Origin of the sequence: Mitsuaria chitosanitabida ATCC BAA-476 = NBRC 102408 (assembly GCF_001598255.1) — a bacterium.
GTDB classification, from domain to species: domain Bacteria; phylum Pseudomonadota; class Gammaproteobacteria; order Burkholderiales; family Burkholderiaceae_C; genus Roseateles; species Roseateles chitosanitabidus.
Genome location: NZ_BCYP01000037.1, coordinates 1 through 48,706, shown reverse-complemented (window position 1 = coordinate 48,706; position 48,706 = coordinate 1). Strand labels below are relative to the sequence as shown.

Genomic DNA, 48,706 nt, shown 5'->3' with positions numbered 1-48,706 from the left:
GCAGAAGTGAGATTATGAACGATTTCTTTTGAATTCGTCAAGCAGTCAGAGAAATTATTTTCATCGTCGACTGCGAGAATCTCGCCGCCAAGCAGACACAGAACCTGGTTCGCGTCGCCTGACTTCTCTCCGGCAGTTCCTCCGGGGAGCCGCTGCAAAACTGTTGTCTGTGCAGCGAAGACCGCGACTATAGCACCGGCTTTCAATTCGCCGCAAGCTGTTCGAGGGAAAGTTTTCAGGACGTTGCCGCGAATCGCACAGGAGGCCGGCAAGCCCTTGATTCATATGAGAAGGCTCTTCGCATTCCTGTTGGCCCTCCCCTGTCACCGCCATGAAAAAGGCCCGCCGAAGCGGGGCTGAAGGGCGGAACGAGCATTCCTGCGCCGATCAGTCGGCGTCCTGGAATGCCTCCTCGCGCTTGTTCTTGATGGACGGCAGCGTGACGATCACAACCAGCAGCGCCGCCGCGACCAGCAGTCCCGCCGACAGCGGCCGGCTCACGAAGGTGGCCCAGTCGCCGCGCGACAGCAGCAGCGCCCGGCGCAGGTACTCCTCCATCATCGGCCCCAGGATGAAGCCCAGCAGCAGCGGCGCGGGTTCGCAGCTCAGCTTGTAGAAGACGTAGCCCACCACCGCGAACGCCGCCGTCATGAAGACGTCGAAGTTGTTGTTGTTCAGCGTGTAGGTGCCGATGCAGCAGAACACCGCGATCGCCGGGAACAGGAAGCGGTAAGGCACCGTCAGCAGCTTGATCCAGATGCCGATCAGCGGCAGGTTCAGGATCACCAGCATCAGGTTCCCGATCCACATCGACGCGATCAGGCCCCAGAACAGCTGCGGGTTGCTGGTCATGACCTGCGGGCCGGGCTGGATGCCCTTGATGGTCATCGCGCCCACCATCAGCGCCATCACGGCGTTCGGCGGGATGCCCAGCGTCAGCATCGGGATGAAGGAGGTCTGCGCGCCGGCGTTGTTGGCCGATTCCGGGCCCGCCACGCCCTGGATCGCGCCCTTGCCGAAGCGTTCCGGCGTCTTGGACACCTTCTTCTCCAGCGTGTAGGCCGCGAACGAGGCCAGCAGCGCGCCGCCACCTGGCAGCACACCCAGGACGGAACCCAGCGTCGTGCCGCGGATCACCGCCGGCCAGGCGTCATGGAAGTCCTGCTTGGTGGGCCACAGGCCCTTCACGTCGCGGGTGAAGACCTCGCGGTGCTCCGCGGGCTGGCCCAGGTTGGCGATGATCTCGCCGAAACCGAAGATGCCCATCGCGATGACAACGAAGTTGATGCCGTCGGTCAGCTCCGGGATGTCGAACGAGAAACGCGGCGTGCCCGAGATCACGTCCGTGTTGATCTGGCCGAGCAGCAGACCCAGCACGATCATCGCGATCGCCTTGAGCAGCGAACCCGAGGCCAGCACCACGGCGCCGATCAGGCCCAGCACCATCAGCGAGAAGTACTCGGCGGGGCCGAACTGGAAGGCCAGCTCCGTCAGCGGCGGAGCGAAGGCGGCGATGATGACCGTGCCCACGCATCCCGCGAAGAACGAGCCCAGGCCGGCGGCGGCCAGCGCCGGTCCGGCGCGGCCCTTGCGGGCCATCTGGTAGCCGTCGATCGCGGTCACGACCGAGGAGGACTCGCCCGGCACGTTGATCAGGATGGCCGTCGTCGACCCGCCGTACTGCGCGCCGTAATAAATACCGGCCAGCATGATCAGCGCCGGCGTCGCGTCCAGCGCGTAGATCGAAGGCAGCAGCATCGCGATGGTCGCGACCGGGCCCAGGCCCGGCAGCACGCCGATCAGGGTGCCCAGGAAGCAGCCCAGCAGGGCGTAACCCAGGTTGTTGAGGGTCATCGCCGTGGCGAAGCCCATCATCAGGTTGTCAATGAGTTCCATGTGTGTCTCCTCACCCGCCCAGGAAGGTGGGCCAGACGGGGATGACCAGGTTCAGACCCCAGATGAACACGGCCCAACTGCCCACGGTCAGGATCACGCAGCTCAGGAGGACGTCGCGCCAGCGGACCTTGTCGCCGGCCAGCGAGGTGATGGTGATCAGCAGCGGCAGCGTCACGGCCATGCCCAGACGGGGCAACGCGAAGCCGAACACCACGATCGCGCCGACCACGATGGCCAGCGGTCGCCAGGCGACGTCGCCGATGGGTTGCCCGTCGTCGGACTCGATGGTGAGCGCCTTGAACGCCACCACCGCGCCCAGCAGCGCCAGCAGCGTGCCGAGCCCGAACGGGAAATAACCAGGCCCGGGACGGGCGGACGTGCCAAAGCTGTAGTTGCTGATCGAAGCCCACGCGAACGCGACGCCAACGACCAAGAACATCAGCCCTGACCAGAAGTCGCGTTGACTCTTGATCTTCATCGAGGGAACCCCTAGCGGCTTGAATGGCGGCGATTCTAGGAATGGGGTTCCCGTCAGGCGCTGTGGGTATCACGTAATGACGTTCACCACCATTCGCACATCGCATGCCGATGTCTTGACGCGTCTCGGCGCACCGAGGCCATCCGGAGCCAGGGGCCGTGGGTCGAAGGGAAGGCTCGCGCCGCGCGCCCGGGCGGGGGGCGGACGGCGCGGATGGCGGATGGGCCGACAGCCGTCCCGGCGTCGGCCCTGGGGATCAGGTTTCCCAGGTCGGCGTGCTGCGCAGCACCTCTTCCATGGTGGTGAGCCCTTCGGCGACCTTCATCGCGCCGGCCAGGCGCAGCGGCCGCAGGCCTTCCTGGACGGCCTGGCGGCGCAGCGCCGTCATGTCGGTCACCGGGTGCAGGTGCTTGCGCACGGTGTCGCTCATGAGCAGCAGTTCATACAGCCCCGCCCGGCCGCGGTAGCCGGTGTTGCGGCAGTCCAGGCAGCCCACCGGCTTGTAGGGCTTGACGCCCCCGTTCAGCCGCCAGGGCTTAAGCGTCTCGTTGAGCGTGTCCCGCGTGACGTCCGGATCCGGCTGCTTGCAGGTCGGGCACAGCGTCCGGACCAGGCGCTGGGCCAGCACGCCGATCACGGTCGCGTCGATCAGATAGTTGGGCACACCCAGGTCCACCATCCGCGTGATGGCCGAGGCCGAGTCGTTGGTGTGCAGGGTCGAGAACACCAGGTGGCCGGTGAGCGAAGCCTGGATCGCCATCTCGGCGGTCTCCAGGTCTCGGATCTCGCCGACCATGATGATGTCCGGGTCCTGCCGCATCAGCGCGCGCAGCCCCTCGGCGAAATTGAAGTCGAGTGCCGACTGCACCTGCGTCTGGTTGAAAGCCGGCTCGATCATCTCGATCGGGTCCTCGACGGTGCAGACGTTGACCTCCTCGGTCGCCAGGCGCTTGAGCGTGGAGTACAGCGTGGAGGTCTTGCCGCTGCCGGTCGGTCCGGTGACCAGAATGATCCCGTGCGGCCGCGACGTGAGTCGATTCCAGCGCTCGGCGTCATGACCGGAAAAGCCCAGCTGCGCCAGATCCTTGACGGCCGTGTCCGGGTCGAAGATCCGCATCACCATCTTCTCGCCGAAGGCGGTGGGCAGCGTCGACAGACGCATTTCCACTTCCTCGCCGGCGGGGTTGCGCGTCTTGATCCGGCCGTCGAGCGGGCGGCGCTTCTCGACCACGTCCATCCGGCCCAGCAGCTTGATCCGCGAGGTCATCGCGCCCATCACCGACGGGGGCAGCTGGTAGACCGTGTGCAGCACGCCATCGATGCGGAAGCGGATGACGCCCATCTCGCGCCGCGGCTCGAGGTGGATGTCGCTGGCGCGCTGGTCGAAGGCGTACTGCCAGAGCCAGTCCACCACCTGGACGATGCCCTGGTCGTTGGCGTCGAGCTGGCGATTGCTGCGCCCCAGTTCGACCAGTTGCTCGAAGCTGGCCTGCTGGCTGACCTCGCCGCTCTTGGTCGCGGCCTTCACCGAGCGCGCGAGCGTGAAGAACTCGGTCGTGAAGCGCGCGATCTCCTGCGGATTCGCCAGGACCAGCTTGACCCGCTTGCGGGTGTGGGACTCGATCTGCGGGACCCAACCAGTGTCGTTCGGCTCGGCGGTCGCGATGGTCACGTCGGTCAGGCCGACCTGGATGGGCAGGCAGCGGCGCGCCTCGGCGTAGTTGGCCGACATCACGTCGGCGATGCGGCCGACGTCGACCTTCAGCGGGTCGATGCGGACATAGGGCAGCTTGAGCCGCCCCGCGAGCCATTCGGTGAGCCCCTCGATGTCCAGCGGCTTGCCGGTGGCGGTGCGCACCAGTCCGGCATTGCCCAGCCGCACCAGCGGATGCAGCGCGCTCTTGGCCGCGGCGAAGCGGCCCTCGGTGCGCTGGACCTGCTCGGCGTCGATCACGCCGTCCTCGGCCAGCCAGCGCAGCATGCGGTGCCAGTCGAGCTTGGCGTCCGCGGCGGCGCCTGATCCCGTGCCCGATCCAGCGCCTGGACTCGAGCCCGGCGGCGGTGCGGTGGCCGGTGCTGAGGATCCGGCCGCGGTCGGCGCCACGGGCTTGGACGGCGCGGTTCCGGCGTCGGCCTTGGTCGAGGAGCTCTTCATGGTCACTCGCGGATCTGGTTGATGATGTTCATCGGCAGCGGCCGGACCAGCTTGAGCCACTTGCGCGCCGGCAAGTCATGGCGCTGCTCGATGTTAGCGGCGCGCTGCTCCAGCACCTCGCGCGACGGGACCTCGACGCCCCGCCCCGCCACCACGACGGTGTTGCCCTCGCGGGTCGGCGTCAGGTGCCAGACCTGGTCCGACCCGAACACCTTGGCGATCCGCGCCGCGCTGCGCGCAAAGCTGGCGCTGCGGCCGAAGAGGTTCACCGTCATGAGTCCCCCGTCGGCCAGCACATGGCGGCAGTCGGCGTAGAAGGCCTCGTCGTCCAGCACCGGCGCGGCGGCCTCGTGGTCGTACAGGTCGACGTTGAGCACCTGCGCCGTCCCCCAATTCGCCGCGTCCGCGACCCACTGCCCGGCATCCTCGTTGACCACGCGGAAGCGCTCGTCATCCTCGGGTAGGTGGAACCAGTGCCGGCAGGCGGAGATGACGGTCGGATTGATCTCGACCGCGGTGGTCTTCATCTTCAGCTGCTTGCGGCAGAAGCGCGACAACGCGCCCGCGCCCAGCCCGAGCTGCACCGCCATGCCCTGGTTGAGCTCGCGCGCATCGCGCCACAACATCCAGGCCATCATGCGCTGCACGTACTCGAGCTCGAGCTTCTCCGGCTTCTTGACCCGCATGGCGCCCTGCACCCAGATCGAGTCCAGGTGCAGGAAGCGCACGCCGTCGAATTCGCTCAGCGTGGCCTCGACCCAATCGATCGCCTTGCTCTTCTTCTTGTCCCGTTTGTCGCTCACGTGTCGTTCCCGCGCGGATCCGTGTCGCGATCGACATCGATCGGCGCGGTCCGGCTCATGATGGCCTCACGACCCGGCGAGCTGCCGCCAGGCCTCCAGCTTGGCATCGTAGGGCATCGTGTAGGCGGGACTGGAGCTGGGCAGGCTCAGCACGCGGTAACGGGCTGCAAGCGGCCCCAGCTGGCGCAGGCCGAAACGGGCCGCGGTGCCGCCGTTGAAGCCGATGGTGCGCAGCGCGGGCAGCCGCTCGATCAGCCCCGCCAGGTCGCTGGCGAAGGGATTGCGGATGGCGCTGTCCAGGCTGCCCTCGCGCTCGGTCTCGGTGATGACGTCCCACACGGCGATGCGGTGCAGGCGCAAGGCGGCCAGGCGCTCCGGGTAGCTCATCGCGACGAGGTCCACATCGAAGACCGCGCCGACCAGGCGCCAGAACTGGTTGCGCGGATGGCCGTAGTACTGCGCGGCCTTGAGCGAGGCCACGCCCGGGAAGCTGCCCAGCAGCAGCCATTGCGCGTCCGGCGCGTGGACCGGGGCCAGGCCTTGCCAGCGCTCGCCCTCGGCCGGGTCGCCGGCGCGCGCATCCGGCGGCACGCCCCCCTTGTCGGCCGTCGTCATCGCCCGGTCAGCCCTCGAGCGCCGCCAGCTTCGGCAGCGCCGCGATCGCGTTGCGCCGCGTGACGGCCGCGGCCTGCTCGGGCGACCAGCCGCGCAACTCGCCCAGCACCGCGCCGATGCGTGCGAGCTCGCCCGGCTCGTTGCGCGCGGTCGCGCCCGCGGCGCGCTCCTCGGCGGTGCGGTAGAGCCAGTGCGGCGGGATGTCGGGCGCATCGGTCTCGACGACCAGCACCTCCTCCGGCAGTTCCCGCGCCAGCCGCCGGATCTGCAGCGAACGGTCGAAGGTCACCGTGCCGCCGAAGCCGAGCCGGAATCCGAGCTCGAGGAAGGCCTCGGCCTGCTGACGGCTCCCGTTGAAGGCGTGGCCGATGCCGCCCGTCGTCAGGCCGACGCGGCGCAGCCCGGCGAGCAGTTGATCCGCGCTGCGCCGCACATGCAGGATGACCGGCAGGCCATGACGCCTGGCGAGCTTGAGCTGCTCGACATAGAAGTGCTGCTGGATCGCCGGATCCAGGCCCTTCACGAAGAAGTCCAGGCCGATCTCGCCGATGCCCACCAGCCGCGGGTCATCGCGGTGCTCGGTCAGCAGGCGGTCCAGCCGCGCGAGGTCCTCCTCGCGCGCCTGCATCACGTACAGCGGATGGATGCCCAGCGCGTACGCGAAGCCGTGCTCGTGCGCGAGCGCCCTCACCCGTTCGAAGTTCCCGGCGACGACGGCCGGGATCACGATCTGCGTCACCCCGGCCGCGCGCGCGCGCGCCACGACCGCGTCGCGATCGGCATCGAACTCCGCCGCGTCGAGGTGGCAGTGGGTATCGGTCCACATGGGGCTTGGCGGCGGGGTCCGGTCGGCAGACGCCGCGTCGCGCGACGCGCTCAGCGGAAGACCACCGTGCGGTGGCCGTTGAGCAGCACCCGATGTTCCGAGTGCCACTGGATCGCGCGCGCCAGCGTGATGCACTCGGTGTCGCGGCCGATGGCCACGAGCTGGTCGGGTGTCATGCTGTGGTCGATGCGGGCCACGTCCTGCTCGATGATCGGGCCCTCGTCCAGGTCCGAGGTCACGTAGTGCGCGGTCGCGCCGATCAGCTTGACGCCGCGCTCATGCGCCTGGTGATAGGGGCGCGCGCCCTTGAAGCTGGGCAGGAAGCTGTGATGGATGTTGATCGCGCGCCCTTCGAGGAACTGGCACATCTCCGGCGACAGGATCTGCATGTAGCGCGCCAGCACGACCAGGTCGATGCGCTGCTCCTCGATCAGCTCGCGGATCTTGCGTTCCTGCGCCTGCTTCTGCTCGTCGGTGGACTGCAGCAGCGGGAAGTGGTGGAACGGGATGTCGTGCGAGGCGGCCAGCTGATAGAAGTCGCGATGGTTCGAGACGATGGCCGGGATCTCGATGGCCAGGTGTCCGGTCTGCACGCGGAACAGCAGGTCGTTCAGGCAGTGGCCCAGCTTGGACACCAGCAGCAGCACGCGGGTCTTGCGGCCGGCGTCCACCAGTTCCCAATCCATCTGCATGCGCTGCGCCAGCGGCGCGAAGGCCTCGCGCAGCGAACCCGCGGTGCGCGGCTGGGCGCATTCGAACTCGATGCGCATGAAGAAGCGGTGATGGTCCGCGTCGCCATGCTGCGCCGAGGTCAGGATGTTGCCGCCCTGCTCCAGCAGCACGCCGGTCACGGCATGCACGATGCCGGCCTGGTCCGGGCAGCTGAGCTTCAGGATGAAGCGGGTCGACGGGGTGTCCGGGGTACTGATGGGGGCGATCATGGTGGCACGCATCGTAAACGAGCGGCCATCGGCGACCGGACCGGCGGCCCGGAAGGCCCCTCGCGATCGGGCAACCCAGCCTCGAACGCGACGTCGGCGCGGTCGCCGAGGGCGGCGAGCGACGAGGGGCCGGGCCCTCGCGCCCGCCGGGTGTCAGTCCAGCGCCCGCAGCGCGCCGCCGACCAGGCGGCGCTGCTGCTCGCAGCGGCGCGCCAGGTCCTGGTCGTGGGTGACCATGACGAAGGCGGTGCCGTACTCGCGCGCCATCTCCAGCATGAGGTCGAAGACGGTGGCGGCGGTGGTCCGGTCCAGGTTCCCCGTCGGCTCGTCGGCCAGCACGCAGGCCGGCCGGGTGACCAGCGCGCGGGCGATGGCCACGCGCTGACGCTCGCCGCCGGAGAGCTCGCCCGGCCGGTGGTCGACGCGCGCGGCGAGGCCGACGCGGGCCAGCACCTCGGCGGCACGGGCGCGGGCCTGCTCCTGAGGGACACGGCGGATGCGCAGCGGCATGGCGACGTTGTCGACCGCGCTGAATTCCGGCAGCAGGTGGTGGAACTGGTAGATAAAGCCCAGGTGCTGGTTGCGCCAGTCGCCGCGGGCCGTCTCGCCGAGGGCGCCCAGGTCGCGGCCCATCAGCTCGACGCGGCCGGCGCTGGGCTTGTCCAGCCCGCCCAGCAGATGCAGCAGCGTGCTCTTGCCCGAGCCCGACGCCCCCAGGATGGCCAAGGTCTCCCCGGCCTTCACGGTCACGTCCAGGCCGTTGAAGACCTGCACGTCCAGCGGTCCCTCGACGAAGCGCTTGCCCAGGCCCAGGCCCTGGAGCACCACCTGGCCGGCCTGCGCGGCCGGCGCGGATTGCTTGACCTCATTCATAGCGCAGCGCCTCCGCGGGTTGGACGCGGCTGGCGCGCCAGCTCGGATACAGCGTGGCCACGAAGGCCAGGATCAGCGAGGTCACGGTGATCGGGATGATGTCGGCCCATTGCGGATCGCTGGGCATGTGGCTGATGACGTAGATGCTGGCGGGCAGGAAGGTGGTGTGCAGCAGCCGCTCGATGAAGGGGACGATCACATCGAGGTTGTGCGCGACCAGCAGGCCCAGCCCCAGGCCGCCGAAGGTGCCCATCACGCCGGACAGCGCGCCCTGGATCATGAACACGCCCATGATCGAGCGCGGGCTCGCGCCCAGGGTGCGCAGGATGGCGATGTCGGCCTGCTTGTCGGTGACGGTCATCACCAGCGTCGAGACCAGGTTGAACGCGGCGACCGCGACGATCAGCGTCAGGATGATGCCCATCATCCGCTTCTCGACCTGGACGGCGTCGTACCAGTTGGCGTTGGTGCGGGTCCAGTCGCGGACGTAGATGCTGGGGCCCAGCGACTGCTGCAGCTGCGCGGCGACCTCGCGGGCCTGCTGCACGTCGTGCAGCCGCAGCTGGACGCCGGTCGGCGTGCCGGTGCGGAACAGCCGTGCGGCGTCGCCGACGTGGATGAGCGCCAGACCGCTGTCGTACTCGTAATGACCCGCCTGGAACACGCCGACCAGCGTGAACTGGCGCAGCGTCGGCAGCACGCCCAGCGGCGTGACCTGCCCCGCCGGCACGGCCAGGGTGATCTTGTCGCCCTTCTGCACGCCCAGCTGGCGCGCCAGCTCGACGCCCAGGATCATGTTCCATTCACCCGGCTTGAGCAGGTCCAGCAGACCTTCCTTGCCCAGTTGCGCCGCGATCGGGGTGACCGCCGGCTCGAGCGCCGGATCGATGCCCCGCACGATCGCGCCGCGCATGTCCTCGCCCCGCGCGATCAGCGCCTGCGAGGAGATGAAGGGCGCGGCGCCCGCGACCTGCGGGTTCTGCTTCGCCTTCGCGGCCACCGCCTGCCAGTCCGGCAGGCCCTCGCCGCTGTAGTTCAGCAGCTCCACGTGCGCGATGACGGACAGCATCCGCTCGCGGACCTCCTTCTGGAAGCCGTTCATCACCGACAAGACGATGATCAGCGCCGCGACGCCCAGCGCGATGCCGAACATCGACACGCCGGAAATGAAGGAGATGAAGCGGTTGCGGCGCCCCCCACGCCCGGCTCGCGTGTAGCGCCAGCCGATCTGCAACTCATAGGGCCAATTCATAGGGGGTGGATGCTAACCGCTCGCCTTGCGGGCTCGGCTTAGGTCGGACTGATGGACCGAGCGGCAGCCATCCGGGGCGGGGGCCCCGGCGGCCGGCGGAGGCCGAGCCCCAGAGCGCCAACTCACTCCGCTCGCCTTCGGCTCGCTGCGTTCAGACAGACGGCGCTCAGTCAGATGACAAGGGCTCAGCCTCCGCCGGCCGCCGGGGCCCCCGCCCCTTCTGGCTACGCGTCACCGAGCTTGTCCCAGGGGACGTCAGTGCGCCTCGTCCCAGTTGGCGCCGACTCCGACTTCGGCCAGCAACGGCACCTTCAGCGCGGCGACGCCCGCCATCAAGGTCGGGATCTCGGACTTGACCCAGTCCAGTTCGGCGTCAGGAACCTCGAAGACCAATTCGTCATGCACCTGCATCACGATGCGCGTCCGCTTGCCCTGCTCGTCCAGCGCCTGCTGCACCGCGATCATCGCCAGCTTGATCAGGTCGGCCGCCGTGCCCTGCATCGGCGCGTTGATGGCCTGACGCTCCGCGCCGCTGCGGCGCGGACCGTTGCCCGAGTTGATCTCCGGCAGCCACAGGCGGCGCCCGAACACGGTCTCGACGTAGCCCTTCTCCTTGGCGAATTGCTTGGTGTCGTCCATGTACTGGCGCACGCCGGCGAATCGGGTGAAGTAGCGGTCGATGTAATCCTTCGCCGCCTTGTTCTCGATGCCCAGCGATTGCGCCAGGCCGAACGCCCCCATGCCGTAGATCAACCCGAAGTTGATGGTCTTGGCGTAGCGGCGCTGCTCGGGCGTCACGCCGTCCAGCGCGGCGCCGAACACCTCGGCCGCCGTGGCGCGGTGCACGTCCTGGCCTTCCTGGAAGGCCTTGAGCAGGCCCGGGTCCTCGCTCATGTGCGCCATGATGCGCAGCTCGATCTGCGAATAGTCGGCCGACACGATGTGGTGCCCCGGCGGCGCGATGAAGGCCTCCCGCACCTTGCGGCCGTCGGCCGTGCGGATGGGGATGTTCTGCAGGTTGGGCTCGTTGCTGGACAGGCGCCCCGTCACCGCCACGGCCTGCGAGTAGGTCGTGTGCACGCGGCCGGTGCTCACGTTGACCATCAGCGGCAGCTTGTCGGTGTAGGTGCTCTTGAGCTTGGACAGGGCCCGGTACTCCAGGATCTTGGCCGGCAGCGGGAAGTCCGCCGACAGCTTCTCCAGCACCTCCTCGTCCGTGGACGGCGCGCCGGTCGCGGTGCGCTTGACCACGGGCAGGCCCAGGCGGTTGAACAGGATCTCGCCGATCTGCTTGGGCGAGCCGATGTTGAAGGGCTGTCCCGCGATCTCGTAGGCGGCCTGCTCGGCGGCGACCATGCGCTGCGCCAGCTCGGCGCTCTGCGCCTGCAGCTTGGACGCGTCGATCAGCACGCCGGTGCGCTCGATGCGCGCCAGCAGCGCCGACACCGGCATCTCCACCTGCTCGTAGATGAACTTCAGGCCCGCATCGGCCTCCAGGCGCGGCATCAGGGTCTGGTGCACATGCAGGCACATCTCGGAATCCTCGCAGGAGTACTCCGACGCCTTGGCCACCTCGACCTGCGCGAACGGGATCTGGTGCGCGCCCTTGCCGCACAGGTCCTCGTAGCTCAGCCCCTTGCGGCCCAGCACGCGATCGGCCAGTGCTTCGAGGCCGTGGCCGCGATGCGCCTCCAGCACATAGCTCTCGAGCATGGTGTCGTAGGCCGTGCCCTGCACCGCGATGCCATGGTTGGCCAGCACATGGGTGTCGTACTTGACGTTCTGCGCGACCTTCTTCTTCAGCGGATCCTCGAACCAGGCCTTGAGCCGGGCCAGCACCTCGTCCATCGGCAGCTGCTCGGGCGCGTCGGGGCCCTCGTGGCGCAGCGGGATGTAGGCGGCCTCGCCCGGCTTGACGCTGAAGCTGATGCCGACGATGCGCGCCTTCATCGGATCGAGCGAATCGGTCTCGGTGTCGAAGGCGGCCAGCTCGGCGGCGTCGAGCTTCTCGATCCAGGCGTCCAGACGCGCGAAGTCGAGGAGGGTCTCGTACTGCTTGTCGACGGGGAGGGCCGGCGGCTCGTGCTCGGCGAAGGCGTCGACCTGACGCGCGCCGCCCAGGTCGGCCTCGGCCGCCGCGTGCTTGGGCTTGGCGCCGCCGAGCTTGCTCTCCAGGTCCTTCTTCCAGGTCTTGAAGCCGTTGCGCGCGAAGAAGTCCAGCAAGCCGGCCTCGTCGACCGGATTGAAGGCCAGCGACTCCAGCGCGGGCCAGCCCGCCACGTGCAGGCACAGGTCGCAGTCCAGCTTGACCGTGACCAGCTTGCGCCCCATCGGCAGCCAGTCCAGCGCCTTGCGCAGGTTCTCGCCGGCGACGCCCTTGATCTTGTCCGCGTTGGCGATCACGCCGTCCAGCGAGCCGTGCTCGCCGATCCACTTGGCCGCGGTCTTGGGACCGACCTTCTCGACGCCCGGCACGTTGTCGACCGTGTCGCCCATCAGGGTCAGGTAATCGATGATGCGGTCCGGCGGGACGCCGAACTTGGCCAGCACGCCCGCCTCGTCCAGCTTCTCGTTGCTCATGGTGTTGATCAGCGAGACATCGGGGGTGACCAGCTGCGCCAGGTCCTTGTCGCCGGTCGAGATCACCACCTGGTGGCCGGCCTGGGCCGCCACGCGCGACAGCGTGCCGATGCAGTCGTCCGCCTCGATGCCCGGCACCGTCAGCACCGGCCAGCCCAGCAGCTTCACCACTTCATGGATGGGGCCGATCTGCGCGCGCAGATCGTCGGGCATGGGGGCGCGCTGGGCCTTGTACTCGGGGTACCACTCGTCGCGGAAGGTCGGGCCCGAGGCGTCGAACACGCAGGCGGCGTGCTCCGCGCCGTAGTCGTCGCGCAGCTTCCTCAACATCGCCACCATGCCGTGGATGGCGCCGGTCGGCTGCCCGTCGGGTCCGCGCAGATCGGGCATCGCGTGGTACGCGCGGTAGAGGTAGCTGGAACCGTCGACCAGCAGCATCAGGGGTTTGCTCATCCGCGCATTGTCGCAAGGCCGAGGGGCGCCGCCTGTCAGCAGAAGTCGCCTCCGCGCCCGCGCCTCGCCCCGGCCGTCGCCGCTCGCGTCCTCCGTCGCGGGGCACCCGCCGGACCCAGGCCCCGCCTCCAGGGGGAGACGCCGTGACCGACGGGGGATTTCCCGGACGCGGGCATAGAATCGCCCCCACCATGAAAGCCACCCGCCTCGCCCCCCTGTCGAGCTTCATCGGCCTGGCCGCCGTCGCCCTGATCGCCCTGCCGGGCCAGGCGCGCGCCGCCGACGCGCCGCAAGCCCAGGCCGCCGCGTCGGCGCCGGCACCGGCCTCCACCGGTCCCGGCACCTTCCGCGACGTGCCCGAGGTGAAGGTCGAACAGCTCGTCAATGAAGACGACAAGGTTCGCATCGAGGAGACCCGGGTGCGTGGCCTGACCCAAAAGGTCGTGGTCAAGAACAAGGACAGCAAGGCGCCCGAGTACGAGATCCTGCTCGGCGACACCGGCCGCGACATCCCCACCCGTCAGGGCGCCGACCGCGGCAACGCGGGCTCGCGCGTCTGGCGCATCTTCAATTTCTGACCGTCGCGGCCCGACCCGCGCGGGTCGGCCCCGGTCCCGTTCTTTTTCCGCTTCATGGCCGTTTTCACCGACGTCTCGACCGGGCAGGCGCAAGCCCTGCTCGACACGCTGGACCTGGGCGAGCTGCAATCGCTCCGGGGCATTCCCGCCGGCATCGAGAACACCAACTACTTCGTCACCACCGCCCGCGGCGGCCAGACGCACGACTACGTCCTGACCGTCTTCGAGCGCCTGAGCTTCGAGCAGCTCCCGTTCTATCTGGAGCTGATGCGCCACCTGGCGCGCAAGGGCGTGCCCGTGCCCGCGCCGCAGCCCGACGCGCACGATCGCATCCTGCACCGCATCGGCGACAAGCCGGCCGCGGTGGTCGACAAGCTGCGCGGCGGCCATCAGCTGGCGCCCGACCAGTTCCACTGCGAGCAGGTCGGCGCGGGCCTGGCCCGCATGCACCTGGCCGGCCAGGACTTCCCGCTGCACCAGGACAACCTGCGCGGCCTGGCCTGGTGGCGCGAGACCGTCCCCGTCGTGCTGCCCTACCTCGCGCCCGCGCAGGCCGAGCTGCTGAGCGCCGAGCTCGCCTTCCAGGAGCATCTGGCTCCCGGCGCCGCCGCCCTGCCGCGCGGCCCGGTGCACGCCGACCTGTTCCGCGACAACGTGATGTTCGAGGGCCTGCCCGGCCGGGAGATGCTCAGCGGCTTCTTCGACTTCTACTTCGCCGGCGTGGACAGCTTCCTGTTCGACCTGTGCGTCTGTCTGAACGACTGGTGCATCGACCTGGACAGCGGCCGCCTGGACGAGCAGCGCGCCGCCGCCTTCGTCCGGGCCTATGAATCGGTGCGACCGCTCAGCGGCGCCGAGCATCGCCTGATGCCCGGCCTGCTGCGCGCCGCCGCGCTGCGCTTCTGGATCTCGCGTCTGTGGGACTTCCACCTGCCGCGCGAGGCCAGCCTCCTCAAACCCCACGATCCCACCCATTTCGAGCGCGTCCTGCGCGAGCGCATCGCCAAGCCCTGGCATGCGCTGGAGTCCTTGCCATGATCCTGCACCTCCAATCGGTCCCGCCGCGCAACGGCCTGCTCTGGGTGCGCCACGGGCTGAAGGTGCTGCAACGCAAGCCGATCGCGCTGATCGGCCTGTTCGCGATGTTCCTGCTGGTGTCCTCGCTGCTCCAGCTGATCCCGCTGCTGGGCCAGTTGGTGGTGCTGTGCGCGCTGCCGATGGTGTCGCTGGCCTTCATGCTGGCGTCGCACCAGGTGCTGCAGTCCCACACGCCCACCGCCGCCGTGTTCGCGCAGCCGCTGCAGCTCACGCGCGAGCGCCGCGTCGCGCAACTGCAGCTGGGCGCGCTCTACGCGGTGTCGACCATCGCGGTGATCTTCCTGGCCCACTGGCTCGATGGAGGCGCGCTGACGCGCGTCGTCGAGCAGGTGGCCACCGCCGGCGAGAAGAGCGATCCCAAGGCCATCGAGGCCGCGATGACCGATCCCTCGCTGACCAGCGGCATCGCGCTGCGGCTGCTGTTCACCGGACTGATCTCCATCCCCTTCTGGCATGCGCCGGCGCTGATCCACTGGGGCGGCCAGGGCGTGCTGCAGGCGCTGTTCTCCAGCACGCTGGGCGTGTGGCGCAACAAGGGCGCCTTCGCCCTGTCGGGCCTGGCCTGGGTGGGCCTGACCTTCGGCACGACCCTGGTGCTGACCATCGTCGGCCTGCTCGTGGGGCTGGGCAATCTGCTGCCCTACCTGCTGGTGCCGCTGGGCATGGCGCTGACGACGGCGTTCTACTGCTCGCTGTACTTCACCTTCATCGACTGCTTCATGTTCGGTGCCCCGCGTGACCTGCCCCTGGACACGCCCGCGGCCGCCCCGCCGCCGCAGGATCCGCCCGCCCCCACCGACCCCGTCTGAGCGCGTTGGAACGTAGTTCGCACGGATCATCGACTTCCGCATTTCCTGACGATTTTTTAACGCCACCGTCACGCCTGCTTTCCAGAATCCGCCCGCACTTTCGTTAGCGGAGCCTTCACGCATGAGCAAGCAGCACGACATCGTGGCCAGCCAGGTCAACGAGTACGACGAGGACGTCGTCGTCAATCCCTCCAGCAACCCGCACTTCGACGACATCCTGGCCGCGCGCCTGTCGCGTCGCGTCGCCCTCAAGGGCGGCATCAGCACCACGGCGGCGGCCCTGCTGGGCGGCTCGATCCTGAGCGCCTGCGGCGGCAGCGACGACCCGGCGCCCACCCCGGCCCCGGCGCCGCCCCCCGCGCCGGCCGCGCTGAAGATCGGCTTCAACGCCGTCGCCAAGAACAAGAACGACCTGGTCACCGTGCCGGACGGCTACAACGTGTCCATCCTGCACGCGGTCGGCGACCCGATGCACTTCGGTGACCTGTCCTGGCAGGACGACGGCTCCGAGAGCGCCGACTCCTACAACCGCCGCATCGGCGACGGCCATGACGGCATGTACTGGTTCGGCCTGTCCGACGCCGGCGCCTACCAGGCCGACCGCTCCGACCGCGGCCTGCTGGCGGTGAACCACGAGTACGTGGTCGCCCCCTACGTGCTGCACCCGGCCGGCCGCGCCGCCGGCGCCACCCGCAACGCCACCGAGGTCGAGAAGGAGATCTACGCCCACGGCGTCTCCATCGTCGAGGTCAAGCGCGACGGCGGCAACACGACGATGGTGCGCGGCTCGCGCTACAACCGCCGCGTGACCTCGGCCACGACCATGGACTTCACCGGCCCGGCCCGCGGCAACGCGCAGCTGGCCACGCTGTTCAGCACCGGCGCCACGCAGACCCGCGGCACCAACAACAACTGCGCCAACGGCTACACCCCCTGGGGCACCTACCTGACCTGCGAGGAGAACTACCTCAACGTGATCAGCCGCGCCGCCGGCGATGACGCCCAGCGCAGCGCCAAGGAGATCGCCAGCCTGAACCGCTACGGCCTGCCGCAGAACCGCAAGAGCCCCTACCTGTGGGAGACCGCCGGCAGCACCGACCTGTACGCGCGCTGGAACTCCTCGGTGACGGGCGCGGCCGCCACGGCCGACTACCGCAACACCATCAACACCTTCGGCTGGGTGGTGGAGATCGACCCGTTCGCGCCGGACTCGACCCCGGCCAAGCGCACCGCGCTGGGCCGCTTCAACCATGAGGGCGCGTGGCCCGCTCCCGCCGTGGCCGGCAAGCCCATCGTGATCTACATGGGCGACGACTCGCGCAACGAGTACATCTACAAGTTCGTGTCCAAGGCCAACTGGGACGCGGCCGACGTGGGCAAGGGCATGGCCGCCGGCGCCAAGTACCTGGACGAAGGCACCCTGTACGTCGCGCGCTTCAACGCCGACGGCTCGGGCGACTGGCTGGAGCTGAGCTACGGCAAGAACGGCCTGGACGCGACCAACGCGGCCTACGCCTTCGCCGACCAGGGCGACGTGCTGATCAACGCCCGCCTGGCCGCCGACAAGCTGGGCGCGACCAAGATGGACCGCCCGGAATGGGGCGCGGTGCACCCGACCAACGCCGAGGTCTACATGACCTTGACCAACAACAGCAACCGCGTGGCCAACACCGCGACGCCCACCGGCAGCCAGCTCAAGCCGGACGCCGCCAACCCGCGCTACTACGAGGACATCAAGGGCGGCACGACCTCGCAGAAGGGCAACCCGAACGGCCACATCATCCGCTGGCGCGAGAGCGCGACGGACGTGACCAAGCTGAACTGGGACATCTACCTGTTCGGCGCGGAATCGACCGCGGCGGCCGACGTGAACCTGTCCTCGCTGACGGACGTGAACGACTTCTCCAGCCCGGACGGCCTGTTCTTCGACAAGCGCGGCATGCTGTGGATCCAGACCGACGACGGCGCCTACACCGACGTCACCAACTGCATGATGCTGGCGGCCATCCCGGGCAAGGTCGGTGACGGCGGCAAGGCCAACGCGGCCGGCGGCACGTCGACCATCGCCGGCGCCAAGGCGACGGCCGACACGGTGCGCCGCTTCCTGGTCGGCCCCAAGGAGTGCGAGATCACCGGCATCGCGATGACGCCGGACAACAAGACGCTGTTCTTCAACGTGCAGCACCCGGGCGAGGACTCGACCCCGGACTTCGCCGCCAAGACCTTCGGCAGCTACTGGCCCGCCAGCCAGTCCGACGCCACCGCGAAGAAGCGTCCGCGCTCGGCCACGGTCGTGATCACGCGCAAGGACAACGGCGACATCGGCGTCTGATCCGCCTCAGCCCTTGAGCTCGAAGCCCGCCATCCGGCGGGCTTTGTCGTTCACGACCTCGAGCAGCCGGTCGACGAGCGCCGACGGCAGCTCGCCCGCGAGCTCGTCGGCGAGCGCTCGCGCATGCGCGGGGACCAGCTCGCTCATGCGCTTCAGCTCGAGCGCGAGGCTGCGCGGCGCGATGTCGCCGTCGCGCGCGAACGCGGCCCAGTCCTCGATGCCCGCGCGCGCCGCCGCGTCCGCGTCGCTGGATAGACCGAAGGCCGGCGCCAGGCGCAGGCCGCCGTGATCGACGAGGAAGCACAGGTTGTCCGCGCCGGCCTCGGCGCCGATCAGCTGGCGGAACAGCGTCCAGCGCAGCAGCGCGCGGCTGTCGACCAGGGGCAAGGGGCTGTGGCGCAGCAGCGCGAAGCGCTCGCCGTCGGTGACCGGTTCGCCCGCGGCGCGGCCCAGGGCCTGTCGCGCGGTGATGGCATGCAGACGTTGAACGCGGCCGTCGTCCAGGCGACGCCGGTCGAAGCGCTCGACCAGCAGCACCGGCTCGGGCACGCGGTGCAGCTCGACGCGCGCGACGTCCAGGCCCACCCGTTCGGCCAGGCGCATGCAGAAGAACTCGTCGAACGGCAGCTCGCTCCGCGCCGCCGAGTCGGGCGCCGGCTTCAGCAGATGGGTGGAGGCGATCTGCGGTCCGTCGACCAGATGCCACTCGCCGCGATCGACGTACACGCCGAGCTTGTCGCGCCGTCCCGGCAGCGCGTGCCGCACCTGGCCATCCCAGACCGCGAGCGGCAGGAGGTCGCGATGTCGAAGGCGCTCCGAGAGCTCGTCACGGGCGATGCGGCGCTGCATCGGCGTCGCGCTCCGCGGGACCGCGCCGACACGGCCGGCGGGAGGCTCGTCCCCGACCAGCCGTACCGCGCCGGCGAGCTCGCGTCCCAACCGCCCCAGCGCCTGCCACACGTCATCCGGCGCGAGGTCGAGGGCCGCGAAGATCGCCCCGCGCGCCTCGCCCTCGGGCAGCAGCTGCTCGAAGAAGGTGGGGACGGCATCCCCCTCGAGCGCCGACCCCGGCCCGCCGCGCGCCGGCAAGGGCAAGGCCGGCGCCAGCGGATACGCGAGCGGCTCCGCCACCCAGCGCTCGACATAGGCCAGTGTGCGGTCCGGCCGCAGCCAGCCGACCTCACGCTCGTCCAACCAGACCTCGAGACCCCTCATGCGTCCTCGTCGAGATCGGAGAACTTGGAGTCCCGCGCGGTGCGGATGGCGCGCCGCACGACCTCCCGGTCCTGCGCGGGCACGGCGAACAGGCTGACGCCCAGCGCGCGCGCCGCCTTGAGCACGGTGGACAGGCTCACCCCGCCCTGCCCGGTCTCGATGTTGATCAGCGTCTGGCGCGACATGCCCAGCGCCTCGGCCGCCTCGACCAGCGGCAGCCGCGAGGTGGTCCGCGCGGCGCGCACGGCGGCGCCCAGCGCCACCGCGTCTTCAATCATGGGATCGTCCGGAGGATCGATCGGTACAACAGTGCGCATGGAGCTTCCTGAATCGGTACTGCATTCATCGGATCTCCCTCCCGGCAATCGTGATTCCTGTTTGCTGGAATCTTTGATGCCTCCGCGCGGCGAGCGTATCAGGCCGGCGGGGTGACCCCGTCCGGCCCGCGCTCACCGGCGGATCGCGCTCAGTCGATGGGGGTCAGCTTGGCCACGCTCAGCGCCAGCCACTTCGTGCCGTGGCGGCCGAAATTGACCTGCGCCCGCGCATCCGGCCCGCTGCCCTCGAGCGTCATCAGCACGCCCTCGCCGAACTTGTTGTGGAACACGCCCTTGCCCACGCGCAGGCCGCCGTGCTCGTCGCCGGTCTTCTCGGCGGCGGACTGCTTCATCGCGCTGGGCACCGGGGCCTGCGGGAACGAGGCCGCGTCCACCCGGCCCGCGCCCACCATGGACTTCAGGCCCGATCCGCGCTGCCAGGCCTGCTGGTAGTCCTTCGCGAAACCCGAGCCGAAGCCCTGGTTGCGCGGGGTCAGCCACTTGAGGGTCTCCTCGGGGAGTTCCTCCATGAAGCGGCTCTTGATGTTGTAGCGGGTCTGGCCGTGCAGCATCCGTGTCTGGCAGAAGCTGATGTACAGCCGCTGGCGCGCGCGCGTGATCGCGACGTACATCAGCCGGCGCTCCTCCTCCAGCCCGTCGGCGTCGGAGAGCGAGTTCTCGTGCGGGAACAGGCCTTCCTCCAGACCGGTGATGAACACCGCGTCGAACTCCAGGCCCTTGGCCGAGTGCACGGTCATCAGCTGGATCGCGTCCTGGCCGGCCTGGGCCTGGTTGTCGCCGGCCTCCAGCGAGGCGTGGGTCAGGAACGCGGCCAGCGGGGACATGATCTCGCCGGTCTCGGCGTCGGGCGTCGCGGGCGCGGCCGGGGCGATGGCGGCGGGCAGGCCCTCGGCGATCGCGCCGGGCGAGTGCTCGTCCACCGGAAGTGCCACCGCGTCCTTGCCGAAGCCCTCCTGGGTCACGAAGGCCTCGGCCGCGTTGACCAGTTCGCCCAGGTTCTCCAGCCGCTCCTCGCCTTCCTTCTCGTTGCGATAGAACTCGGCCAGGCCGGAATGCTCGATCACGTGCTCGATGATCTCGCGCAGCGTGAGGCCGGTGGTGGCCTCGCGCATCAGGTCGACCATCGCGACGAAGTTGCCCAGGCTGGAACCGCCGCGGCCGCTGATCGCGCCCACGCTCTGGTACAGCGAGCGCCCGCTTGCGCGCGCCGCGTCCTGCAGCAGCTCCACGGTGCGCGCGCCGATGCCGCGGGTCGGGAAGTTGACGACGCGCAGGAAGCTGGTGTCGTCGTTGGGGTTCTCGATCAGGCGCAGGTAGGCCAGCGCGTGCTTGACCTCGGCACGCTCGAAGAAGCGCAGGCCGCCATAGACGCGGTAGGGGACGCCGGCGTTGAACAGCGCCGATTCGATCACCCGCGACTGCGCGTTGCTCCGGTAGAGCACCGCGATCTCGCTGCGCGGCAGGCCCTGGCGATGCAGCGCCTGCGCCTCCTCCAGCAGCCACTGCGCCTCGGCGAAGTCGCTGCTCGATTCATAGACCCGCAGCGGCTCGCCCGGCCCGGCCTCGGTGCGCAGGTTCTTGCCCAGTCGGCGGCTGTTGTTGCTGATCAGCGCGTTGGCGGCGTCCAGGATGTTGCCGAAGCTGCGGTAGTTCTGCTCCAGCTTGACGACCTTGCGCACGCGGAACTCGCGCTCGAAGTCGCTCATGTTGCCCACGCGCGCGCCGCGGAAGGCGTAGATGCTCTGGTCGTCGTCGCCGACGGCGAACACGCCCTGGCCGCGGCCCGGGGGCGCGAACATCTTCAGCCACGCGTACTGCAGCTTGTTGGTGTCCTGGAACTCGTCGACCAGCACGTACTGGAAGCGGCGCTGGTAATGCTCGCGGACCTGCGCGTTGTCGCGCATCAGCTCGAAGCTGCGCAGCATCAGCTCGGCGAAGTCGACCACGCCCTCGCGCTCGCACTGGTCCGTGTAGGCCTGGTAGATCTCGACCAGCTTGCGGGTCTGCTCGTCGCGCAGGTCGATGTCCTTGGGACGCAGCCCGTCCTCCTTGGCGCCGGCGATGAACCACGACACCTGCTTGGGCACGAAGCGCTCCTCGTCCAGCTTCATCGCCTTGATGACGCGCTTGACCGCGGAGACCGTGTCGCCCGCGTCCAGAATCTGGAAGCCCTGCGGGAGCCCGGCCAGCTTCCAGTGCGCGCGCAGGAAGCGGTTGCACAGGCCGTGGAACGTGCCGATCCACATGCCGCGCACGTTCACCGGGAGCATCGCGGACAGGCGGGTGACCATCTCCTTGGCGGCCTTGTTGGTGAAGGTCACGGCCATCACGCCGGCGGGGGTCACCAGGCCCTGGCTCATCAGCCAGGCGATGCGCGTGGTCAGCACCCGCGTCTTGCCCGAGCCCGCGCCGGCCAGGATCAGCGCCGGCTCCTGGCCGAGCGTCACCGCGGCGTACTGCTCGGGGTTCAGGTTGTCGAGCAGGCCGCGCGGGACGCGCGGGCTGCTGAACAGATCGTCTTGCTGGGCGCTGGGATCGCCGAAGTCCTGGGAATTCATCCAGCCATTCTAGAGAGGCTGGCATGATGCCGCCCTCATGAAGCCTGAAAAATCCGGTGCCGCGGCGAACGCCACGGCCTGTCCCTGCGGCAGCGGCCGCCCTTACGACGCCTGCTGCGGCGTCCTGCATCGCGCCTTCGCCGAGTCCGGCACCCTCGCCGCCCCCGACGCGCAGGCGCTGATGCGCTCGCGTTACAGCGCCTACACGCTGGACCTGATCGACTACCTGCTGGCCACCTGGCATCCGAGCACCCGGCCCGAATCGCTGGAGCGCGGTCAGCCCGACCTGCGCTGGCTGGGTCTGGAAGTGCGCCGGCATGAACGCCAGGACGCCGACCACGAGACCGTCGAATTCATCGCGCGCAGCAAGTCAGGCGGCCGCGCGCAGCGCATGCACGAGATCAGCCGTTTCGTGCGCGAGCGGGGCGCGTGGCTGTATGTGGACGGCCAGATCGATTGACCAGCCGCACGGCCGGGGGGCGCCGCACGGCGGCGCCCAGCGCGGTCAGCAGCCGATCCAGAAGGGAACGGTGACCGACGTGAAACTCCTGAGGCATGGCGTGCTCCTGCTGACCCGAGACCGATGAACGATGCGTGCTGACCGAGGACTGCCTGTCGCGCATGATGGGCAGTCGAGATGACAGGATTTTGGCGAGGCCTCCTGTGGGGGCCCGCTCCCCCGAAACGGGGAAGAACGCGCTCAAACACGGGACACGGTGCGATGCGCGTTCCGATCGAACGATGACGACACCTGCTTCACCTCCCCCTTCTTCGGCCGCGGACGCCGCCCCCTTGAGCGCGGCGACCGCCGCCACGACCCCCACCGTGTCGGATCCGGCATCCCCGGCTCCTGCCGACGTGGGCCGGACGCCGGTCGCGCCGCCGCGCGCCCTGCCTTTGCTGTTCCTCGACGAGGCGCTCGCCATCATCGACAAGCCCGCCGGGCTGCTGGTGCACCGCACCGCGCTCGACGCCCATGAGCAGGACGCCGCGCTCCAGCGTCTGCGCGACCAGCTGGACCGGCCGGTGTGGCCGGCGCACCGGCTGGATCGCGGGACCTCGGGCGTGCTGGTGTTCGCGCTCGATGCCTCCGTGGCGAGCGCGCTGGGCGTCGCCCTGGCTGAACGCCGCACCCGCAAGCGCTACCTCGCCTTGGTGCGCGGCTGGCCGGCCGACGACGCGGGCGTGATCGATCACCCGCTGGCCCGCGATCCGGAGCTGCCCTCCGCCGGCCAGCCGATGCTCGAGGCGCAGACCGAGTGGTCCTGCCTGCGCCGACTCGAGCTGCCGGTGGCGACCGACCGGCGATTCCCGACGACACGGCTGGCATTGCTCGCGTGCGAGCCGGTGCAGGGGCGGCGGCATCAGATCCGTCGCCACCTGAAGCACATCGCCCACCCCATCGTCGGCGACGCGAACCACGGAAAGGGCCCGCTGAACCGGGCGCTCGCGGCGCACTTCGGGCTGCAGCGCCTGTGGCTGCATGCGGAGCGGATGACGCTCGCGCACCCGCTCACCGGCGTCGCGCTCAGCGTCGAGGCGCCGCCCGGACCGGAGTGGGCGCGCTTCCTCGGCGCCGCGACGGACACCCCCGTCCCGACTCAGCCCATGATCGGCTGAGCCCCGCGACCAGCGACCAGCGACCAGCGACCAGCGACTGGCGACTGGCAATCGGCAATTGGCAACCGACGAGCCACGAGCCAGGAGCCAGGAGCCAGGAGCCAAGAGCCAAGAGCCAGGAGCCAGGAGCCAGGAGCCAGGAGCCAGGAGCCAGGATCCTCCCGGCCGGGCGGGGTGGCCCGGCCCGCCGTTCAGCCGAATCGCAGCGCGTAGATCGGCGGCAGGTTGGCGGACACGAGGCGCCACTGGTCGCCCGCGTCGGCGGTCGACCAGAGGTTGCCGGTCGTGCTGCCCATCAGCAGCCGCCGGCCGTCGGCATGCGCGGCCAGCCCATGCCGGTAGACCAGGTCGTAGCAGTGCGATTGCGGCAGGCCCGCGCGCAGGGTCTCGAAGGTCCGCCCGCCATCGCGGGTCCGGTTCACCACCAGCGCGCCGCCGACCGGCAGGCGCTTCTCGTCCTTGATGCCCGGGACGAACCAGGCCGTGTCGGGATCGCCGGCATGCGCCGCCACCGCGAAGCCGAAGCCGGACAGCGGCGGCTTGATCTCGGTCCAGTTCGCGCCACCGTCCACCGACCGCCAGACGCCGTTGTGGTGCTGGCACCAGAGCACGTCGGGATCGGCCTCGGAGGCGACGATGCGATGCGGGTCCTGGGTGTTCTCCTCGCCGGCCTGTTCGGGCGGCATGAAGTCGGCTCGCATGCCCTTGGCGCTGATGCGCCAGCTCGCGCCGCCGTCCTCGCTGCGCCAGGCGCCGCCGCAGGAGATGCCCAGCAGCACCCGCTTCGGATCGCGCGGATCGACGTTTACCGAATGGATGCCCGGGGCGTCGTAGCCGCCGCCGAACCAGCCCAGGCGCTCGCTACGGTGCCAGAGCGCGTCCACCAGCTGCCAGGAGTCGCCGTCGTCGTCGCTGACGAAGAGCGCGCCGGGGATGGTCCCCGCCCAGAGCCGGCCGTCGCCGCCGCGCTCCAGGGACCAGATCTGCTGCAGCTTCCAGGCCGGTCCCTCGGCGCCCTCGGGCTGGGGCGGGAAGCTGGGCGGGGCGAGCTCGCGCCAGGTGGCGCCACCGTCCTCCGAGGCCTGCAGCTTGCAGCCGAAGTGACCGAGATTCAGCGCGGCGAACATCCGTCCGCCACCGCCCGGTGGCGGCAGCACCATGCTGACCGGATCGCCGACGAAGCTGTGGCGGGCGATGGTCCAGGCGCCCTGCGCGTCCTCGTGCAGCTCGAACAGGCCCTTGCGGGTGGCGACCCAGGCGGTGGCGGTCATCGGTGTCTCCTTGGCGAGGCCTGGCAAGACCAGGCGGGGATGCGGGAAATCGGCGGCGGACATGCAGAGGCCGACAAGGGATCGACGTTCGACGGATCAGGATTTCGACATCAGGGGGCGCGACCGGCGACGCTGATCGGGCGCCATCCGGGGGCCGGTGAACGCCCGGGACATCGAGGGCGTCAGGGCATCGCCGAGGTCGCCGGAGATCTTCAGCCGCCCGACAGCGCCTGCAGCACGTAGACCTTGGACGCCGAGGTCAGCGGATCGCTGAGCCGCTCGCGGTCCCGCGCCTTGTGGCCGTCGATGAACACGGTCACATGGGTGCGCAGGTGTCCCTGGTCGTCCAGGATGTAGCCGCGCAGGCGCGGGTTGCTGTCGAAGGCGACGGCGAGCGCCTCGCCCAGGGTCGCGGACGCGCAGTCGAGCCGGGGCGTGTCGACGTAGCGGTGCAGTTGGGAGGTGAATTCGACGGTGGCCATGAGGCCGCATCCTGCGCCGACGACCGGGCGACAGCAAGGGCAAGAACGCTTGGGCAGAATCGCGGACCCCGCGTCGTCCGCGCCCCCCCGACAGACCCATGACTCAAGACACCCGGGCCGCCGCCCGCTCTCCCGCCAGCCCGGCCGCCACGCCCGCCCCGGTCGACGTCGCCGCCTCGGCGGACATCGCGGCCGACCACGCCGCCCACACCCGCATCGGCATGCTGTTCGCCGCGCTGGCCTACATCGCGTGGGGCCTGTTCCCGCTCTACTTCAAGCGGCTGTCCGGCGTCGACGCGCTGGAGGTCATCGCGCATCGGACCGTGTGGTCGCTGGTCTTCGTGGCGATCGTGCTCGCGGTGCTGCGGCGCTGGGCCTGGCTGGGCCCGGTGCTGCGCTCGCCCAAGCTGCTGGCGACCTGCACGCTGTCCGCGCTGCTGCTGTCAAGCAACTGGCTGGTCTACGTCTGGGCCGTGCAGCACGGCCATGTGGTCGAGGCCAGCCTGGGCTACTTCATCAACCCGCTGGTCAACGTGATGCTGGGCTTCGTCTTCCTGCGGGAACGGCTGCGGCCGGTGCAGTGGCTGGCCATCGGCCTGGCGGCGGCGGGCGTGATCTGGCTGACGGTCACCGCCGGACGCTTGCCGTGGATCGCGCTGGTGCTGGCGCTGAGCTTCGGGTTCTACGGGCTGATGCGCAAGACCGCCCATCTGGGGGCGCTCGAAGGGCTGACACTGGAGACGCTGATCCTGTCGCCGTTCGCCGTGGCCGCGCTGGTCTGGTGGACCGCTCAGGGGACGAGCGCGCTCGCGCAAGGTGACGCGTCGCAAGTCGGCCTGCTGTTGATGGCCGGACCGCTGACGGCGGTGCCGCTGCTGCTCTTCGCGGCGGGCGCGCGGCGCATCACGTTGACGACGCTGGGGCTGGTGCAATACCTGTCGCCGACGATCCAGTTCCTGCTCGGCGTCTGGCTGTATCACGAGCCGCTGGCGGGGGCGCGCTTGATGGGCTTCGTGCTGATCTGGTCGGCGTTGATCGTGTACAGCGCAGAGAGCTTGTGGCGCGGTCGGCGGGCAGCCCGCTCCCCCTCACCCTAGCCCTCTCCCCCTCCGGGGGCGAGGGGATCACCCCCGCCGTGCGCCCTCGCCGGCTTCGAGCTCTAGCGCACTGCAACGCTCCCACCCTCTCCCCTGCCCTCTCCCGCCCCGCGGGCGAGGGAGTGAACCAGCACCGCGCTGAATGCCCCCTCTCCTGCTTCAGCGGGAGGGCAAGCGTGCCCCCTCTCCCGCTTGCGGGAGAGGGCTGGGGAGAGGGTCTTCAGCTGCCAGAGCCCAAACGACAACGCCCCTCACGGGGCGTTGTCTCAGGATCAGCTCAAGCCGAGCATCAATTCCGGATCAGGTGATCGAACGCGCTCAGCGCCGCCTTCGCCCCATCGCCGGCGGCGATGATGATCTGCTTGTAAGGCACCGTCGTCGCGTCCCCCGCGGCGAACACGCCCGGCAGCGAGGTCTGCCCCTTCGCATCGACGATGATCTCGCCGTGCTTGGACAGTTCCAGCGTGCCGCGCAGCCACTCGGTGTTGGGCACCAGACCGATCTGCACGAACACCCCTTCCAGCTCGATCCGCTTGGCCTCGCCGCTCACGCGATCCGTGTAGTTCAGCCCGTTGAGCTTGCCTCCCGCGCCAGTGAACTCGGTCGTCTGCGCCGACTTCACGATGGTCACGTTGGCCAGGCTCTCCAGCTTCCTCACCAGCACCGCGTCCGCGCGCAGCTGATCACCGAACTCGATCAGCGTCACATGCGCCACCAACCCGGCCAGGTCGATCGCCGCCTCGACGCCGGAGTTGCCGCCGCCGATCACCGCCACGCGCTTGCCCTTGAACAGCGGACCGTCGCAGTGCGGGCAGTAGGCCACGCCCTTGTTCTTGTATTCCTGCTCGCCCGGCACGTTGACATTGCGCCAGCGCGCGCCGGTCGACAGGATCACCGTCTTGCTCTTGAGCACGCCGCCGTTGGCCAGCTGGATCTCCACCAGCCCGCCGGGCGTCGTCGCCGGAATCAGCTTGTCCGCGCGCTGCAGGTTCATGACGTCCACGCCGTAATCCTTGACGTGCGACTCCAGCGCCATCGAGAACTTCGGGCCGTCGGTCGACAGCACCGAGATGTAGTTCTCGATCGCCAGCGTGTCATTGACCTGACCGCCGAAACGCTCGGCCGCGACACCCGTGCGGATGCCCTTGCGCGCCGCATACACCGCGGCCGCCGCGCCGGCCGGGCCGCCGCCGACCACCAGCACGTCATAGGGCTCCTTGGCCGACAGCTTGGCCGCGTCCTTGGCCGCCGCGTTCGTGTCCAGTTTGGCCGCGATCTCCTCGACCGTCATGCGGCCCGAGCCGAATTCCTGGCCGTTCAGGTAGATCGTGGGCACGGCCATGATCTCGCGGGCATTGACCTCGTCCTGGAACAGCGCGCCGTCCACGATCACCGTCTTGACGCGCGGGTTCAGCACCGACATCAGCGACAGCGCCTGCACCACGTCCGGGCAGTTGTGGCAGGACAGGCTCATGTAGACCTCGAAGAGGTAATCGCCGTCCAGGCCCTTGATCTGGTCAATCGTCGCCTGCTCCGTCTTCGGAGGATGGCCGCCGGTCCACAGCAGCGCCAGCACCAGCGAGGTGAACTCGTGGCCCAGCGGGATGCCGGCAAAACGCAGGCTCTGCTCGGAGCCCGTGCGCTTGAGGCTGAACGAGGGCTTGCGCGCATCGTTGCCGTCCAGGCTCAGCGTGATCTTGTCGGACATCGCGGCGATGTCCTGCAGGAGCTGCTTGAGCTCCGCGGAGCTCTCGGAGTCGCTCAGGGAAGCTTCGATCTCGAAGGGAAGCGTGACCCGCTCCAGGTAGGCCTTGAGCTGCGCCTTCAGGTTGTCGTCCAACATCGTTGCTTCCTTTCGATTGCTTCTATTGCTTCAAGCGACTTCGAGAACCGGCCTCCCTGGATCGTGTCGATCCGTCATGTTCGAGCAGGGGCGGCCGAGCGCCCACCCGCGGACCGGTGCGGTCCACGAGCAGCGCGTTTGCAGTGAGGGGTTGAGGGTCGTCCTCATCCGATTCACCGGTCCGGAGCGGCGGCCGTTGCCGGCCGCCCGCTCCAGCGGTTGGCTGATCCTCAGATCTTGCCGACCAGGTCCAGCGACGGGGCGATGGTCTTCTCGCCTTCCTTCCACTTGGCCGGGCAGACTTGACCCGGGTGAGCGGCGGTGTACTGGGCGGCCTTCAGCTTGCGCAGGGTCTCCGACACGTCACGGGCGATCTCGTTCGAGTGGATTTCAGCGGTCTTGATGACGCCGTCCGGGTTGATCACGAAGGTGCCGCGCAGCGCCAGGCCTTCTTCAGGGATGTGCACGCCGAAGGCGTTGGTCAGGGTGTGGGTCGGGTCGCCGACCAGGGGGAACTTGGCCTTGCCGACGGCCGGCGAGGTCTCGTGCCACACCTTGTGCGAGAAGTGCGTGTCGGTCGTGACGATGTAGACCTCGGTGCCCAGCTTCTGGAACTCGGCGTAGCTGTCGGCGGCGTCTTCGACTTCGGTCGGGCAGTTGAAGGTGAAGGCGGCCGGCATGAAGATCAGCACGGACCACTTGCCCTTGAGCGATTCTTCGGTGACGGTGATGAACTTGCCGTTGTGGAAGGCTTCGGTCTTGAAGGGCTGGACTTGGGTGTTGATCAGGGACATTGCTCTTCTCTCGCAGTGAGGGTTGATGGGATGGGTTGGATCATAGGGGCCGCCTCTCTGGGGCGGGGTTGAATTCCCCAATGAGGCTTATTGCCATTGCCTATTGATCCAGACTATTGAGTGACATTTATTTGATAGTCAACGTCGATCAAATGGGCCTTGTGCGAATGGCAGTTGCGCGGTCGATCGTCTGAAGGTTTTTCAGGCGGCCCATGCCCGCTGGGCGATGGCAAATCCGGCGCCCGGAAACGCGAATGGCCCACGGTCGGTGGGCCATTCATGGGGGGACTCCGAGCCGCTCGGGCGTCGCCCCTCCGGCGATCAGGCCAGCAGGCCCGCCATCAAGCCTCGAGCGCCAGCAGCTCCTCGACCGTCTGCCGACGGCGGATCAGGCGGGACTGCTCGCCGTCGACCAGCACTTCGGCGATCAGCGGGCGGCTGTTGTAGTTGCTGGACATGGAGGCGCCGTAGGCGCCGGTGTCATGGATGACCAGCAGGTCGCCGACCTGGGCTTCCGGCAGTTCGCGCGTCTGCACGACACCGCCATCGCCTTGTGTGAACACGTCGCCCGACTCGCACAGCGGTCCGGCCACCACGGTGGCTCGCGGGGCGCGGCGCTGGCCGTCGGCGGCGATCAGGTCCATCGCATGGAAGCTGCCGTACATGGCCGGCCGCATCAGCTCGTTGAAGCCGGCGTCGACCAGCAGGAAGTGCCGACCGCCCTGGCGCTTCACCGCGCGCACCTCCGCCAGCAGCACGCCGGACTCGGCGACCAGATAGCGCCCCGGCTCCAGTTCGAGTTCCAGCTTGTGTCCGACGACGGTCTCGGCTTCCTGGCGCGCCGCGTCCCACAGGCTGAAATAGTGGGCGACGTCGATAGGCGCATCGCCGTCCCGGTAGGGGATCGACAGGCCGCCGCCCGCCGAGATCGCCAGCAGATCCTGCCCGCGTGCCTGGACGACGCGGACCAGCTCGACCATCGCGCCGCAGACCTGCGCCAGATGGCCGTAGTCGACACCCGAGCCGATGTGCATGTGCAGGCCAATCAGCGTCAGCCCGCGGCGGGCGATGACCTCGAGCGCGTCGCCCAGCTGCTCGTGCCAGATGCCGTGCTTGCTGTGTTCGCCACCGGTGTTGGTCTTGTTGCTGTGGCCGTGGCCGAAACCGGGATTCAGGCGCAGCCACACCGGGTGGCCGGGCGAGACCTCGCCCAGTTGCTCCAGCATGTCGATGGAGCCGGCGTTCACCGGCACGCCCAGGTCGACCACCGTCTTGAGCGTCTCGCGATCCAGCAGGTCGGCGGTGAACACGATGTCCGAATGGACCGCGTCGGCGCCGCGTCCGACGGTGTAGCCGGCCGCGATGGCGCGCAGCAGCTCACCGCGGGAGACCGAGTCCACCTTCACCCCCTGCTCGCGCATGAGCTTGAGGATGTGCGTGTTGGAGCAGGCCTTCTGCGCGAAGCGGACGGTGTCGAAGCCCTTCAGCGACGCGGCGCGCTCGCGGATCACGGCCGCGTCGTAGACCCAGAGCGGCGTGCCGTGCTGGGCGGCAAGTGCCTGGAGTTGTCGTTCGCGGGCGGGGGTGAGCGCTTGGGGCATGGCCGTCGGTCCTGGCGGTGAGGGAAACGATAGAGGACAGGGAGGGCGATCAAGGAGATGACCGATCCCGGAATGACGAGAGCATCGCCGCCCCTCCTCATTCAATCAAATGCTTTGTTTTCCGTGGCGAATTCATTGTGGATATGCACTGCTATGCTGCCGCGCATGTCCGCCAACGTCCCCTCACGGCCCCTGCCCCCTCCCTCGGCACCGCCGTCGGCGCCAGCGCTGCCGATCACCCATCGCCACATCGAGATCTTCCGAGCGGTGATGACCGCCGGCAGCGTGACCGGGGCGGCGCAGTTGCTGTTCACCTCGCAGCCGACGGTGAGCCGGGAGCTGGCGCGGATGGAGATGCTGCTCGGCTACGCGCTGTTCGAGCGCACGCCGGGCCGTGTCCGCCCGACGGCGCGCGCGCTGGCGCTGTTCGACGAGGTCCAGCGTGCCTATCAAGGCCTGGATCAGGTCGTCGCGCGGGCCCAGGCGCTGGGCCGAGCCGAGGACGAACGCCTGCGGGTGCTCACGCTGCCCGCGCTCGCGCACGCGCTGCTGCCAGCGGCGAGCGCCGACTGGCTCGCCGCCCATCCGCAGGCGCAGCTGACGCTGACGCCGCAGGAGTCACCGCTGCTGGAGGAATGGATGGCCGCGCAGCGATTCGACCTGGGTCTGAGCGAGGTCAGCGCCGCCGTCCCGGGCACGCAGGGCGAGACGCTGGCGGAGCTGGACGAGGTCTGCGTGCTTCCCGCCGGTCACCGGCTGCTGGAGCGCCAGGTGCTGACGCCCGCCGATTTCGCGGACGAGCGCTTCGTGGGGCTCGCGGCGGACGACCCCTACCGACGCCAGTTCGACGCGATCTTCGCGGCCGCCGGCGTGCGGCGGCGCGAGCAACTGGAAACGCACAGCGCGATCGCCGTCTGCGCGCTCGTGCAGCACGGGCTGGGCATCGCGCTGGTGAACCCGCTCACTGCCCGGGCCTGCGCCGGACCCGCGCTGCACGTGCGGCCGTTCTCGGTGTCGGTGCCCTTCCGCATCCAGGCGCTGCGACCGCTGAACCGCCCCGCCCACGCGCTGACGGAGGACTTCGTCGCGGCGCTGCGACGGGCGCTCGCGCCCGCGCTGGCCGAGCAGAACGCCCGCACCGAGGATCGTCCGCGGCCCGCGTTCACACCGGCTGCCGCCCCCGGGCCCGCGCCTGGCGCCGTCTTCCCGGGAATGTCCGGCGAAGCCGCCGATCCGCGCGTCGCCAAAGCAAAACGGCGCTGACCGCGAGGCCAGCGCCGTTGAGGCTCGATCGCGTGCCGCGATCGGGCCGCCGGGTCAGCTGTTGGCGACCGAGCGCAGCACCGGCGCCACGGGCGTCAGGAAGCGCTCACGGATCGATTGCTCGATGCCCGCGGCGTCCAGGCCGCATTGCGCCATCAGCTTGCCGGGTTCGCCGTGCTCGACGTACTCGTCGGGCAGGCCCAGCTGCAGCACCGGCAGGGCCAGGCCTTGCGCCTGCAGCGACTCCATGACGGCACTGCCCGCACCGCCCATGATGCAGCCGTCCTCGATCGTGACCAGCACGTCGTGGGTGCGCGCCAGCTCGGCGACCAGCGCCGTGTCCAGCGGCTTCACGAAGCGCATGTTGGCCACGCTCGCGTCCAGGGCCTCGGCCGCCTTCAGTGCCGGGTAGAGCAGCGTGCCGAAAGCCAGGATGGCGATCCTCGGCGTGCCGCGGCCCTGCGTCAGCGACGAGGTCCGGCGGATCTCGCCCTTGCCCCAGGCGATGGCGGTCATCTCCTTCTGGATCTCGGCGCCCACGCCCGCGCCGCGCGGGTAGCGGACCGTCACCGGGCCGTCGTGCAGATGGCCGGTGTAGAGCGCCTGGCGGCACTCGTTCTCGTCCGCCGGGGTCAGCACGCTCATGTTCGGGATGCAGCGCGTGAAGGCGATGTCGTAGTTGCCGGCGTGCGTCGCGCCGTCGGCGCCGACCAGGCCCGCGCGGTCCAGCGCGAAGAGCACGGGGAGGTTCTGCAGCGCCACGTCGTGGACCAGTTGGTCGTAGCCGCGCTGCAGGAAGGTCGAATAGATCGCCACCACCGGCCGCATGCCCTCGCAGGCCATGCCGCCGGCAAAGGTCACCGCGTGCTGCTCGGCGATGCCCACGTCGTAGTAGCGGGTCGGGAAGCGCTTGTGGAACTCCACCATGCCCGAGCCCTCGCGCATCGCGGGGGTGATCGCGACCAGGGTCGGATCGGCCTCGGCCATGTCGCACAGCCAGTCGCCGAACACCTGCGTGAAGGTCTTCTTGGCCGGCGTGGTCGACGGCTTGATGCCTTCGGCCGGGTTGAACGGGGTCGGACCGTGGTACTTCACCGGGTCGGCCTCGGCCAGCTTGTAGCCCTGGCCCTTGCGCGTCACGACATGCAGGAACTGCGGGCCCTTCTTGTCGCGCAGGTTCTCCAGCGTCGGGATCAGCGCGTCCAGGTCATGGCCGTCGATCGGACCGACGTAGTTGAAGCCGAATTCCTCGAAGATGGTCCCGGGCACGAACATGCCCTTGGTGTGCTCCTCGAACCGGCGGGCGAACTCGTACAGCGGCGTGTGCTTGAGCACCGACTTCGCGCCCTCGCGGGCAGCCGCGTAGAACTTGCCGCTCATCAGGCGGGTGAAGTACTTGTTCAGCGCGCCCACGGGCGGGCTGATCGACATGTCGTTGTCGTTCAGGATGACGAGCACGTCGCCCAGCAGGCCGCCATGCGCGACGCCGGCGTTGTTCAGCGCCTCGAAGGCCATGCCGGCCGTCATCGCGCCATCGCCGATGATGGCGACCGCGCGGCGCGACTCGCCCTTCAGGCGCGCCGCCATCGCCATGCCGTGCGCGGCGGAGATGGAGGTGCTCGAGTGGGCGGTGCCGAAGGTGTCGTACTCGCTCTCGTCCCGGCGCGGGAAGCCCGAGATGCCGCCCTGCTGGCGCAGCGTGGCCATCTGGTCGCGGCGGCCGGTCAGGATCTTGTGCGGATAGGTCTGGTGACCCACGTCCCACACCAGCCGGTCGCGCGGCGTGTCGTAGACGTAGTGCAGCGCGATCGTCAGCTCCACCGTGCCCAGGTTGGACGACAGGTGGCCGCCCGTCTTGGACACGCTGTTCAACACGTGCGCGCGGAGCTCGTCCGCGAGTTGGGGCAGTTGGCTGCGGGACAGGCGGCGCAGGTCCGCCGGGCCGTCGATCGTGCCGAGCAGCGCCTGGGAGGCCGGGGCCTGCGGCGCCGACGAATGTTGGTTGTCGCTCATGAACCGGGTCCCCGTTTCAGTTGTCGCGCTCGACGACCTTGTCGGCCAGCAGGCTCAGCCAGGCGGTGTCGGCCAGGCCGCTGTCGGCCAGCGCCTGATGGGCCTCGTCGCGCAGCCGCAGCGCGTACGCGCGGGCGGGCTCCAGGCCCAGCACGCTGACGTAGGTCGGCTTGTTGTTGTCCTGGTCCTTGCCGGCGGTCTTGCCCAGCACGTCCGAATCCTGCGTGACGTCCAGGATGTCGTCGACGACCTGGAAGGCCAGGCCGATGGCGGCGCCGTAGCGGCTCAGCGCGTCGCGCGCCGTGTCGGAGATCGTGCCGCAGGCCGCGCCCATCAGCACGCTGGCCTGCAGCAGCACGCCGGTCTTGCGGCGGTGCATGTCGCGCAGTTGCGACTCGTCCAGCGGCTTGCCGATGCTGGCCAGGTCGATCGCCTGGCCGCCGGCCATGCCGTCGTAGCCGCTGGCGCGCGCCAGCAGCTTGCACAGCTGGGCCTGCAACGTGGGCTCGACACCGGTGTCCGGGGTCAGCACGTCGAAGGCCAGGGCCTGCATCGCGTCACCGGCCAGCATCGCCTGGGCCTCGCCGTACTGCACGTGCAGCGTCGGCTTGCCTCGGCGCAGCACGTCGTTGTCCATGCAGGGCATGTCGTCATGGGCCAGCGAATAGGCGTGGATCAGCTCCACCGCGCAGGCGGAGCGCATCGCGGCCTCGCGGTTGCCCCCCACGGCCTCGGCGGCCGCCAGGACCAGCAGCGGCCGCAGCCGCTTGCCGGCGCCCAGCACCGCATATCGCATCGCTTCCCCCAGGCCCGCGGGCGCCCCTTCGGGCACCCAGGTTTCCAGGGACCGCTCGACGTCCGCCAGGGACTGCTTCACCCAACGATCGAACACACCAGCATCCAATTACTCTTCTCCCCAAGCCTGTGCGCCGCTGTCTTCGATGACCTGTACTTGTTGTTCGACGGCCTGCAGCCTCGCACGGCAGAACTTGAGCAACGCCGCCCCCCGCTGGTAGCTGGCCAGGAGCTGGTCCAGCGGCAGCTGTCCGGCCTCCATGGCTTGCACCAGGCGTTCCAACTCCTCCACCGCCAGTTCATAACTGGCGGGCTCCGACCCCTCCGGGGGCTGGTTGGGCGCCGTCTTGGCGCTGGCGGAAGGCTTGCTCATTTCAAAACGCGAAAAGGCCGATTGTAAGCACCGGGATTCGCCCGGCCGCCGTCCGACCGTCGGGGGATGTGAACCGAGCGCCACAACCGTCAGCCGGTGTTACCTCCTCGGGGAAGGCATCGCAAGGTCCCGGCAAGGACCGACCGGGTACAATCACCGGTTCCCCTGCACGCACCCATGCCCTAAAAGGGCCCGTCCTACATGCCGGCCCGCCCATCTGGGGGGCGGCCGGCGACGGTTGACATTGGTTTCTTGGAGACCCTCTTGGATCATGTCCGACCTGAGCATCCCTCTCAGCCCTCTTGAACGCAGCACGGCCCCCAGCCACCTTCAGCTGCCAGTCACTAGCTACTTCGACGAGGATCTGTTCCGCCGCGAACAGGAACTGATCTTCCAGCACGGCCCCCGCTACCTCGGCCACGCGCTCGCCGTGCCCGAGGTCGGCGACTACTACGCCCTCCCCCAGGAAGGCGAAGGTCGCGCGATCGTGCGCAGCGCGCAGGGTCTCGAACTGATCTCCAACGTCTGCCGCCACCGCCAGGCGGTGATGCTGCGCGGCCGCGGCAACACGCAGAGCAACATCGTCTGCCCGCTGCACCGCTGGACCTACGACCTGAAGGGCGAGCTCGTCGGCGCGCCGCACTTCAAGCAGGACCCCTGCCTGCACCTGAACCGCTACAAGATCCGCGAGTGGAACGGCCTGCTGTTCGAGGACAACGGCCGCGACATCGCGGGCGACCTGTCCAAGCTCGGCCCGCGCGGCACGCTGGACTTCAGCGGCTACCAGCTCGACAAGGTCCACGTCCACGAGTGCGACTACAACTGGAAGACCTTCATCGAGGTCTATCTGGAGGACTACCACGTCGGCCCCTTCCACCCCGGACTGGGGCAGTTCGTCACCTGCGACGACCTGGCGTGGGAGTTCGGCCGCGACTACTCGGTGCAGACCGTCGGCGTGAACAAGGACCTGGCCAAGCCCGGCTCCGAGATCTATCGCAAGTGGCACGAGCAGGTGCTGGGCTTCTCCGGTGGCGAGACCCCGGACCAGGGCGCGATCTGGCTGACCTACTACCCCAACATCATGGTGGAGTGGTACCCCAACGTGCTGGTGGTGTCGACGCTGTTCCCCAAGGGCCCGCAGAAGACGACCAACATCGTCGAGTTCTACTACCCCGAGGAAATCGTGGCGTTCGAGCGGGAGTTCGTCGAGGCGCAGCAGGCGGCCTACATGGAGACCTGCATCGAGGACGACGAGATCGCCCTGCGCATGGACGCCGGCCGCAAGGCCCTGATGGAGCGCGGCGACAACGAGGTCGGCCCGTACCAGACCCCGATGGAGGACGGCATGAAGCACTTCCACGAGTGGTACCGCGGCCTGATGAAGCGCTGACGCGCGCTTCGCGCCGAGCCCATCGGCGCTCGACTCGCTCCGGCGGTTCCGCCCGCCGGGTGCGCACAACGCCCCGCTCTCGCGGGGCGTTCGCTTTTGCGGCTCCGCGCAACAGGCGCGACGAGGGATCGGCGCGAGAATCCGCGCCATGTCTGCACCCCTTCTGATGGTGTTGGCGACACTGCTGTTCGCCACCATGGGCGTCTGCGTCAAGTTGGCCTCGGCCTACTACGGCGCCGGCGAGATCGTCATGTACCGCGGCCTGGTGGGAACCACGTTCCTGTTCCTGATGGCGCGCTCGCGGGGACTGTCGCTCAAGACCTCGGTCCCGGCCATGCACTTCTGGCGCAGCCTGTCGGGCGTGATCGCGCTGTCGCTGTGGTTCTTCGCCATCAGCAAGCTGCCGTTGGCCACGGCGATGACGCTCAACTACATGTCCTCGGTCTGGATGGCGCTGTTCCTGATCGGCGGCGCCGTGCTGATGGGCGCGGCCCGGGTCGATCCACGGCTGGTCGTGACCGTGCTGCTGGGCTTCCTTGGCGTGGGCCTGGTGCTGCAGCCGGCGATGGAGGAGCAGCAGGTCTGGCACGCGATCGCGGGCCTGGCCTCGGGGATGCTCTCGGCGATGGCCTACCTGCAGGTGACCTCGCTGGGCCGCGTGGGCGAGCCCGAGTACCGCATCGTCTTCTACTTCTCGATGGGCGGCGTGCTCGCCGGCGCGCTGACCACGGTCGCGACGCACGGCGGCTGGCACGCCCACACCTGGCAGGGCGCGCTGCTGCTGCTGGCGGTCGGCGTGCTGGCCACCACGGCGCAGCTGCTCATGACCCGCGCCTACGGCACCGGCAAGCCGCTGGTGAACGCCTCGCTGCAATACCTGGGCATCGTCTTCTCGGCGCTGTATGGTGTCGTGATCTTCGGCGACCTGCTGGGGTTGGCTTCCTGGATCGGCATCGCGCTGATCGTGGTCGCGGGACTGGGCGCGACCCTGCTCCGCGCCAAGGCCACGCCCAAGGACGCCCAGCACTCGGTCAGCGAATCTTGAAGGGAGCCCAGCGATGAACGGGAACGCCTCGGCCCACGCCGCGCGTCATGACGGACTGATCTCCGTGGCCGCCCTCCAGGCGCTGATGGCGTCGACCGCCGATGCGGCGAGCGCGCCCTTGATCGTCGACGTCCGTTTCGATCTGGCCGACACCGGCGCCGGCGAGCGCGCCTACGCCGCCGGCCATCTGCCCGGCGCCCGCTATCTCCACCTGGACCACGACCTCAGCGGCGCGAAGCAGGACGCTTTCGGCGCCTTCCGCGGCCGCCATCCGCTGCCCGAGCGCGAGGCCTTCGCCGCCCGACTGCGGGCGCTGGGCATGACGCCGGGCCGCCAGGTCGTCGCCTACGATGCCGCCGACGGCATGTACGGCGCGCGCGTCTGGTGGATGCTGCGCTGGCTGGGACATGACGCGGTCGCGGTGCTGGACGGGGGCTTCGCCGCCTGGCAGCAGGCCGGCGGCGCCGTGTCGACCGCGATCCCCACCGCGACGGCCGCGCCCGAGGCCGGCTTCCAGCCCGCCGCGCCGCTCGAGGAGCCGCTCAGCGCCCCCGACCTGCTCGCCCGCCTGGGCCGCGTGCGCCTCATCGACGCCCGCGCCGGCGAACGCTTTCGCGGCGAGGTGGAACCGCTGGACACCCAGGCCGGCCACATTCCGGGCGCGACCCACCGATTCTTCAAGGACAACCTGACCGACGGCCGCTTCAAGTCGCCCGCCGCGCTGCGCGAGGAGTTCGCGCTCATCCTGGGCGCCCAGCCGCCCGGCGAGACGGTGCACCAGTGCGGCTCGGGCGTGACCGCCTGCCACAACCTGCTGGCCATGCACCACGCCGGGCTGACCGGCAGCCGGCTCTACGCCGGTTCCTGGAGCGAGTGGAGCGCCAACCCGCGCAATCCGCTGGCCAAGGGCTGAGGCCGAAGACCGAGGCGAAAGGCGGACGACGGGCGCCCCGCCGCCGGCCGGCGGCGGCTCCGTATTGACTTTGCGCATGGCGGGAGCACCATGACGAGGTCAGACTGCGACGGCAAGCCCTGACCCCAGGCACGATGATCGCCCGGGGCATCAGGTCCACCCAGCGACCATCGTCCGCAAAGGAGGCTCGCCATGTTCCAGCGCATCCTGATTCCCACCGACGGCTCCGACATCACCGCCAAGGCGGTCGACACGGCGATCCAGCTCGCGAAGTTCCACAACGCGAAGCTGTTCGCCATCAGCGTCAAGGAGCCCTTCCCCTACAGCGCCGTGTCGGAGATGCAGCCGACCCCGCCGCAGGAGTTCTTCGACGCGCAGGAGCGCATCGCCCAGGAACGCCTGGCGCAGGTGCTGACCAAGGCGCGCGCGCAGGGGCTTGAGATCCAGGCCCACAGCGTCGAGGCGCTGCACGCCTGGGAGGCCATCATCGAGCACGCCAAGCGCGTCGAGGCCGACCTGCTGGTCATGGCCACGCACGGCCGGCGCGGACTGCAGGCGCTGCTGCTGGGCAGCGAGACGCAGAAGGTGCTGACGCACTGCGCCTTCCCGGTGCTGGTGGTGCACGGCGACCAGGCCGCGTCGTCGCACTGAGGCGACCGGCGACCGGCGCCGGAAACGACGAGGCGCCCCGCGGGGCGCCTCCGTCGCATGCCCGAGACGGGCGCGTCAGTGCACGTGCTTGCCGCCGATGACCAGCAGCACGAAGCCGATGCCCACGCCCAGCCACAGCAGCTGGAGCACGGTGTCCTTCCACGGCAGCCGGCGCTGCAGCTGCGGGATCAGGTCGGCCACCGAGACGTAGACGAAGCTGCTCGACGCGGCCACGAGCAGGAAGGGGAAGAGGTCCTGCCACGGCCCCACGATGAAGTAGCCGACGATGCCGCCCACCACCGCGGCCATGCCCGACACCGCGTTGAAGAACAGCGCCTTGCCGCGCGAGAAGCCGGCGTTCAGCAGCACGATGTAGTCGCCGACCTCCTGGGGGATCTCGTGGGCGATGATGGCCATCGCGGTCACCCATCCGAGGTGGTGATCGGCCAGGAAGGCGGCGGCGATGATGATGCCGTCGCAGAAGTTGTGGATCGAATCCCCCACCAGCACCGACAGCCCGCCCCGGCCCGCCTGCTCGCGGTCGAAGTGGTGGTGATGGTGATGCCCGTCGCCCTCGTGATGATGGGTGTGGCGGTAGAGCTCCGCCTTCTCCAGCAGGAAGAAGAACATCAGCCCGGCCAGCAGGGCCAGGAACAGGTGGTGCGGATCGGCGCCGCTCTCGAAGGCCTCGGGCAGCACGTGCAGCAGCGCGGTCGACAGCAGGACGCCGGTGGACAGGCTCACCAGGTGCTTGACGATCCGGCTCAGCAGGCCGACGGTCAGCATCGCCGCGATCGACACGGAGGCGAGGCCGCCGGCAAAGGTCACCAGCAGGATGTAGGTCAGGGTCATGGATGAAAAAGGCGCACCGCAAGGGGTGCGCCGGATGGGTGACCTCAAAATTGTCTCAGAGTCGTCAAGCCCCCTCCCCCTGGGAGGACGCCCCACGGGGGGCTACCGATGGGCGATTGACGGACCACTCCCCCAAAGACGCTCTCTGTCCCCTCGCCCGCAAGGCGGGAGAGGGGGTGGGGTGAGGGTGCGTTGCCCGCTCAGACCCCGTGCTGCTTGAACCAGGCCTGGCAGCGCGCCCAGCCGTCCTTCGCCGCCTCGGGCCGATAGCTGGGCCGATAGTCCGCGTGGAACGCGTGCCCCACCTCCGGATAGACCACGAACTCGCTGGCCCTGGCCGCCGCGCTGCCGGTCTTGAGCGCCTCCTGCATCGCCGCGACGCTGGCGACCGGAATCCCCCCGTCCTGGCCGCCGTACAAGCCCAGCACCGGTGCGTGCAGCTGCCCGACGACGTCGATCGGATGCCGGGGCGTCATCGCGTTGCTCTGCCCCTGCAGGCGCCCGTACCAGGCCACGCCGGCCTTCACCGCCTGGCTGTGCGCCGAGTACAGCCACACGATGCGGCCGCCCCAGCAGAAGCCGGTGATCGCCAGCTTGGCGGTATTCCCGCCATGGGCCTTCGCCCAGGCGACGGTCGCGTCCAGGTCGGCCATGACCTGCGCATCGGGCGTCTTGCTGATGATCTCGGCCTGCAGCTTGGCGATGTCGCTGATGGACTTGGCGTCGCCCTGCCGCGCGAACAGATCCGGCGCGATGGCCAGGTAGCCCAGCTTGGCGAAGCGCCGGGCCACGTCGGCGATGTGCTCGTGGACGCCGAAGATCTCGCTGATCACCAGGACCACCGGCGCATGCTTCTTGCCGGCCGGTTGGGCGACGTAGGCCGGCACCTTGAAATCGCCGGACGTGATGCTCACCGGTCCCGCGTCCAGGCCCTGGGCATCGGTGGTGATGGTCTGCGCGGTCACCGGCATGACGGCCGCGGCGAAGCCGCTCCCGACCGCGGTGCCGACGAAGGCGCGCCGGCTGAAGCCGCGGCCCGGGGCCAGGCTGTCGATGTCGGCACGGATGGCTTCGGCGACGTCGGCGCCGGACGGGGTGGAGACCTCGGGCGCGGTCGTGGTCGAAAGGTCGGCTTTCGTCATCTGCGGCTCCTGTGGGTGGGTTCCGGATCGGGCGCGGACGATTCTAGGGTCAGGCCTCGCGGGGCGCCCGCGCGCTCAGGATGACAGCAAGATGACACCCTTTCGAGGCTCGGGGCAGGCTCAAACGCACCGACAATCGGCCCCCATGAATCAAGCGCACGCCCCCATGATCCTGGCCGCCATCGACATGGGCTCCAACAGTTTCCGACTCGAGATCGCCCAGCTGCAGCACGGTCAATACCGGCGCATCGACTATCTGAAGGAAACGGTCCGATTGGGCGCGGGGCTGGATGCGCAGAGCATGCTGACCGAGGAGGCGGCGCAGCGCGGGCTGGAATGCCTGAAGCGCTTCGCCGACCGGCTCGCCGACCTGCCCACGCGGCAGGTGCGCGCGGTGGCGACGCAGACGCTGCGCGAGGCGCGCAACCGCAACGCCTTCCTGGCGCGCGCGCAGGAGGTGCTGGGACATCCGATCGAGGTGATCTCCGGCCGCGAGGAGGCCCGTCTCATCTACGCGGGCGTGGCGCGCATGCAGACGGCGGAGGATCCGCGGCTGGTGATCGACATCGGCGGTCGCTCCACCGAGATGATCCTGGGCCGCGGGCCGCAGCCGCTGCGGGCGGAGTCCTTCCAGATCGGCAGCGTGAGCCTGTCGATGCGCTACTTCCCCGAAGGCCGCTTCACGTCCGAGGCCTTCCGCGCGGCGCAGGTCGCGGCGGGCGCGGAGCTCGAGGAAGCGATGACCCAGTTCGCGCGTCACACGGCACAGCCGCGCTGGCGCCAGGCGCTGGGCTCGTCGGGCACGGTGGGCGCGGTGTCGCAGATCCTCGCCGCCAACGGCGTCAGCGCCGATGGCAGCATCACGCTGGACGGGCTGCGCTGGTGCATCGAGCATTGCCTCGATGCCGGCCGCGTGGACACCCTCAAGCTCGCCGGCCTGAAGGACGATCGCCGCGCGGTCGTCGGCGGCGGGCTCTGCATCCTGTACACGCTGCTCACGCACTTCGACATCGACCGGCTCTATCCGGCCAAGGGCGCGCTGCGTCAGGGCGTGATCTTCGATCTCGCGGAGCGTCTCGATCCCCTGCTGCTCGGCGGCGCGCGCGACATGCGCGAGCAGTCGGTGACCGAGCTCCAGCGCCGCTTCTCCGTCGACCGGGACCAGGCCACCCGCGTCCAGCAGATCGCGCAGCGACTGCATGCGCAGCTCTCGCCGAAGGCCGAGGAGGAGCACCGCCGGGAACTCGGCTGGGCCGCGGCCCTGCATGAGATCGGGATGATGGTCTCGCACCACGACCACCACCGGCACAGCGCGTATCTGCTGTCGCATGTCGACGCGCCCGGGTTCTCGCAGAACCAGCTGCGTCGGCTCGGGGATCTGGCGCTCGGCCAGCGCGGTGGGCTCCGCAAGCTCGAGGAACAGCTGCAGGACGAGTCGGTGGTGTGGCAGCTTCTCGCGCTGCGCCTGGCCGCGATCAAGTGCCATGCGCGCTCGGCCGTGGACGCCTCGGCGATGAAGCTCCATCGGGATGGGGACCAGGTCACCATCGAGCTTCGCAAGGGATGGGCCGAGGGACATCCCCGGGCCCACTTCCTGCTGCGGGAAGAACTCGACGCGTGGTCGAAGCTGGGACGGATCCAGCTGGCGCTCAACGACTGAGGGCTGGTCGAGGGCCCCCGAAGACCCTCACCCCAACCCTCTCCCGCAAGCGGGAGAGGGGGCCGTCGAAGTCATCGGGTCTGAGTTACTCCCTCTCCCGCTTGCGGGAGAGGGTGGGGGTGAGGGTCTTCGGGCGCCCGTCACTCGTCCCGATACATCCTCATCAGCGCCTGCTGCGCGCTGATCGCATCGGGCTTCGATTCATTCCCGATCCGCTGCGAGGTCCCATCCGGCCCCAGCTGCCACGCGTCCAGCGTGTCGTGCAGGTACGGCGTCAGTCCCTCGTCGATCACGCGCTGGCGCAGCTTCGGATCGCTGATCGGCCACGCGACCTCGATGCGACGCAGCATGTTGCGGCTCATCCAGTCCGCGCTCGACAGATACAGCGCCTCCTGCTCGTCGGACTGCCCCCAGCGGAAGTAGAAGATCCGCGAGTGCTCCAGGAAGCGCCCCACGACCGACCGCACCAGGATGTTGTCCGTCACGCCCGGCAGTCCCGGCGGCAGCATGCAGGCGCCGCGCACGATCAGATCGATCTTCGCGCCCGCCTGCCCCGCCCGGATCAGGCCGTTGATCAGCTCCGCATCCGTCAGCGCATTGATCTTCACGACCACCCGCGCCGGCTCGCCGCGCCTGGCGGCCTCCTCCACCTGCACCAGCAGTTCGCACATGGTCTTGTGCAGGTTGAACGGCGCGAGCAGCAGCTTCTTCGGCGCCTTGAACTTCGACAAGGACGCCAGCTGGCGGAAGACCAGATCCATGTCCGCCGTCAGGTCCGCATCCGCGGTCAGATAGCCCAGGTCGGTGTAGAACCGCGCCGTCTTCGGGTTGTAGTTGCCCGTCGACAGATGCCCGTAGCGGCGCAGCTTGCCGCCCTCGCGGCGCGTGACCAGCAGCAGCTTCGCATGCGTCTTCAACCCGACGATGCCGTACACCACCTGCGCGCCGACGGCCTCCAGACGCTCGGCCCAGTTGATGTTGGCCTCCTCGTCGAAGCGGGCCTTGAGTTCCACCACGGCCAGCACTTCCTTGCCGCGGCGCGCCGCCTCGATCAGCAGGTCCGCCAGCACCGACTCGCTGCCGGTCCGGTAGATGGTCTGCTTGATCGCCAGCACGTCCGGATCCTCGACCGCCTCGCGCAGCATCTGCACGACCGGATCGAAGCTCTCGAACGGGTGATGCAGCATCACGTCGCCCTTGGTGCGCAGCTTGTCCAGGATGGACTTGCCACGCGGCAGCCGGCCCTTGGGCCAGCTCGGCTCATAGGGCTGGAAGCGCAGGTCGTCGGCGTCGGTCTGGTCGATGAGCTCGTTCAGGCGCACCAGGTTCACCGGGCCGTTGACGCGGTACAGCGCCGCCTCCGGCAGATCGAATTGTTCCAGCAGGAAGCGAGACAGCTCCTCGGGGCAGGTGTTCACCACCTCCAGGCGCACCGCGCGGCCGAAGTGGCGCGTGGTCAGGCCCGAGCGCAGCGCGTGCCGCAGGTTGGCGATCTCCTCCTCGTCGACCTCCAGGTCCGAATCCCGCGTGACGCGGAACTGCGAGAAGGCCTCCACATGCCGTCCGGGGAAGAGCTCCTCCAGATGCGCGCGGATGACGCTGGTGAGCAGCACGAAACTCTGCTTGCCGCCGCTGATCTGCGCCGGCACCTTGATCACGCGCGGCAGCACGCGCGGCACCTTGACGATGGCGATGCGGTTGTCGCGGCCCAGCGCGTCCTTGCCGGACAGGCGGGCGATGAAGTGCAGCGACTTGTTGGCCACCTGCGGGAACGGGTGGGCCGGGTCCAGGCCCACGGGCACCAGCAGCGGCCGCACCTCGCGCTCGAAGAAGCGCGCGACCCACGCGCGCATCTCGTCGGTGCGGTCGGCGTGGTTCAGGATCTGGATGTTGTGTTCCTTCAGCGCCGGCATCACCTGGTCGTTGAAGATGCCGTACTGCAGGTCGATCAGGTCGTGGGCCGCGCGGCCGACGCGCTCGACGTCACGGGGCGTGACCAGCCCGCTGCCGTCGCGCTGGGCGTCCAGCATGTCGGCGAAGCGCACCTCGAAGAATTCGTCGAGGTTGCTCGACACGATGCAGATGTAGCGCAGACGCTCCAGCAGGGGGACATCGGTGCGCTGGGCCTGGGCCAGGACGCGGCGGTTGAACTCGAGGATCGCGTTCTCGCGATTGAGCAGCTGGACATCGAGCAAAGTCATGAACTCATTCTATGAAGCTGTCATGACAGGCCGATGACCCCCATTCGGGTCATTGCAAGAGGACGTGAGGACCGCGTCAGCCCATGGCCCTCACGGTCGTCGGGCGGCAGGCCGCCCGGCCGCGGATCGGCACCGCCGCCGCGTTCGGGATCGATGCGCGGATCAGGCCGGCGCGCGCATCGCCGCGGCCACGGCGGCCTGGGCGTCGGCGGCCTGGACGCGCTGGCGTTCGGCCCAGTCGAGGATCTCGAGGTGGCCGTCGGCGTGCTCGACCAGCGCGGTCAGGCTCTCCACCCAATCGCCGTCGTTGGCGTAGAGGATGCCGTCGATGTCGCGCAGCTCCGCATGGTGGATGTGGCCGCAGACCACGCCCTGCACGCCGCGCTTGCGGGCCTCGCGGGCCAGCGCTTCCTCGAACTCGCCGATGAAGGACACCGCCCGCTTGACCTTGAGCTTGAGGTACTTGCTCAGGCTCCAGTACGGCAGGCCCAGGCGCGCGCGCAGGGAGTTGAGATGGCGGTTCAGCTTGAGCGTGAACTCATAGGCGCTGTCGCCCAGGTAGGCCAGCCACTTGGCGTGCTGGATCACGCCGTCGAAGAGGTCGCCATGGGTGACCCAGAGCTTGCGGCCGTCGGCGGTCTCGTGGATCCACTCGTGCGCGACCTCGATGCCGCCGAAGCTGTGCTGCAGGTACTTGCGCGCGAATTCGTCGTGGTTGCCGGGCACGTAGATGACGCGGCAGCCCTTGCGCGCCTTGCGCAGCAGCTTCTGCACGACGTCGTTGTGGGCTTGCGGCCAGTACCAGCTGCGGCGCAGCTGCCAGCCGTCGACGATGTCCCCGACCAGGAAGAGCTGCTCGCACTCCACCTCGCGGAGGAACTCCAGCAGCGCCTTGGCCTGGCAGCCGGGCGTGCCCAGGTGCAGATCGGAGATCCACACCGTCCGCACGCGCAGCGAGCCGCCGTCTTCCGCCTCGGCCACAGGCGGATCGTTGGAGATGGCGGCGGCCATGAGGGTGTCGGTCAACATGGCCCCACAGGTTGCGCGCCGCGGATGAAAGCTTGATGACCAGCCCCGAGACTTCGCCCCCTCTCCCGCTGCGCGGGAGAGGGCTGGGGTGAGGGTCGACGCCCACCACGAGCCCCCGTCGATAATCCCGCCCATGCACCTGATGATTCCCCACGCCGGCTCGCTGGACCCCCATTTCGAGGCGGCCCTGCGCGAGCTGGAACTGCCCGCCCTCGGCCGCCTGCTGGGGCTGCTGACCCCGACCGGCGCCGACGTCGGCGGCCACGCGGGCGATGGCGACGAGCACGCGCCCTGCCCGCCCCACGAGCTCTTCCTGGCGCGCCTGCGTGGCGTTTCCGATGACCACCCGCCCCTGGCCGCCTGGCGCCTGCGCGCCGCCGGCCAGCCGCCCGGCGACGCCGCCTGGGCCCTGCTGACGCCCGTCCACTTCGCCATCGGCACGGAGGGCGTGACCGCGATGGACCCGTCCACGCTGGACCTGGAGGACGCCGAATCCCGCGCCTTCCTCGACATGCTCGCGCAGACGGTGTTTCCCGGCGCCGAAGGCTGGCGCACCGCCTGGCTGTCGACGAACGAATGGGCGATCGCGCATGACGACCTCGACGGTCTCAAGGCCGCCAGCCCCGATCGCATCCTCCACCGCGGCATCGAGACCTGGATGCCGCGCGCCCGCCGCCTGCGCACCCTGCTGCACGAGATGCAGATGGTCCTGCACGAGCATCCGCTCAACCAGGCCCGCGAGGCACGCCGCCTGCGCCCGCTGAACGCGGCGTGGATCAGCGGCTGCGGCCGGGATCGCGGCGGTGATCTGCCCGCCGACCTGATCGTCGACGACCGTCTGCGCGACGCGCAGATGACCGGTGACCTGTACCGCTGGAGCGAGGCCTGGAAGGCGCTGGACCAGGGCCCGGTGGCGCTCGCGCTGCGCGCGGTCCAGGAGGGCCGCCCCGTCACGCTGACCCTCAGCGGCGAGCGCCTCGCCCGCAGCTGGGCGCGTCGCCCGGCCGGCGCCTGGCAGCGCCTGAAGGAACGCGTCTCTCCCCCGACCGCCTCGGTCCCCGCCGCCCTGGAGGTCCTGTGAGCACCGCCCCCCGCATCCTCGTCCGCGACGTCCCGCCGGATCCCGCCTTCGCGCTGCAGCAGGCCGGCTTCTCGCCGCTGCTGTCGCGTCTGTTCGCCGCTCGCGGCGTGACCAGCGGCGACGAGCTCGATCCCGATCTGAAGCACCTGCTGCCGCCGGAAGGTCCGCTGGGCCTGCTGGGCATCGCCCGCGCCGGCGAGCTGCTGGCCGACGCCATCGGCGCCGGCGAGCGCATCTGCATCGTGGCCGACTACGACTGCGACGGCGCCACCGCCTGCGCGGTGATGCTGCGCGGCCTGGCGCTGCTGGGCGCCAAGCCCGGCACCGTCAGCTACGTCGTCCCCGACCGCGCGGTGCACGGCTACGGCCTGACGCCGACCATCGTGGAGCTCGCGATCAAGCACGAGCCCAAGCTGCTGGTCACCGTCGACAACGGCATCGCGAGCCACGCGGGCGTGGCCTTCGCGCGCGCGCTGGGCGTGAAGGTGCTGGTGACCGACCACCACCTGCCCGCCGTCACCGCCGACGGCGAGGCCACCATCCCGGACGCCGACGCGCTGGTGAATCCGAATCAGCCCGGCTGCCCCTTCCCGAGCAAGAGCCTCGCGGGCGTGGGCGTGGCGTTCTACGTGCTGACGGTGCTGCGCGGGGAACTGCGCCGCCGCGGCGCGTTCGGGGAAGCGGCGCCGCCGAACCTGGCGACGCTGCTGGACCTGGTCGCGCTGGGCACCGTGGCGGACGTGGTGAAGCTGGACGCCAACAACCGCCGGCTGGTCGCGCAGGGGGTGCGCCGCATGCGCGCGGGACGGATGCAACCGGGCGTGCAGGCGCTGTTCACCGCGGCGGGTCGCGACGCGTCGCGGGCCAACAGCTTCGACCTGGGCTTCGCGCTGGGGCCGCGGATCAACGCGGCCGGGCGCCTGGACGACATGACGCTGGGCATCACCTGCCTGACGACCGAGGACGAGGCGCAGGCGCTGGAACTCGGTCGCGAACTGGACCGGATCAATCGGGAGCGCCGAGAGATCGAGGCCGGCATGCAGGAGCAGGCGCTGGCCCTGCTCGAACGCCTGATGGCCGATCCGCGTCTGAACGGCGAGCCGCCGCCGGCGTTGGCGATCTTCGACGCCGACTTCCACGAGGGCGTGGTCGGGATCGTCGCCTCACGCATCAAGGACCGGCTGCATCGGCCGGTGTTCGTCTTCGCCGAGGGCGCGGACGGGCAGCTCAAGGGCTCGGGGCGGTCGATCGCCGGATTCCATCTGCGGGATGCGCTGGACCTGATCTCCAAGCGCCATCCGGACCTGCTGCGCAAGTTCGGCGGGCATGCGATGGCGGCCGGATGCACGCTGGCGCCGGGCGGCGTCGAGCAGTTCGCCGCAGCCTTCGAGGCGGTCGCGCGCGAGTGGCTGGACGAGGCCGCCCTCACCCGCACGCTGCGCACCGACGGCCCGTTGCCGCCCGAGGCCTTCTGCGCCGAAACGGTCCAGGAGCTGGAATCGCAGGTCTGGGGCCAGTCCTTCGAGGCGCCCCTGTTCTGCGACCGCGTGCAGGTGGTGCATCAGCGACTGGTCGGCGAGCGCCATCTGAAGCTGCGCCTGCGCCAGGGCGCGATGCTGCGCGACGCGATCTGGTTCGGCCGGACCGAACAGCTGCCCGAGCAGGTCACCCTCGCCTATCGCCTCAGCCTGGACGAGTACCAGGGCCAGCAGCGCGTGCAGATGGTGGTGGAGGCGATGGCGGATTGAGGCTCCGGGGTGCCACGGCCCTCACCCCCCGCCCTCTCCCAC

At 69.5% G+C, this 48,706-nt stretch carries 41 protein-coding genes; 15 read left to right on the top strand and 26 right to left on the bottom strand.

Annotated features, from left to right (window positions below; translation table 11 throughout):
* From MCHT01_RS27190 to polA, 11 genes are all read right to left on the bottom strand, one after another.
* Nucleotides 1-272 (bottom strand): hypothetical protein (locus tag MCHT01_RS27190; RefSeq protein ID WP_218017935.1); only part of this gene is annotated, 272 nt, incomplete at its 3' end.
* A 115-nt stretch (nucleotides 273-387) separates the two neighbouring features.
* Nucleotides 388-1,896, bottom strand: a complete 1,509-nt coding sequence (locus tag MCHT01_RS22600; protein WP_067069115.1) for a tripartite tricarboxylate transporter permease — start codon at nucleotides 1,894-1,896, stop codon at nucleotides 388-390.
* A gap of 10 nt (nucleotides 1,897-1,906) precedes the next feature.
* Nucleotides 1,907-2,374: a tripartite tricarboxylate transporter TctB family protein gene (locus tag MCHT01_RS22595; protein WP_067069112.1), complete on the bottom strand. Its 468-nt coding sequence runs from the start codon at nucleotides 2,372-2,374 to the stop codon at nucleotides 1,907-1,909.
* Between the two features lie 256 nt (nucleotides 2,375-2,630).
* A complete protein-coding gene (tfpB, locus tag MCHT01_RS22590) occupies nucleotides 2,631-4,529 on the bottom strand; it encodes a type IV pilus assembly ATPase TfpB (protein WP_501193228.1) in 1,899 nt (632 codons plus the stop codon).
* Between the two features lie 2 nt (nucleotides 4,530-4,531).
* Nucleotides 4,532-5,332, bottom strand: coding sequence for a spermine/spermidine synthase domain-containing protein (locus tag MCHT01_RS22585; protein WP_245643564.1), 801 nt, complete (start codon nucleotides 5,330-5,332; stop codon nucleotides 4,532-4,534).
* 66 nt (nucleotides 5,333-5,398) lie between these two features.
* Nucleotides 5,399-5,947 (bottom strand): DNA-deoxyinosine glycosylase, encoded by a 549-nt coding sequence (locus tag MCHT01_RS22580; protein ID WP_084453241.1) that lies wholly within the window; start codon nucleotides 5,945-5,947, stop codon nucleotides 5,399-5,401.
* A 7-nt stretch (nucleotides 5,948-5,954) separates the two neighbouring features.
* Nucleotides 5,955-6,773, bottom strand: a complete 819-nt coding sequence (locus MCHT01_RS22575) for a TatD family hydrolase (protein ID WP_067069106.1) — start codon at nucleotides 6,771-6,773, stop codon at nucleotides 5,955-5,957.
* Nucleotides 6,774-6,823: 50 nt separating this feature from the next.
* A complete protein-coding gene (gene purU, locus MCHT01_RS22570; RefSeq protein WP_067069103.1) occupies nucleotides 6,824-7,714 on the bottom strand; it encodes a formyltetrahydrofolate deformylase in 891 nt (296 codons plus the stop codon).
* A gap of 153 nt (nucleotides 7,715-7,867) precedes the next feature.
* Complete coding sequence (locus tag MCHT01_RS22565; RefSeq protein ID WP_067069100.1) at nucleotides 7,868-8,587, bottom strand: ABC transporter ATP-binding protein; 720 nt, start codon at nucleotides 8,585-8,587, stop codon at nucleotides 7,868-7,870.
* A complete protein-coding gene (locus MCHT01_RS22560) occupies nucleotides 8,580-9,839 on the bottom strand; it encodes a lipoprotein-releasing ABC transporter permease subunit (protein ID WP_067069097.1) in 1,260 nt (419 codons plus the stop codon). Before MCHT01_RS22560 ends, MCHT01_RS22565 begins: the two co-directional genes overlap by 8 nt.
* Nucleotides 9,840-10,094: 255 nt before the next feature.
* Nucleotides 10,095-12,872, bottom strand: a complete 2,778-nt coding sequence (gene polA, locus MCHT01_RS22555; RefSeq protein ID WP_067069095.1) for a DNA polymerase I — start codon at nucleotides 12,870-12,872, stop codon at nucleotides 10,095-10,097.
* Nucleotides 12,873-13,063: 191 nt separating this feature from the next.
* On the opposite strand from polA, the gene MCHT01_RS22550 reads away from it, so the two are divergent.
* The 4 genes from MCHT01_RS22550 to MCHT01_RS22535 all read left to right on the top strand — a co-directional run bounded on the left by MCHT01_RS22550 (nucleotide 13,064) and on the right by MCHT01_RS22535 (nucleotide 17,689).
* Nucleotides 13,064-13,450 (top strand): hypothetical protein, encoded by a 387-nt coding sequence (locus MCHT01_RS22550; protein ID WP_067069092.1) that lies wholly within the window; start codon nucleotides 13,064-13,066, stop codon nucleotides 13,448-13,450.
* 54 nt (nucleotides 13,451-13,504) lie between these two features.
* A complete protein-coding gene (locus tag MCHT01_RS22545; protein WP_067069089.1) occupies nucleotides 13,505-14,488 on the top strand; it encodes a homoserine kinase in 984 nt (327 codons plus the stop codon).
* On the top strand, nucleotides 14,485-15,357 hold the full coding sequence (locus MCHT01_RS22540; RefSeq protein WP_067069086.1) for a BPSS1780 family membrane protein: 873 nt from the start codon (nucleotides 14,485-14,487) through the stop codon (nucleotides 15,355-15,357). The genes MCHT01_RS22545 and MCHT01_RS22540 overlap by 4 nt, the downstream gene beginning before the upstream one ends.
* Before the next feature lie 121 nt (nucleotides 15,358-15,478).
* Nucleotides 15,479-17,689, top strand: a complete 2,211-nt coding sequence (locus MCHT01_RS22535) for a PhoX family protein (RefSeq protein ID WP_067069084.1) — start codon at nucleotides 15,479-15,481, stop codon at nucleotides 17,687-17,689.
* Nucleotides 17,690-17,695: 6 nt separating this feature from the next.
* Here MCHT01_RS22535 and MCHT01_RS22530 read toward each other — a convergent pair whose 3' ends face one another.
* The 3 genes from MCHT01_RS22530 to MCHT01_RS22520 form a co-directional block, all read right to left on the bottom strand.
* Entirely contained in the window at nucleotides 17,696-18,904 is a 1,209-nt protein-coding gene (locus MCHT01_RS22530; RefSeq protein WP_067069081.1) for a HipA domain-containing protein, read from the bottom strand.
* Complete coding sequence (locus MCHT01_RS22525; protein WP_067069078.1) at nucleotides 18,901-19,182, bottom strand: helix-turn-helix domain-containing protein; 282 nt, start codon at nucleotides 19,180-19,182, stop codon at nucleotides 18,901-18,903. The genes MCHT01_RS22530 and MCHT01_RS22525 overlap by 4 nt, the downstream gene beginning before the upstream one ends.
* Before the next feature lie 188 nt (nucleotides 19,183-19,370).
* Entirely contained in the window at nucleotides 19,371-21,800 is a 2,430-nt protein-coding gene (locus tag MCHT01_RS22520; RefSeq protein WP_084453239.1) for a UvrD-helicase domain-containing protein, read from the bottom strand.
* 37 nt (nucleotides 21,801-21,837) lie between these two features.
* On the opposite strand from MCHT01_RS22520, the gene MCHT01_RS22515 reads away from it, so the two are divergent.
* Together MCHT01_RS22515 and MCHT01_RS22510 are read left to right on the top strand one after the other, a co-directional pair.
* Nucleotides 21,838-22,260: a YchJ family protein gene (locus MCHT01_RS22515; RefSeq protein WP_067069075.1), complete on the top strand. Its 423-nt coding sequence runs from the start codon at nucleotides 21,838-21,840 to the stop codon at nucleotides 22,258-22,260.
* Between the two features lie 332 nt (nucleotides 22,261-22,592).
* Nucleotides 22,593-23,420: a pseudouridine synthase gene (locus MCHT01_RS22510; protein WP_245643559.1), complete on the top strand. Its 828-nt coding sequence runs from the start codon at nucleotides 22,593-22,595 to the stop codon at nucleotides 23,418-23,420.
* Between the two features lie 191 nt (nucleotides 23,421-23,611).
* Here MCHT01_RS22510 and MCHT01_RS22505 read toward each other — a convergent pair whose 3' ends face one another.
* Together MCHT01_RS22505 and MCHT01_RS22500 are read right to left on the bottom strand one after the other, a co-directional pair.
* Nucleotides 23,612-24,691 (bottom strand): WD40/YVTN/BNR-like repeat-containing protein, encoded by a 1,080-nt coding sequence (locus MCHT01_RS22505; protein ID WP_067069069.1) that lies wholly within the window; start codon nucleotides 24,689-24,691, stop codon nucleotides 23,612-23,614.
* Nucleotides 24,692-24,903: 212 nt separating this feature from the next.
* The gene (locus MCHT01_RS22500; RefSeq protein ID WP_067069067.1) at nucleotides 24,904-25,173 is read right to left on the bottom strand and encodes a ubiquitin family protein; all 270 of its coding nucleotides are present in this window, start codon (nucleotides 25,171-25,173) and stop codon (nucleotides 24,904-24,906) included.
* 221 nt (nucleotides 25,174-25,394) lie between these two features.
* Here MCHT01_RS22500 and rarD point away from each other — a divergent pair, with 221 nt between their 5' ends.
* On the top strand, nucleotides 25,395-26,270 hold the full coding sequence (gene rarD / locus MCHT01_RS22495) for an EamA family transporter RarD (RefSeq protein WP_067069127.1): 876 nt from the start codon (nucleotides 25,395-25,397) through the stop codon (nucleotides 26,268-26,270).
* Nucleotides 26,271-26,559: 289 nt separating this feature from the next.
* Here the strand turns inward: rarD and ahpF are convergent, their stop codons facing one another.
* From ahpF to lysA, 3 genes are all read right to left on the bottom strand, one after another.
* Nucleotides 26,560-28,113: an alkyl hydroperoxide reductase subunit F gene (ahpF, locus tag MCHT01_RS22490; protein WP_067069064.1), complete on the bottom strand. Its 1,554-nt coding sequence runs from the start codon at nucleotides 28,111-28,113 to the stop codon at nucleotides 26,560-26,562.
* 230 nt (nucleotides 28,114-28,343) lie between these two features.
* On the bottom strand, nucleotides 28,344-28,907 hold the full coding sequence (ahpC, locus tag MCHT01_RS22485; protein ID WP_067069061.1) for an alkyl hydroperoxide reductase subunit C: 564 nt from the start codon (nucleotides 28,905-28,907) through the stop codon (nucleotides 28,344-28,346).
* Between the two features lie 341 nt (nucleotides 28,908-29,248).
* Nucleotides 29,249-30,508, bottom strand: a complete 1,260-nt coding sequence (lysA, locus tag MCHT01_RS22480; RefSeq protein WP_067069058.1) for a diaminopimelate decarboxylase — start codon at nucleotides 30,506-30,508, stop codon at nucleotides 29,249-29,251.
* Nucleotides 30,509-30,673: 165 nt separating this feature from the next.
* Between lysA and MCHT01_RS22475 the strand changes: the two genes are divergently transcribed.
* A complete protein-coding gene (locus tag MCHT01_RS22475; protein ID WP_084453242.1) occupies nucleotides 30,674-31,771 on the top strand; it encodes a LysR family transcriptional regulator in 1,098 nt (365 codons plus the stop codon).
* A 54-nt stretch (nucleotides 31,772-31,825) separates the two neighbouring features.
* Here the strand turns inward: MCHT01_RS22475 and dxs are convergent, their stop codons facing one another.
* From dxs to xseB, 3 genes are read right to left on the bottom strand one after another with little or no spacing between them, the layout of a single operon-like run.
* Entirely contained in the window at nucleotides 31,826-33,784 is a 1,959-nt protein-coding gene (dxs, locus tag MCHT01_RS22470) for a 1-deoxy-D-xylulose-5-phosphate synthase (protein ID WP_067069056.1), read from the bottom strand.
* A gap of 16 nt (nucleotides 33,785-33,800) precedes the next feature.
* Nucleotides 33,801-34,661, bottom strand: coding sequence for a polyprenyl synthetase family protein (locus MCHT01_RS22465; protein WP_420541818.1), 861 nt, complete (start codon nucleotides 34,659-34,661; stop codon nucleotides 33,801-33,803).
* Nucleotides 34,662-34,688: 27 nt separating this feature from the next.
* Complete coding sequence (xseB, locus tag MCHT01_RS22460) at nucleotides 34,689-34,952, bottom strand: exodeoxyribonuclease VII small subunit (RefSeq protein WP_067069050.1); 264 nt, start codon at nucleotides 34,950-34,952, stop codon at nucleotides 34,689-34,691.
* Between the two features lie 271 nt (nucleotides 34,953-35,223).
* Here xseB and MCHT01_RS22455 point away from each other — a divergent pair, with 271 nt between their 5' ends.
* From MCHT01_RS22455 to MCHT01_RS22440, 4 genes are all read left to right on the top strand, one after another.
* A complete protein-coding gene (locus tag MCHT01_RS22455; protein WP_067069048.1) occupies nucleotides 35,224-36,342 on the top strand; it encodes an aromatic ring-hydroxylating oxygenase subunit alpha in 1,119 nt (372 codons plus the stop codon).
* 148 nt (nucleotides 36,343-36,490) lie between these two features.
* Complete coding sequence (locus MCHT01_RS22450; protein WP_067069044.1) at nucleotides 36,491-37,387, top strand: DMT family transporter; 897 nt, start codon at nucleotides 36,491-36,493, stop codon at nucleotides 37,385-37,387.
* Between the two features lie 13 nt (nucleotides 37,388-37,400).
* Nucleotides 37,401-38,300 carry a sulfurtransferase gene (locus MCHT01_RS22445; protein WP_084453235.1) on the top strand — a complete coding sequence of 300 codons (900 nt, stop codon included), beginning with the start codon at nucleotides 37,401-37,403 and terminating at the stop codon, nucleotides 38,298-38,300.
* A 192-nt stretch (nucleotides 38,301-38,492) separates the two neighbouring features.
* Entirely contained in the window at nucleotides 38,493-38,951 is a 459-nt protein-coding gene (locus MCHT01_RS22440) for a universal stress protein (protein ID WP_067069041.1), read from the top strand.
* A 75-nt stretch (nucleotides 38,952-39,026) separates the two neighbouring features.
* Here the strand turns inward: MCHT01_RS22440 and MCHT01_RS22435 are convergent, their stop codons facing one another.
* Nucleotides 39,027-39,803 carry a ZIP family metal transporter gene (locus MCHT01_RS22435; protein WP_067069038.1) on the bottom strand — a complete coding sequence of 259 codons (777 nt, stop codon included), beginning with the start codon at nucleotides 39,801-39,803 and terminating at the stop codon, nucleotides 39,027-39,029.
* A 200-nt stretch (nucleotides 39,804-40,003) separates the two neighbouring features.
* Nucleotides 40,004-40,945, bottom strand: a complete 942-nt coding sequence (locus tag MCHT01_RS22430) for a dienelactone hydrolase family protein (protein WP_084453234.1) — start codon at nucleotides 40,943-40,945, stop codon at nucleotides 40,004-40,006.
* Nucleotides 40,946-41,090: 145 nt separating this feature from the next.
* On the opposite strand from MCHT01_RS22430, the gene MCHT01_RS22425 reads away from it, so the two are divergent.
* Nucleotides 41,091-42,605, top strand: a complete 1,515-nt coding sequence (locus MCHT01_RS22425) for a Ppx/GppA phosphatase family protein (protein WP_067069036.1) — start codon at nucleotides 41,091-41,093, stop codon at nucleotides 42,603-42,605.
* Between the two features lie 140 nt (nucleotides 42,606-42,745).
* Here MCHT01_RS22425 and ppk1 read toward each other — a convergent pair whose 3' ends face one another.
* Together ppk1 and MCHT01_RS22415 are read right to left on the bottom strand one after the other, a co-directional pair.
* A complete protein-coding gene (ppk1, locus tag MCHT01_RS22420; protein ID WP_067069033.1) occupies nucleotides 42,746-44,806 on the bottom strand; it encodes a polyphosphate kinase 1 in 2,061 nt (686 codons plus the stop codon).
* A gap of 162 nt (nucleotides 44,807-44,968) precedes the next feature.
* Nucleotides 44,969-45,835 (bottom strand): UDP-2,3-diacylglucosamine diphosphatase, encoded by an 867-nt coding sequence (locus tag MCHT01_RS22415; protein ID WP_148661676.1) that lies wholly within the window; start codon nucleotides 45,833-45,835, stop codon nucleotides 44,969-44,971.
* Between the two features lie 133 nt (nucleotides 45,836-45,968).
* On the opposite strand from MCHT01_RS22415, the gene MCHT01_RS22410 reads away from it, so the two are divergent.
* Together MCHT01_RS22410 and recJ are read left to right on the top strand one after the other, a co-directional pair.
* Nucleotides 45,969-46,916, top strand: coding sequence for a hypothetical protein (locus tag MCHT01_RS22410; protein ID WP_067069031.1), 948 nt, complete (start codon nucleotides 45,969-45,971; stop codon nucleotides 46,914-46,916).
* Complete coding sequence (recJ, locus tag MCHT01_RS22405; protein WP_067069028.1) at nucleotides 46,913-48,664, top strand: single-stranded-DNA-specific exonuclease RecJ; 1,752 nt, start codon at nucleotides 46,913-46,915, stop codon at nucleotides 48,662-48,664. Before MCHT01_RS22410 ends, recJ begins: the two co-directional genes overlap by 4 nt.
* Nucleotides 48,665-48,706 lie beyond the last annotated feature (42 nt).

Bases quoted from the DNA above. Each gene is read 5' to 3' on its own strand.
- MCHT01_RS22475 (WP_084453242.1), top strand. From the start codon at position 30,674: ATGTCCGCCAACGTCCCCTCACGGCCCCTGCCCCCTCCCTCGGCACCG.
- MCHT01_RS22410 (WP_067069031.1), top strand. From the start codon at position 45,969: ATGCACCTGATGATTCCCCACGCCGGCTCGCTGGACCCCCATTTCGAG.
- MCHT01_RS22525 (WP_067069078.1), bottom strand. From the start codon at position 19,182: ATGATTGAAGACGCGGTGGCGCTGGGCGCCGCCGTGCGCGCCGCGCGG.
- MCHT01_RS22455 (WP_067069048.1), top strand. From the start codon at position 35,224: ATGTCCGACCTGAGCATCCCTCTCAGCCCTCTTGAACGCAGCACGGCC.
- MCHT01_RS22505 (WP_067069069.1), bottom strand. From the start codon at position 24,691: ATGACCGCCACCGCCTGGGTCGCCACCCGCAAGGGCCTGTTCGAGCTG.
- MCHT01_RS22440 (WP_067069041.1), top strand. From the start codon at position 38,493: ATGTTCCAGCGCATCCTGATTCCCACCGACGGCTCCGACATCACCGCC.
- MCHT01_RS22550 (WP_067069092.1), top strand. From the start codon at position 13,064: ATGAAAGCCACCCGCCTCGCCCCCCTGTCGAGCTTCATCGGCCTGGCC.
- purU (WP_067069103.1), bottom strand. From the start codon at position 7,714: ATGATCGCCCCCATCAGTACCCCGGACACCCCGTCGACCCGCTTCATC.
- ahpF (WP_067069064.1), bottom strand. From the start codon at position 28,113: ATGTTGGACGACAACCTGAAGGCGCAGCTCAAGGCCTACCTGGAGCGG.
- rarD (WP_067069127.1), top strand. From the start codon at position 25,395: ATGCTGTTCGCCGCGCTGGCCTACATCGCGTGGGGCCTGTTCCCGCTC.
- lysA (WP_067069058.1), bottom strand. From the start codon at position 30,508: ATGCCCCAAGCGCTCACCCCCGCCCGCGAACGACAACTCCAGGCACTT.
- ppk1 (WP_067069033.1), bottom strand. From the start codon at position 44,806: ATGACTTTGCTCGATGTCCAGCTGCTCAATCGCGAGAACGCGATCCTC.
- MCHT01_RS22575 (WP_067069106.1), bottom strand. From the start codon at position 6,773: ATGTGGACCGATACCCACTGCCACCTCGACGCGGCGGAGTTCGATGCC.
- MCHT01_RS22520 (WP_084453239.1), bottom strand. From the start codon at position 21,800: ATGAATTCCCAGGACTTCGGCGATCCCAGCGCCCAGCAAGACGATCTG.
- MCHT01_RS22545 (WP_067069089.1), top strand. From the start codon at position 13,505: ATGGCCGTTTTCACCGACGTCTCGACCGGGCAGGCGCAAGCCCTGCTC.
- MCHT01_RS22565 (WP_067069100.1), bottom strand. From the start codon at position 8,587: ATGAATGAGGTCAAGCAATCCGCGCCGGCCGCGCAGGCCGGCCAGGTG.
- MCHT01_RS22580 (WP_084453241.1), bottom strand. From the start codon at position 5,947: ATGACGACGGCCGACAAGGGGGGCGTGCCGCCGGATGCGCGCGCCGGC.
- MCHT01_RS22600 (WP_067069115.1), bottom strand. From the start codon at position 1,896: ATGGAACTCATTGACAACCTGATGATGGGCTTCGCCACGGCGATGACC.
- MCHT01_RS22515 (WP_067069075.1), top strand. From the start codon at position 21,838: ATGAAGCCTGAAAAATCCGGTGCCGCGGCGAACGCCACGGCCTGTCCC.
- MCHT01_RS22450 (WP_067069044.1), top strand. From the start codon at position 36,491: ATGTCTGCACCCCTTCTGATGGTGTTGGCGACACTGCTGTTCGCCACC.
- dxs (WP_067069056.1), bottom strand. From the start codon at position 33,784: ATGAGCGACAACCAACATTCGTCGGCGCCGCAGGCCCCGGCCTCCCAG.
- MCHT01_RS22430 (WP_084453234.1), bottom strand. From the start codon at position 40,945: ATGACGAAAGCCGACCTTTCGACCACGACCGCGCCCGAGGTCTCCACC.
- MCHT01_RS22595 (WP_067069112.1), bottom strand. From the start codon at position 2,374: ATGAAGATCAAGAGTCAACGCGACTTCTGGTCAGGGCTGATGTTCTTG.
- MCHT01_RS22445 (WP_084453235.1), top strand. From the start codon at position 37,401: ATGAACGGGAACGCCTCGGCCCACGCCGCGCGTCATGACGGACTGATC.
- polA (WP_067069095.1), bottom strand. From the start codon at position 12,872: ATGAGCAAACCCCTGATGCTGCTGGTCGACGGTTCCAGCTACCTCTAC.
- MCHT01_RS22535 (WP_067069084.1), top strand. From the start codon at position 15,479: ATGAGCAAGCAGCACGACATCGTGGCCAGCCAGGTCAACGAGTACGAC.
- MCHT01_RS22425 (WP_067069036.1), top strand. From the start codon at position 41,091: ATGAATCAAGCGCACGCCCCCATGATCCTGGCCGCCATCGACATGGGC.
- tfpB (WP_501193228.1), bottom strand. From the start codon at position 4,529: ATGAAGAGCTCCTCGACCAAGGCCGACGCCGGAACCGCGCCGTCCAAG.
- MCHT01_RS22415 (WP_148661676.1), bottom strand. From the start codon at position 45,835: ATGTTGACCGACACCCTCATGGCCGCCGCCATCTCCAACGATCCGCCT.
- ahpC (WP_067069061.1), bottom strand. From the start codon at position 28,907: ATGTCCCTGATCAACACCCAAGTCCAGCCCTTCAAGACCGAAGCCTTC.
- MCHT01_RS22540 (WP_067069086.1), top strand. From the start codon at position 14,485: ATGATCCTGCACCTCCAATCGGTCCCGCCGCGCAACGGCCTGCTCTGG.
- MCHT01_RS22500 (WP_067069067.1), bottom strand. From the start codon at position 25,173: ATGGCCACCGTCGAATTCACCTCCCAACTGCACCGCTACGTCGACACG.
- MCHT01_RS22530 (WP_067069081.1), bottom strand. From the start codon at position 18,904: ATGAGGGGTCTCGAGGTCTGGTTGGACGAGCGTGAGGTCGGCTGGCTG.
- MCHT01_RS22560 (WP_067069097.1), bottom strand. From the start codon at position 9,839: ATGAATTGGCCCTATGAGTTGCAGATCGGCTGGCGCTACACGCGAGCC.
- MCHT01_RS22435 (WP_067069038.1), bottom strand. From the start codon at position 39,803: ATGACCCTGACCTACATCCTGCTGGTGACCTTTGCCGGCGGCCTCGCC.
- xseB (WP_067069050.1), bottom strand. From the start codon at position 34,952: ATGAGCAAGCCTTCCGCCAGCGCCAAGACGGCGCCCAACCAGCCCCCG.